Source organism: Okeania sp. SIO2F5 (genome assembly GCF_010692685.1).
GTDB lineage: Bacteria > Cyanobacteriota > Cyanobacteriia > Cyanobacteriales > Microcoleaceae > Okeania > Okeania hirsuta.
In genome coordinates, this window is the sequence record NZ_JAAHGU010000023.1 from 12153 (window position 1) to 69823 (window position 57671).

General features: G+C 36.6%; 43 protein-coding genes and 1 pseudogene (1 of these 44 only partly in view). 22 read left to right on the forward strand and 22 right to left on the reverse strand.

Features of this window, described 5'->3' with window-relative positions:
- A partial coding sequence (locus F6K27_RS11065; protein WP_287300867.1) for an Ig-like domain-containing protein occupies positions 1-8618 on the reverse strand: 8618 nt, incomplete at its 3' end.
- A gap of 23 nt (positions 8619-8641) precedes the next feature.
- Positions 8642-8782, reverse strand: coding sequence for a hypothetical protein (locus F6K27_RS11070; RefSeq protein ID WP_287284046.1), 141 nt, complete (start codon positions 8780-8782; stop codon positions 8642-8644).
- 579 nt (positions 8783-9361) lie between these two features.
- Between F6K27_RS11070 and F6K27_RS11075 the strand changes: the two genes are divergently transcribed.
- Both F6K27_RS11075 and F6K27_RS11080 read left to right on the forward strand, forming a co-directional pair.
- A complete protein-coding gene (locus F6K27_RS11075) occupies positions 9362-11098 on the forward strand; it encodes an iron uptake porin (RefSeq protein WP_287276275.1) in 1737 nt (578 codons plus the stop codon).
- Between the two features lie 154 nt (positions 11099-11252).
- On the forward strand, positions 11253-11945 hold the full coding sequence (locus F6K27_RS11080) for a hypothetical protein (RefSeq protein ID WP_287276277.1): 693 nt from the start codon (positions 11253-11255) through the stop codon (positions 11943-11945).
- Between the two features lie 16 nt (positions 11946-11961).
- On the opposite strand, the gene F6K27_RS11085 is transcribed toward F6K27_RS11080, so the two are convergent.
- A complete protein-coding gene (locus tag F6K27_RS11085) occupies positions 11962-13986 on the reverse strand; it encodes a DUF6851 domain-containing protein (protein WP_287276279.1) in 2025 nt (674 codons plus the stop codon).
- A 191-nt stretch (positions 13987-14177) separates the two neighbouring features.
- On the opposite strand from F6K27_RS11085, the gene F6K27_RS11090 reads away from it, so the two are divergent.
- Both F6K27_RS11090 and F6K27_RS11095 read left to right on the forward strand, forming a co-directional pair.
- Positions 14178-14366: a hypothetical protein gene (locus tag F6K27_RS11090; RefSeq protein ID WP_287284049.1), complete on the forward strand. Its 189-nt coding sequence runs from the start codon at positions 14178-14180 to the stop codon at positions 14364-14366.
- A 3-nt stretch (positions 14367-14369) separates the two neighbouring features.
- A complete protein-coding gene (locus F6K27_RS11095; protein ID WP_287284051.1) occupies positions 14370-14540 on the forward strand; it encodes a hypothetical protein in 171 nt (56 codons plus the stop codon).
- A gap of 232 nt (positions 14541-14772) precedes the next feature.
- Here the strand turns inward: F6K27_RS11095 and F6K27_RS11100 are convergent, their stop codons facing one another.
- The 4 genes and pseudogenes from F6K27_RS11100 to F6K27_RS11115 form a co-directional block, all read right to left on the reverse strand.
- Positions 14773-16374, reverse strand: a complete 1602-nt coding sequence (locus tag F6K27_RS11100; RefSeq protein WP_287276286.1) for an FAD-binding oxidoreductase — start codon at positions 16372-16374, stop codon at positions 14773-14775.
- Positions 16375-16672: 298 nt separating this feature from the next.
- Positions 16673-17242 carry a PEP-CTERM sorting domain-containing protein gene (locus tag F6K27_RS11105; RefSeq protein ID WP_287276288.1) on the reverse strand — a complete coding sequence of 190 codons (570 nt, stop codon included), beginning with the start codon at positions 17240-17242 and terminating at the stop codon, positions 16673-16675.
- A gap of 239 nt (positions 17243-17481) precedes the next feature.
- A pseudogene (gene cysE / locus F6K27_RS11110) lies at positions 17482-18105 on the reverse strand (serine O-acetyltransferase); the annotation flags it as partial.
- Positions 18106-18984: 879 nt separating this feature from the next.
- Positions 18985-19170: a hypothetical protein gene (locus F6K27_RS11115; RefSeq protein WP_124145796.1), complete on the reverse strand. Its 186-nt coding sequence runs from the start codon at positions 19168-19170 to the stop codon at positions 18985-18987.
- Positions 19171-19337: 167 nt separating this feature from the next.
- Here F6K27_RS11115 and F6K27_RS11120 point away from each other — a divergent pair, with 167 nt between their 5' ends.
- The 4 genes from F6K27_RS11120 (at position 19338) to coaBC (ending at position 22168) form a co-directional block, all read left to right on the forward strand.
- Complete coding sequence (locus F6K27_RS11120; protein ID WP_287276290.1) at positions 19338-19955, forward strand: alpha/beta hydrolase; 618 nt, start codon at positions 19338-19340, stop codon at positions 19953-19955.
- Positions 19956-20043: 88 nt separating this feature from the next.
- Positions 20044-20256 (forward strand): DUF2555 domain-containing protein, encoded by a 213-nt coding sequence (locus F6K27_RS11125; RefSeq protein ID WP_287276330.1) that lies wholly within the window; start codon positions 20044-20046, stop codon positions 20254-20256.
- A gap of 355 nt (positions 20257-20611) precedes the next feature.
- A complete protein-coding gene (locus tag F6K27_RS11130) occupies positions 20612-20758 on the forward strand; it encodes a hypothetical protein (protein WP_287276291.1) in 147 nt (48 codons plus the stop codon).
- A gap of 183 nt (positions 20759-20941) precedes the next feature.
- On the forward strand, positions 20942-22168 hold the full coding sequence (coaBC, locus tag F6K27_RS11135; protein WP_353735967.1) for a bifunctional phosphopantothenoylcysteine decarboxylase/phosphopantothenate--cysteine ligase CoaBC: 1227 nt from the start codon (positions 20942-20944) through the stop codon (positions 22166-22168).
- A gap of 13 nt (positions 22169-22181) precedes the next feature.
- On the opposite strand, the gene F6K27_RS11140 is transcribed toward coaBC, so the two are convergent.
- The gene (locus F6K27_RS11140; RefSeq protein WP_287276292.1) at positions 22182-22913 is read right to left on the reverse strand and encodes a hypothetical protein; all 732 of its coding nucleotides are present in this window, start codon (positions 22911-22913) and stop codon (positions 22182-22184) included.
- Here F6K27_RS11140 and F6K27_RS11145 point away from each other — a divergent pair.
- Entirely contained in the window at positions 22907-23038 is a 132-nt protein-coding gene (locus F6K27_RS11145) for a hypothetical protein (protein ID WP_287276293.1), read from the forward strand. The genes F6K27_RS11140 and F6K27_RS11145 overlap by 7 nt on opposite strands.
- A 31-nt stretch (positions 23039-23069) precedes the next feature.
- On the opposite strand, the gene F6K27_RS11150 is transcribed toward F6K27_RS11145, so the two are convergent.
- Positions 23070-23246, reverse strand: coding sequence for a pentapeptide repeat-containing protein (locus F6K27_RS11150; RefSeq protein WP_287276332.1), 177 nt, complete (start codon positions 23244-23246; stop codon positions 23070-23072).
- A 420-nt stretch (positions 23247-23666) separates the two neighbouring features.
- Complete coding sequence (locus F6K27_RS11155; protein WP_124145789.1) at positions 23667-24821, reverse strand: mechanosensitive ion channel family protein; 1155 nt, start codon at positions 24819-24821, stop codon at positions 23667-23669.
- A 311-nt stretch (positions 24822-25132) separates the two neighbouring features.
- On the opposite strand from F6K27_RS11155, the gene F6K27_RS11160 reads away from it, so the two are divergent.
- Together F6K27_RS11160 and F6K27_RS11165 are read left to right on the forward strand one after the other, a co-directional pair.
- A complete protein-coding gene (locus F6K27_RS11160; protein WP_287276294.1) occupies positions 25133-26320 on the forward strand; it encodes a M20 family metallopeptidase in 1188 nt (395 codons plus the stop codon).
- Positions 26321-26880: 560 nt separating this feature from the next.
- Positions 26881-27801 (forward strand): Hpt domain-containing protein, encoded by a 921-nt coding sequence (locus tag F6K27_RS11165; protein ID WP_287276296.1) that lies wholly within the window; start codon positions 26881-26883, stop codon positions 27799-27801.
- 144 nt (positions 27802-27945) lie between these two features.
- Here F6K27_RS11165 and F6K27_RS11170 read toward each other — a convergent pair whose 3' ends face one another.
- The 3 genes from F6K27_RS11170 to F6K27_RS11180 form a co-directional block, all read right to left on the reverse strand.
- Positions 27946-28104 (reverse strand): hypothetical protein, encoded by a 159-nt coding sequence (locus F6K27_RS11170; protein ID WP_287276298.1) that lies wholly within the window; start codon positions 28102-28104, stop codon positions 27946-27948.
- Positions 28105-28131: 27 nt separating this feature from the next.
- Complete coding sequence (locus F6K27_RS11175) at positions 28132-28812, reverse strand: hypothetical protein (RefSeq protein ID WP_124146432.1); 681 nt, start codon at positions 28810-28812, stop codon at positions 28132-28134.
- A 326-nt stretch (positions 28813-29138) separates the two neighbouring features.
- Positions 29139-30833: a CocE/NonD family hydrolase gene (locus F6K27_RS11180; RefSeq protein ID WP_287276300.1), complete on the reverse strand. Its 1695-nt coding sequence runs from the start codon at positions 30831-30833 to the stop codon at positions 29139-29141.
- Positions 30834-30899: 66 nt separating this feature from the next.
- On the opposite strand from F6K27_RS11180, the gene F6K27_RS11185 reads away from it, so the two are divergent.
- A complete protein-coding gene (locus F6K27_RS11185; RefSeq protein WP_275670425.1) occupies positions 30900-31025 on the forward strand; it encodes a hypothetical protein in 126 nt (41 codons plus the stop codon).
- Positions 31026-32055: 1030 nt separating this feature from the next.
- Here F6K27_RS11185 and F6K27_RS11190 read toward each other — a convergent pair.
- The 6 genes from F6K27_RS11190 to F6K27_RS11215 all read right to left on the reverse strand — a co-directional run bounded on the left by F6K27_RS11190 (position 32056) and on the right by F6K27_RS11215 (position 35786).
- The gene (locus F6K27_RS11190) at positions 32056-32499 is read right to left on the reverse strand and encodes a cupin domain-containing protein (RefSeq protein WP_287276301.1); all 444 of its coding nucleotides are present in this window, start codon (positions 32497-32499) and stop codon (positions 32056-32058) included.
- Positions 32500-32903: 404 nt separating this feature from the next.
- Entirely contained in the window at positions 32904-33674 is a 771-nt protein-coding gene (locus F6K27_RS11195) for a cysteine hydrolase family protein (RefSeq protein ID WP_124142986.1), read from the reverse strand.
- Positions 33675-34617: 943 nt separating this feature from the next.
- Positions 34618-34794, reverse strand: coding sequence for a hypothetical protein (locus F6K27_RS11200; protein ID WP_287240957.1), 177 nt, complete (start codon positions 34792-34794; stop codon positions 34618-34620).
- A 66-nt stretch (positions 34795-34860) separates the two neighbouring features.
- Positions 34861-35076, reverse strand: a complete 216-nt coding sequence (locus tag F6K27_RS11205; RefSeq protein WP_287276303.1) for a hypothetical protein — start codon at positions 35074-35076, stop codon at positions 34861-34863.
- Between the two features lie 23 nt (positions 35077-35099).
- The gene (locus F6K27_RS11210; RefSeq protein ID WP_287276305.1) at positions 35100-35255 is read right to left on the reverse strand and encodes a histidine kinase dimerization/phospho-acceptor domain-containing protein; all 156 of its coding nucleotides are present in this window, start codon (positions 35253-35255) and stop codon (positions 35100-35102) included.
- A gap of 306 nt (positions 35256-35561) precedes the next feature.
- Positions 35562-35786 carry a PleD family two-component system response regulator gene (locus F6K27_RS11215; protein ID WP_287276307.1) on the reverse strand — a complete coding sequence of 75 codons (225 nt, stop codon included), beginning with the start codon at positions 35784-35786 and terminating at the stop codon, positions 35562-35564.
- Between the two features lie 471 nt (positions 35787-36257).
- Here F6K27_RS11215 and F6K27_RS11220 point away from each other — a divergent pair, with 471 nt between their 5' ends.
- The 4 genes from F6K27_RS11220 (at position 36258) to F6K27_RS11235 (ending at position 41735) form a co-directional block, all read left to right on the forward strand.
- Positions 36258-37457, forward strand: coding sequence for a glycosyltransferase (locus tag F6K27_RS11220; RefSeq protein ID WP_287276309.1), 1200 nt, complete (start codon positions 36258-36260; stop codon positions 37455-37457).
- Positions 37458-38583: 1126 nt separating this feature from the next.
- Complete coding sequence (locus F6K27_RS11225; protein WP_287276311.1) at positions 38584-39714, forward strand: GTP-binding protein; 1131 nt, start codon at positions 38584-38586, stop codon at positions 39712-39714.
- 614 nt (positions 39715-40328) lie between these two features.
- Entirely contained in the window at positions 40329-40799 is a 471-nt protein-coding gene (gene dtd, locus F6K27_RS11230) for a D-aminoacyl-tRNA deacylase (protein ID WP_287276313.1), read from the forward strand.
- Positions 40800-41411: 612 nt separating this feature from the next.
- Positions 41412-41735, forward strand: a complete 324-nt coding sequence (locus F6K27_RS11235; protein ID WP_124142980.1) for a DUF1825 family protein — start codon at positions 41412-41414, stop codon at positions 41733-41735.
- Between the two features lie 1297 nt (positions 41736-43032).
- Here F6K27_RS11235 and F6K27_RS11240 read toward each other — a convergent pair.
- Complete coding sequence (locus F6K27_RS11240; protein WP_287276315.1) at positions 43033-44967, reverse strand: transglycosylase domain-containing protein; 1935 nt, start codon at positions 44965-44967, stop codon at positions 43033-43035.
- Between the two features lie 1146 nt (positions 44968-46113).
- Between F6K27_RS11240 and tyrS the strand changes: the two genes are divergently transcribed.
- The 4 genes from tyrS (at position 46114) to F6K27_RS11260 (ending at position 50968) form a co-directional block, all read left to right on the forward strand.
- The gene (gene tyrS / locus F6K27_RS11245; protein ID WP_287276317.1) at positions 46114-47331 is read left to right on the forward strand and encodes a tyrosine--tRNA ligase; all 1218 of its coding nucleotides are present in this window, start codon (positions 46114-46116) and stop codon (positions 47329-47331) included.
- A gap of 933 nt (positions 47332-48264) precedes the next feature.
- Positions 48265-48969: an orotidine-5'-phosphate decarboxylase gene (gene pyrF, locus F6K27_RS11250; protein ID WP_287276319.1), complete on the forward strand. Its 705-nt coding sequence runs from the start codon at positions 48265-48267 to the stop codon at positions 48967-48969.
- Positions 48970-49806: 837 nt separating this feature from the next.
- Positions 49807-50370, forward strand: a complete 564-nt coding sequence (locus tag F6K27_RS11255) for a hypothetical protein (protein ID WP_287276320.1) — start codon at positions 49807-49809, stop codon at positions 50368-50370.
- Between the two features lie 364 nt (positions 50371-50734).
- Positions 50735-50968 (forward strand): DUF167 domain-containing protein, encoded by a 234-nt coding sequence (locus tag F6K27_RS11260; protein WP_287276321.1) that lies wholly within the window; start codon positions 50735-50737, stop codon positions 50966-50968.
- Here F6K27_RS11260 and F6K27_RS11265 read toward each other — a convergent pair.
- Together F6K27_RS11265 and F6K27_RS11270 are read right to left on the reverse strand one after the other, a co-directional pair.
- A complete protein-coding gene (locus F6K27_RS11265) occupies positions 50965-51693 on the reverse strand; it encodes a uracil-DNA glycosylase family protein (protein ID WP_124142974.1) in 729 nt (242 codons plus the stop codon). The genes F6K27_RS11260 and F6K27_RS11265 overlap by 4 nt on opposite strands.
- Before the next feature lie 146 nt (positions 51694-51839).
- Positions 51840-53075 (reverse strand): transposase, encoded by a 1236-nt coding sequence (locus F6K27_RS11270; protein ID WP_287276334.1) that lies wholly within the window; start codon positions 53073-53075, stop codon positions 51840-51842.
- 228 nt (positions 53076-53303) lie between these two features.
- On the opposite strand from F6K27_RS11270, the gene F6K27_RS11275 reads away from it, so the two are divergent.
- Together F6K27_RS11275 and F6K27_RS11285 are read left to right on the forward strand one after the other, a co-directional pair.
- A complete protein-coding gene (locus tag F6K27_RS11275; RefSeq protein ID WP_287276323.1) occupies positions 53304-53972 on the forward strand; it encodes a phosphoribosyltransferase in 669 nt (222 codons plus the stop codon).
- A 2068-nt stretch (positions 53973-56040) separates the two neighbouring features.
- Positions 56041-57671: the 5' portion of a dynamin family protein gene (locus tag F6K27_RS11285; RefSeq protein ID WP_287276325.1), read on the forward strand. 448 nt of this gene lie beyond the right edge of the window; the window shows 1631 of its 2079 coding nt (coding positions 1-1631); the start codon lies at positions 56041-56043; its stop codon lies beyond the right edge, outside the window.

Below are 57671 nucleotides of genomic sequence, written 5' to 3' on the forward strand. Positions count from 1 at the left end.
TAGATAATTTGATTATTATTGATAGTGGCATTATTTCCTGCGGTGGTGAAATTATCTACAGTAATAATATTGAGAGATTCTCCTGTGTCGTTTGCTAAGACATCTATAGTTATGGGAGTATTTGCTGTAGTAGAAGCTGTGTCATTTTCAGCTATGGGAACTACTTGGTTGGGTGTGACTGTAATGGTAACTGTAGCGCTAGAGTTAGGAGTATTATTATTGCCATCTGAAATTTCGTAAGTAAAAGTATCTGTCCCACTGAACTCTGGTAATGGGGTATAGATAATTTGATTATTATTGATAGTGGCATTATTTCCTGCGGTGGTGAAATTATCTACAGTAATAATATTGAGAGATTCTCCTGTGTCGTTTGCTAAGACATCTATAGTTATGGGAGTATTTGCTGTAGTAGAAGCTGTGTCATTTTCAGCTATGGGAACTACTTGGTTGGGTGTGACTGTAATGGTAACTGTAGCGCTAGAGTTAGGAGTATTATTATTGCCATCTGAAATTTCGTAAGTAAAAGTATCTGTCCCACTGAACTCTGGTAATGGGGTATAGATAATTTGATTATTATTGATAGTGGCATTATTTCCTGCGGTGGTGAAATTATCTACAGTAATAATATTGAGAGACTCTCCTGTGTCGTTTGCTAAGACATCTATAGTTATGGGAGGGTTGCCTTGGGTTGTAGTAGCAGTATCAGGGTTAGCTATAGGAGGGGGTGAAACTTCATCCTCAAGAATTTCTAAAATAGCAGTAGCAGGTTGACCAATAGTTGCCTCACCAGTAATATTACTCAAACTCAAATTAACAGTTCTATTTCCCTCAATTATAGAATCATCAATAATTGGAATACTGACAGTTTGTTGTGTTTCTCCATCTGCAAAGAAAATATTGTTAGAAATAGGGTTGCCATAATCAATATCTTGAATAGCTGTACCATTGGCAAGGTTGAGAGTAGCACTCACTACTCCATCACTCCCATCTGTACGAATTATTGTGACTGTTGCAGTAGGAGTATTTTCCGCAACGCTAAAGATGGGTTCGCTAAATTGGAGAATTCCTGGGTCTGATACATCGTAGGCAAAGTTAATATTACTAACACTTTCACCAGCAGGAATAGTTACAGGAAATGGAAACTCTTGCAGAGGTAGGTCGGGAGAACGAACTGCTGTGAGAGTATATTCAATATTTGGTAATAAATTAGAGAAATTGTAAATACCTGATGAGTCAGTAACAGTTGTTTGTTGGATCGGAATATCGTTCTCAATTCCACTGATAGTTACAGTGACATTATTTAGTCCAGTTTCCCCAGGGTCGATAATCTCATTATTATTGAGGTCGTCGAATATTGTGCCACTGATACTACCTGGAGGGAGGGGGTCAACTGCCACAGTTACCGTTGCAGGTTCGGAAATATTTCCTTCGGGGTCAATAATAGTGTAGGTAAATGTATCTTCACCGATCGCTTCTGGTAATGGCGTGTAGGTAATTGTACCATTGTTGTTATTAGCGATCGCTCCATTGCTTGGGTCGGTCGTTGCCAAAATCTCTACCGGACTGTCTTGGGGGTCAGTGTCATTTTCGAGAACATTAATAGTTACAGGGTTACCTTGAGTTGTCGTGGCAGTATCAGAGTTAGCTATTGGACGCTGTTCTCCTGGTGATATAACATTAATAGTAACGGTGGCGATGTCTGTATTATTATTACCGTCGCTAATCGTATAGGTAAATGTGTCTTCACCTATGAACCCATTGGGAGGAAAGTATAATAAGGAGGGATTTTCATTTTCATCGGTGCTGAGAGTAACTGTACCACCTGCTGTAGAAGTTGCATCAAAATCAATAATATCGATCTGGTCGAGTTCGGGGTCTGTATCGTTATCTAGGACATCTATATTTACCTGGTTATTAACTGTAGTGAAAGCTGTATCATCTATAGCGTCTGGAGCTAAATTTTCAATGTCGCTATCAATAATATTGACAGGGAGTATATTGTTACTGGGAATGTCATCTATCGTAAATGGTACATTCGCGCCATTATAGTTTTCGTCATTACTGCTAATAGTATGGGTAATATTGCTAATATCAGGACTTTCTATTTCATCATCTACTGCTGTAACAGTAACGGTTTGAGGAGTTAAGTCATTAAATGTGAGGTTAATTGTATTGCTTAGTGTTTCATCAACATCACTGAGAACTGTCTGACCATCCGAAGCAATTGTAATATTAACTGGAGCAGTAGGAATACTATTAAGAGCAATTTCATAAGTGTCACTCGTAGTTCCTTCCTCTGCGACATCAGTACTGCCACCTGTTTGAGTAATAGAAATTCCGGCAATGTTAGTAGTGTTACCGAAATTAATATTGGTGAAATTTTCCCCAGCAGCAGTAATAGTAATTGGTGTTTCTGGAGCAAGAGTCGGTCTGAAATTTTCTGGTACAACTTCCCGAACGTTATATGAACCAGAGTTTAAGTTACTGAAACTATAATTCCCGGTATCATTTGTAATTTCAGATGGTTCCTCTGGATCGAATTGTTGGTTTTCATTGAGGTCTAGGTAAATTGTTACACCCGCTAACCCTGGTTCCCCTGCATCAAAAAAACCATCACTGTCAAGGTCGTTGAATTTTATCCCACTGATGCTACCTACAAGTGTTATTTGAGATGTTTCAACTGCACCAATATCTGCAATAGCATTACCATCTCCATCTCCATCAATAGGTCGTTGAATTCCTCTCTGATCCAGATTAAAAGTATTGCCCAGAGCAATATCAATAGCAGGACTACCTGGAATTAAGTTATGGGTTTCCGTCGGACCACCATTATTTTGTAGAGCAGTTTCTAGTACCGACTCAATGGGAACATCTATAACATTCTCAATGCCCAAAAAACTTCCTGATACATTATTGCTATTATTCCCCACAATAATACTTTGCTCAATTCGAGTAGCACCACCTGCTATAAACACACCACCTCCGTCAATAGCTGTATTTAAAACAATTGTGTTGCTAGCAATATCGCTAATTGATGCCGGAGTATTTATATATATTCCTCCACCTAAACCAATACTTGTATTGCCAGAAATTGTACTATTATTAATTGTCAGTTCGCCATCAGCACCACCTTGACTAGATATAGCACCACCATTACCACTACTGTTATTACCAGATACGGTGCTATTGTTGACTGTGAGTACACCGTCCCTGTTAGAAATGCCACCACCATTAAATCCTTGACTATTCCTGATGGTACTATTATTTACCGTGACAATACCACCAATATTTCTGATACCTCCTCCTTCTTCCTCGCCAAAAACAAATCCATCAGCGATCGCTAAATCATTAATAGTAACTGTTGACTCTTGAATATCAAAAATACGACTGGCATTATTACCGCTAATCGTCAGATTATTTGCTCCTAGACCATTAATAATAATATTGCTAGTAATATCTAGTTCAACATTTGACAGAGTAATTGTTTGACCGGATAAACTAGACTCGAATTCAATTGTATTTTCACCAGGGAAAGCATTAGCTTCTTCAATTGCTGCTCTCAATGTAACTATATTATCTCCAAGAGCAGTTTCAACTATTCCATTTCCGGGAATAAGGTCTCCTGCATCCCTCGTATCATTAACGATGAAGGAACTGACCTCAATATTTGCAATATTAAAATTTGGAAAATTTGTAGATGCAATATCAACCGTAATAGTAGGAATTGGAGCAGCTTGAATAAAACCAGTAGGTGGAATATCTCGAATATTATATGTATCTGGTAATAGACTAATATTATTAAAGGAATAGAAACCAAAAGCATCTGTTACTGCTGTCGGTTCATCGTTGTCGGGAAAATTATTATTATTGATGTCAATATAGACAGTAACCCCTGGCAAACTCGGTTCGCCAATATCTAAGCTACCATCATTATCGAGGTCGTTAAATTTTGTACCGCTAATATTGACCAATAGTTCTGTTTCTATCTGAGATGCTTCAAACGCACCGACATCAACAACTGCTATACCATCTCCATCACCATCAAGAGTCCGGGGAAAACCATTACCACGTTGGTCAAATTGTACCCCAGGCAGAATATTAGCATTATTTTCCCCATCAATGGCAGGGTTATTAATATCCTGAATTAAAGCATGAGTTAACGTCAAACCACCATTATTTACTAAATTTGGATCGAGTACAGAACTCACTGGAACCTGCAAGACTTCACTAGGAGCAAAACCGCTACTGCCAAGAATATCCCCAACTAGGTTAGAATCATTGCTATTAAAAACTCCTACTAAAGTGTCGTTGAAATTCTCTGAAACATCAGACAGAATAATTGTTGATGAAGCATCAAAATTTCCAGCAATAATACTGTTGCTAACATTAGCAGTCCCACCATTAGCAATTCCACCACCATTCCCAATGTTGTCACCATCGTTGTCAGCAATATTTTGAGTAATAGTACTGTTAGTAATTGTGGCAGTAGCTCCAATAAAATTAATGCCATCATAGAAAGTATTACGACCATTATTATAAATACCGCCACCATTCACATTTGTACTGTTACCAGAAATAGTACTGTTAGTCACTGTAACTGTACTATCATTAGCAATACCACCACCACTAGCATTTGTACTGTTGCCAGAAATAGTACTGTTAGTCACTGTAACTGTACTATCATTAGCAATACCACCACCAAAACGACTAGCAACATTTTCAGAAATACTGCTATTAGTAACTGTAGCTGTACCATTATTATAAATACCGCCACCATCAAAACCCGAAGTATTTCCAGAAATAGTACTGTCAGTCACTGTAACTGTACCATCGTTATCAATACCACCACCACTTAGTTCAGCATTTGTAGCTATGTTATTGCTGATGGTAGTGTTATTTACTTCTAGGACACCTGTGTTAACTAAAATAGAGTTACCATAAGCATCAGGAGCGAAAGTATTATTATTAATGATGCCAGCTCCAAAACTAGCAGTGTTATTATAAATGAGACTATTACCGATCGTTAAAGTCCCACCTCTAGTATAGACACCTCCTCCTGAAATAGCTGTATTACCTGTGACTGTACTATTTGCTAATGTCACATTCCCTTCAATATTTCTGATACCTCCTCCCTGTTCATTACTAACTACTCCATCAGTAATAGTTAGACCACTAATAGTAACTGTTGGCGATACAATATTTAATTGCAAGGCATTCAAAATCGGAGCATCAATTATTGGTGGTGGGGGTGCTTGAATATTGAAAACGCGACTAGCATTGTTACCGCTAATAGTAAGATTATTTGCCCCTAACCCATTAATAATAATATCGCTAGTAATATCTAATTGAGTATTTAGAGTAATTGTTTGACCAAATAGTATATTCGGGTCGAAGTCTATTGTATTCTCACCCGGCAAGAAGTTTGCTTGTTCGATAGCAGACCTGAGCGTAACTACACCCGTTGCTGTTAGGGGAACTCCATCATTTAAGTTGGCATCTCCTTCATCCCCTATGCTGTTAACAATAAAAGCATCAACAGTCTCCTGTTGGAAATTTCCGAAATTGATATTGGAAATATTTTGGTCTGCTACTACTGTAACAATGGGGTCTGGTGTAGTTTGAGTGAAACCTGTTTGTTGTACTTCCCTAACTGTGTAATTTCCTGCTGGGATATTGTTAATGGTGTAAGTGCCGTCTGTATTAGTTATAGCGTTTGGTTCGTCTAACTCAAAAGTATTATTATTATTCTGGTCTAGGTAAATTCTGAATCCTGGCAAACCTAATTCTTCTGGGTCTTGAAACCCACTTTGGTTATCATCTTGGAATTTCACCCCACTGATACTGCCTAACTCTGGTGACTGAAAATTTCCCAAATTGATATTGGAAATATTTTGGTCTGCTACTACTGTAACAATGGGGTCTGGTGTAGTTTGAGTGAAACCTGTTTGTTGTACTTCCCTAACTGTGTAATTTCCTGCTGGGATATTGTTAATAATATAACTGCCGTCTGTATTTGTTATGGCGTTTGGTTCGTCTAACTCAAAGGTATTATTATTCTGGTCTAGGTAAATTCTGAATCCTGACAAACCTAATTCTTCTGGGTCTTGAAACCCACTTTGGTTATCATCTTGGAATTTCACCCCACTGATACTGCCTAACTCTGGTGACTGAAAATTTCCCAAATTGATATTGGAAATATTTTGGTCTGCTACTACTGTAACAATAGGGTCTGGTGTAGTTTGAGTGAAACCTGTTTGTTGTACTTCCCTAACTGTGTAATTTCCTGCTGGGATATTGTTAATGGTGTAAGTGCCGTCTGTATTTGTTATAGCAAAGGGTTCATCTGCATCTAAGGTATTACTGTTGTCAAAATCGACATAAATAGTAAATCCTTCTAATGGAGGTTCACCTGGGTCGAAGAAACCATCACCATTAAGGTCGTTGAATTTTGTACCACTAATACTCCCACTCTGGGCAATAGTAGCAATATTAGCAATATCTATATTTGTAAAAGTTGTAGATCCAGAGTTAACCGTAATAGTAGGAGCTGCAACAGTTTGAGTTAAACCAACAGGTGGAATATCTCTAATACTATATGTACCAGGGTCTAAGCTGATATTTTCAAACAAGTATGACCCTTCACTATTTGTTACTACTCTAGGTTCATCGTTGTCTAAAACTTGATTATTATTAATATCGACGTAGATAGTAACTCCTGCCAAACCTGGTTCGATAAAGTCTAAAACACCATTGTTGTTGATATCGTTGAATTTTGTACCACTAATTTGCAGGTTTGTAGGTGCTTGGGGACCAGTGACTTGTAGGCTAAAAATTTGCGTATCTGTAGTGTCACTGGGGTCAGTAACTGTAAGTTCAATATTGCTGTTACCTATGTCTTGGTCTGTAGGTGTACCTGTTAATGTAGCTGTACCGTTTCCGTTATCGGTAAATTGTAACCAACCAGGTATGTTACTGGAGTTAATATCTATCCGGTCTTCGTCTATATCATTGGCAGTAATTTGGTAAGTGTATAGTTGACCTACTGTAGCTGTTGTTGGCGCTCCACTTGTAAATACTGGGTTGTCGTTAACTGGAATGACATTGATGTTAAGGGTGTATGTTTCTTGACTGTTGAGTCCACCACTATCACCGATCTGGAATTCTAAGTTGGTGTAATTATTGCCGAACTCGTTATGGTTGGGGATGTAGAAAATGTTTTCAAGAACACCCTCGTCTGTGAATGTTTCCTGTCGTCCTAATTCTGGAGTTCTGGTTATGTTGAAGTTGCTGAAAAAGTCACCATCTTCATCTCGAAAGTTGAAAATTGATGTATTAAATTGAAAGGTAGTATCTTCTTCTATTGTAATCTCAGCATCTGCTGCAGTTGGGGGTGTATCTGTACTTCTTTCCCCGACATTAATATTAATTGTGTATTCTAAACTATCAGCTTGACCGTCATTAACTGTAAATGTGAATTCATCGATGTTATTGCCTGCAGGAGTTGGTTCTATACTATATACCAGTTGGTCGATGTCACTAACGGGGATGGGGTTAGTGACTGGTTCATCGTTGAGAGTAAGACTGCCTAAAGTTGGTTCTTGGGCGATCGTAATACTTGCTAGGTTGTCTCCATCTACATCTACGATAGGAAAGTTGCTTTCTTGGAATTGGAATTGTCCAGTGATATTTGCTTCAAAGCGAATATTATCATCTGCACTTACAGGAGGATCATTAACTGGGTTGACGTTGATAGTTATTGTCGCTTGGTTGCTATTTTCTGAACCATTGTTAAAAATAACTGGGAATGTGGTGTAGTTGTCGCCATTTTCGTGAATGTTTGGACGATAGCTGAGAGTTCCTACTTGGGTAGCGCTGATAGTTTGACCAGGGGTTAATGGTGAACCTGCCAATAATAGTTCCCCTCGTTCGGGTAAATTCACGATTTCGATTTCGGTTAGAGGGTCGCCATCGGAGTCTGTATAATCAAAATCAGTGATACTAAAGTTGTAGGTGGTATCTTCGTCTATGCGGATATTGCTATTATTAGCTGTTGGTGCGGTGTTGACAGGTTCAATTTGAGAAGCAAAGAGCAAATTTTCTGGCAAAACTCCTGGATAACTTACCAACACCTCTTCTCCAAACGCCAAATTATCCCCAACTTCCCCAACTTTAACCCCAAGTTCCCAACTACCACCTAATTCTGCATTACCCACAGGACTTACTGCACCAGCAACACCTACCCCACTCAACTCATGGAACCTTCCCACAAAAGCTTTCCCAATATCTCCCGCACCTACCTCGCAACCATACAACAATATTCCACCAGAACCTATGGTCTCACCCCACCTTTTCAACTCCGCCTCGTATTTGGTCAACGTCGAGATACTTAACTTAGTATTACCCAACTGCAAACTACCAGGAGAACCATGACAAACAATATGGAGACTATTAATTGGATAATCCAAAATAGCTCTAGTTATTTGCCTCACCTCATCTTCTTCCGAGTTCAGAATGGCAACTTTTGCTCCTGACAAAACCCCTGATGCTAACATTTGATAATTTTCTACCCTGGGGTCAATAATTACTGACATTCCCATACCAGGAGGCCAAATACTCACACAATGGCTATTATCTTTATCCCTTATGGATTTAATACCCAACCATCTGCACGGTGCAAATGTGGTTGGTGGGATGAGAATCCCCATTGACCCCGTTCTCCTGACTCCTGACTTCTGACTCCTGACTCCTTCTTCAATTGCCAACTTTTTACAGAAAATTTCATGGTTGTGATTTTGGTTTAAAAAGTTCATGGTAAATATTTGTGAATCTGTTTTTTTCTGAGGATTTTTCCTGATCAAGTAAAGATTCAGGAATTAGAATTTGGATAGTAAATTATGTATAACTTGTGTGTAAAAGACCGGGTTTAAAGGCTTCATCAAATAAATTAAATTGGCGATCTTCAAGACTAGGTTAGGAAGCTAATTCGCTACTAATTGTTATGGCCACAGCCTATTGACTCCGGTTTTTATACTGTTTAGTTTTTTTTATTTGTGAATTTAATCGTATATAAATAACTAACATAACGGCAATAAAGATAATATTAAATTTTATTTTCCGGAAGACAATAAAGAAGTTTTGTAAAGTTTTGATTGGTAATCTTCTGATGAAGTTATTTCTTAGACATAACTTATTCGATCTTTCACTGCACTTGAAGACAATATTTTACTTGTCTTAATAAATTAGTTGTTTGCTAGGTTGCTCGAAGAAGATATTAATGATATAAACGTCTTAAATTATTATGTACTGAAATCAAAGTACACCAAGTTAAATAAATATACCGATAAGATGAGGACGAAATAAAATGGGAAGTAAATTTTTATTATCTTTAATCTCAATATTTATTTTAGGAGTTCCTTTAACATGGGCAAAATCTGCAACTGGATTAACACAAATAAATTCTACAAAAGTTAAACCTCAAGATGAGTCTTTTCTCCATTTACTATCACCACCAATATTACAGAGCTTAAATAACTCCCATTCTGTTCCTTCAACAGTTAGAAAAAAAACCCTACAACTAGCACAAGCATCAGATGAATATGACGATCTTTCAGAACTAGACCAAGTAACCTCCGTATCCCAACTCTCAGATATCCAACCTACAGACTGGGCATTTCAAGCATTACAATCATTAGTAGAACGTTACGGTTGTATTTCAGGATATCCAGACGGCACTTACAAAGGCAACCGAGCTATGACCCGATACGAATTTGCTGCTGGGTTAAATGCCTGCTTAGATAGAATGACAGAATTAATTGGCCAGTCTACAGTAGACTTAGCGACTCGCGAGGATATAGCTGCCGTTCAACGTTTAGTCGAAGAATTTGCTCCAGAGTTAGCTACCCTCCGTGGTCGAATAGATGTACTTGAAGCTCGCACCGCAGAATTAGAAGCAAACAGGTTTAATGGCACTACAACAATATTTGGTGGAGAAGTAATATTTGGCTTAACCAACGGTTTTGGCGGTGAGGATGTAGTCAATGCTTTTGGTGGACGTGGAGACGGAGACAAAAACACAATTTTTAATTATTTAGTACGATTGCAAACAGCTACAACCTTTACAGGTAAAGACCGCCTACGAATAGAATTGGGTGCAGCAAATTTCAGTAGTCGTAGTTTTGCAGGTAGTCAGTCATTTAATACAGATATGGCAATTTTATCTTATCAAACAAATACAGATGATGAGTTTCAGATATTTAAGTTGGAATATCGTTTTCCCGCTTTTGGCGATCGCGTGGTCTTCACTTTCCGTCCTGTCAACTTCAGCTTAAATAGTGTCCTCACAGCTAACTCCCCTTATTTTGATGCAGGTCGTGGGTCTATTTCCCGCTTTACTGACTCTAGTCCCATATTTAAGATAGGTAGATTAGATTCTGGTTTAGGTTTTGACTGGTTAGTTACTGATAAAGTACGTTTGCAAGTTGCCTACGGTACGCGGGATAGCGAAAACCCTGGTAACGGTCCTACAGGCCAAGGTGGCATTACTGATGCTGGTCACAGTGCGATGGGAGTCCAATTTTTAACTGTTCCATTTGATAATGTATTGACTGGTGTGACTTATATTAATGCTTATTCAGAAGACGGTTTTCTAGATACCTTTACTGGTAGCTTAAATGCTGATACTTCTGGAGGGTTAAGTATACCTGCTAATATTAATGCCGTGGGTGGTACAGTGCAATGGCGAGTTTGGGAGAAAATAACTCTGGGTGCTTGGGGAGGATGGGTATTTACAAATTATATTAATTCTGATGCTCATGCTACTTCTAATACTTATTTATTTTCTGTTGGTATGTCTGACCCTTTTGGTCGTCAAGGAGATTTATTTGCCGTTTTATTTGGTAAACCATTAAAATTAGTTGATGGAGATAATGGCATTGAAGAAGATGAGGATACTTCTTATCATATAGAAACTTTTTATCGGTATAAAGTTAACGATTATATCACAATTACTCCCGGATTTTTTGTAGTGACTAATCCAGAACATAATGAAGATAATGAAACAATTGTAATTGGAGTTTTACGGACAACTTTCCGCTTTTGACCTTGAAGAAGGAAGAAGGAAGAAGGAAGAAAAAATGGATGGGGACTCAAACTTCAACCAATTGTCAACACTCTGTAAGACAGTGGGGTATTAAACCCAAAAGAAAAAGATAAGTAAAATTAACAAAAAAAATTTAGAATAACTATATTTATCTATGATTGAAGAAAGAAGAATAAAAAAGTGGATGGGGACTAAAATCTCAACCAATTTTCAACATCTTGTAGATGGCGGGATATTAAACCCAAAAGAAAAAGATAATATCAAAAATAATAGCTTTTTGATAGCAGTAAGAAACAGAGAACAAACAAGAGTAAAGGTGCAACAAAAAAGAACAAAATATTTGGGAATGAACGAAGACAGGAGTCATAATTCCCTTCTGCCTTCTGCCTCCTCCCCTCTGCCTTTCCTGATAAATTCAATTAATAAATTGATATGTTTCTTTCTTTCTTCTTCTTTTTCCCTTGGGTTAATATCTGTAGCTTACGCTCAAGAAGAAAATTCTAGGGAACCAGCAAAACGTAGAATAAGCGTACCGTTTTTTGAAGAAGAGAGAAAACTAGATTTCAGTGGCTTTTCTAATACTTTTTTAAATGATGCTCTGGGTGGTACAGGCGACCCAATGGGTGGCACCACTGCACCTGGTTCTGATTTTACCATGTCTCCAGATGTATCGGACTCGGAATTTTCCGACCCTTCTCGTGGAGTGGGAAACCCCTCTCGTGGTGGAATGATGAGAGGTTCTCAACCTGCTGCTGGTAGCTCTGGCGATCGCGTATCACCTACACCTATAACTCCTATTACTGGAGGTGGAGGTAGAGGTATTTTTCAACAGTTACCACCGAGGTAAAAGGTCTACTCTTCGATCAAGCAAGTTCGGTGAAATCATCAATACTAATGACGCTTTCCTCTACACCCTGTAACGTAATAGAAAGCTGGTTAGTACTAATGCGAGTATCATTACCTATCTGAGAAATAGTCAATTGCTCGACACTCAGACCACCCTGTAAACCAATAATATCTATTCCGTCTTCAAAATCAACAATAATATTGTCGCCATGACCTAATCCAAAGTCAAAGCGATCGCCACCAGGTCCGCCGATGAGAATATCATCACCCCTGTGGCCACCAATAATATCAACACCATTACCTCCATCAACTGTATCGTCACCTTTACCTCCAAAAAGTAAGTCGTTACCATCCAAACCTTGGAGTGTATGATCACCTTTGTTGCCATAAATGAAACTATTTTCAGAAGTTCCAATTAAATCATCATCATCATTTGTACTGATAATAACATTAGGAGCAATAACCGACTGAGTTCTCTGCCAAACACTTTCCCCGACTTCTCGCCCTAACTCGCGACCATTCAAGTCCCCATCATCAAAATGAATACCACCATAAAGACGAGAAATACCAGCTTCATCCGCAGCTTCACTAAAAGTATCCCACTCCAAAACTAGAGGTGACTCCGGTGTCACACCAGGTTCAAAACGAGACTCTCCTGCTGCAAAACTGACTGAAGCACCAAAATCATCACTACCAGTAAACCGTTCCAAAATTTCTGCACCCGCAGCACTGAAAGTACTATGACCAGATACATATTCCGCAAAAGGAGGTGAAGGGTCACTACCAGGTGTTTGAAAGGTGAGAAAATCAGTCGCTAAAATAGTTTGAGTTCCTTCTGCTGGACCTGCCCAAGCATCAATAGCAAAACCACCAAGCTCTGGATTAAATTCTCCTATTAAACCCAGTTCTCCTAACTCCCGGACTGTGCGTACAGGTCGAGCATAATCATAAAAAGTTTTAGCATCCCAAGCAGCAATACCAGCATCAAATACTGCATTACCCAAATTAAAGAACAGTTTCACATCCTCGTCTAAAGTATGATTATCCCTAGCGGAAACAAATTCTCCAAAAGTCAGCCAAGTTCCGGGAGGGAATGATGTACCGCCTCCGTCTTCCCAAAATTCGGCGATTAATTTTTGTTCATCTGTCAGGTTAGCACTGAGATCGACAATTCTTTGTGTCTGTTCGATAAATTTAGGATTAATAATTGTACCAACAATATCGGGAGTAATTTCAACCACAGACTGGTCTGCTAGAGTAATTGTGCGTGCTTCTAAGTCTACCTCACCATCTACAAGTAAAAATGGTTCTGGTGCTTCTGGTCGTATGTCTTCAACGGATGTGAGACCAAAGGGTGTAACATTACCCCATTGAGGAGTTAGGAATGTTTGCACTCTTTGTTCTTCACCGGGTAGAGCATCAATGGGAACCCGTTCGGGAGTCCAAGACTCTATATCGATAGTTTCTCCAGGAAAATTAAGGGGTTGATAGTTAGTAATATCGGAGTAAGGAGTTCCGTCACCGTTGGGGTCATTTCCTAGTTGGTTGGAGCCATCATTTCGACGGAATGTTAATAGTGCTTCAGCGGAGACATTACCAATGCCAGCAGGAGTAGTTGTATCGGTGGTTGTGTTGTTGGGGTCAAAGCCTAATTCAGCCATGACTTCATTGAAAATTTCTACTTCGCTAGGGAAGAGTTCCGATAATACCCGATAAGCAGCAAAACTTATAGCTTCAGTTTTGTTGGCATCAGTGTTTTCTGACTGGGGACGTTGGAGATTATCCTCTAATTGAGTTCCAATAGCTAGTGGGTCGTAGGCGCTCCAAGCGTCATAGGCGGCTGTGTGTAGGATGCCATAAGCACGGGAGGCAACAGTCGGACCGGGGGAGGTGTTGATGACTGCTTGTTGTACTGCTTGATCCCATAGTACGGAAATGCTTGGTGTGGGATTTTCTACTGTGACAAGTTGAGTTTCTGGGTTGACGGTGAGATTGATGTTGTTGTCAGAAATTTGCTGATTTTGCCTGGTGGAATTATTCATGTTTTTTTGTTAGTGTTAAAGAACTAAAGTGTAGAAGGAAGACTGAAGAAGTAAGAAGAAAGAGGGAAGAAGCAAGAGTCGGATAGGCGATTTATCAAACAGGATTGGGTCTAAAACCCCGCCTTTTAAGGTGAAATATTCTTTCTGTTTGGCGATTATTAATGTTCTATTGCTCTATTGGACAATAGTTATTGCTCTGGTTCAAAAGCGATCGCTCTGTTTGGCGATTATTAATGTTCTATTGGACAATAGTTATTGCTCTGGTTCAAAAGCGATCGCTCTGTTTGGCGATTATTAATGTTCTATTGGACAATAGTTATTGCTCTGGTTCAAAAGCGATCGCTCTGTTTGGCGATTATTATTGCTCTATTGGACAATAGTTATTGCTCTGGTTCAAAAGCGATCGCTCTGTTTGGCGATTATTAATGTTCTATTGGACAATAGTTATTGCTCTGGTTCAAAAGCGATCGCTCTGTTTGGCGATTATTAATGTTCTATTGGACAATAGTTATTGCTCTGGTTCAAAAGCGATAGCTCTGTTTGGCGATTATTAATGTTCTATTGGACAATAGTTATTGCTCTGGTTCAAAAGCGATAGCTCTGTTTGGCGATTATTAATGTTCTATTGCTCTATTGGACAATAGTTATTGCTCTAGACCCTACATACATCCTGGAGGGACTGTGTGCGGAAATAGTTCCGCACTTTAAAAGCGCCGTAGGAAACCTCGCCAATTAGCACTCAATTTTAACTTTTAACTTCCGGGTAGCGGCACTACTCCCTACTGCCTAATCTCCTAGTAGACTTGACTGTAGCTTGGCGAAAACTGAAGCATAGTCATCATTTCTTTCTGGTAAAGCATTCTCAACAGAAAGTGCTTTAGGCCAACGGTATTGATAGTATCCCATTGTCCTTAATTCTGCTGCTAGACGCTCAAAACACTTTCTCGCCTGTTCATCTCGACCAGGAACTTCGCGGTCGTAAACTAAAGATGTCATCACATACATTTCTCTACTGTTAACACCATCTAAAACAATCATTGGCTCAAACCCGTAATCATTAAAAAAGTGTTCAATCACAGGAACAATAGTAAGTGCATCGGTACCAGAAGCAGGTGCTGTCACAGCTAGCCAGATAAAACCACATTGGTCTCGGTCTAGATCCATAATTTCTGGAATTGAATTGCGTTTACGCCAATAACTAATAGGAATACTGCCCTGAACAGGAATTCCAGCAAAAGTCAAGAGACGACCTTTCAGTAGTTTATGAGTCAATTCAGGAATTTCTAGATTCCTGTTCCAACGCATTTTTTTGATTTGAGATTGATCTACAGTGAACGTTTTCAATCTACTTACTTTGTTATTGAGGGCTTCGTGAATATCCGCTTTCATTGCTTCAGCGTGCCTTAAAGTAAGAGAATAGATAGCAAACACTCCGTTATAAACTCCTGACCAGCCAGGAATTTGTTGTTGGCGTAAGAGTTTCAGCATCAGATTGCGATCTAGAGTTCTTTGTGCATCAGTCTCTTGCCAAGGAAACTGACTGACTTCTGCCAGAATTCGGTAGCCATGCAACAGTATCCAGTTACTTTCAATTAATCCAGTTTGCTTTAAATTGTGCAATTGCTCAGTTAGCTCACCTAACTGCTCTTCTTCATCAATGGAAAAATAAAATATTTGTAGGTATGCGGGAGCTAACGATAATTCCAACGTGATTTCGGTAACAATTCCTAAATTTGATTGCCGAAATAAACCTTTCAAGTCTGGTCCGAGACCATAACGAGATATTCCTGCTGTTGAAGCGTTGGGCAAAGCATCAAATCCAGTTTTGAGTAATTCACCAGAGGGTAAAATTGCCTCAAGGGAAATTACATGGTTCCAGCGAATCACATTCAGACCGTTGGCATAACCTGCATCTATAGCATTGCCAATAATGCTGGAATAAGGTGAACTTCCTGTGAGAGAAAAGAACAAGTGGGGATAATTTGACCGCAAATATTCAAATAACTGCTGCTGAGTTACTCCAGGACCAAGAGTGACGGTGGCATTTTTACCATCTACCTTAATCTGATTCAGTCTACTCAAATTCATAACCACACTCAGGTTTTCATCAGGAACTTGAGAACCATATCCCCAGTTATATCCCTGACTGACTGGGTGAATATGAACTCCAAATAGTTGAGCAGCTTTAAGGCACGCTTGAACCTCTTGTGGTGAACCTGGTTGAATCACGAAACGCACTTGTTGTGAAGTTTCAAAAGTTGCTGTCTCTACTGCGGCAATTACATTCTCATTGGTAATTACATATTGATGACCAAGTATTTTTTGACAAAATTCTAGGTAGTGCCATTTTAATTTCAAACTGGGGTTAGATTGTAAAACCGATACCATTGTTGTTCTCCTTATTGCTGAATAGATAAATTAAATTAGTTTTGGCTGAATCAAAAGATGATTGAGAGAGAATTTTTTACCTGAGTTTTGCTACTCTCAATCATTCCTAAAGTTAATCTAGAACTTGATGTTTCACTAGCTATTAGCTTTTAGCATTTCCGTACCGGTATGCTCCGCAAACAGCTATCAGCTTTTATCGCTCTGGGTTTAAATCCCCGGTATAAACCGGAAGGTGCGCGGAGGGGTTTAAATCCCCTTCTAAATGTTTACTGCTGACTGCTGAATGCTGAACGCTTTTTTAATGGGAATTAATTTTTTTCTTGCTCACAAGTAAACTTAGACCTAAAATTCCTAATCCTGCCAATGATGCAGGTTCTGGTACTGATTCATAGCTAACGTTGTCTCCTCCTGTAACCCTGGTATCAACAGCTCCTGTTTCCAGGTTGGGACCCCATATAGACCAAGCTCCAGGTTCACCAGGCTTGATTGCTTCATCTCCACCATCAATCAGAAGTACATAATCACTACTTTCTTGAGATTGGCCATTGTACTCTATTCCTAAAAATTCTCCATTGGCAAAAACAGCGTTTGCCTTATCTGCATTTGTGTGGGAGAAAGAAAATGTGTCTAATGTGTTTAAAGTAAGTTCTACGTCAAACTCAGTTAGGGCAAACTTCTCCAAAGCGTTCAATTTATCTGGTTCTGCCTCGAAACTGACAGAACCAGAACCGAGAATATCTTCAGCATCATCTATCAGAGGGAAATTGAAGTTGAAAGAGGCAGCATGAGCGGGAATTTCTGAAACTACGGTAAACAAAGCTGCACTAGCAATTGCGACGGTGAATTTTGTGAAGATGTTGTTAGTCATTGTTTTACTTTTTCCTATGATTTGTTGATTTAATTTGTCTGATGAGTTTGAAAAAAAGACAAAATGAGTCTTTTGAGCAAAAATAGCTGTGAGTAACTAGATGAGCGATCGCTAATTTTGCCTAAACTTGCATTCTCCTAGAGCTAGTTAGTAGCTCTGGAATAAAAGCTATCAATTTTGGTTAAAATCCCCTTGAGATTGCATTTTTCTCGGTTTCAGTATAAATCTCAACTTAATACTGAACGCTTAACAATTCGACCAGGAACTCCGACAACTGTGCAATTAACAGAAACATTCCGTAGAATAACTGCATTAGCACCAATAGAAACATTGTTGTCGATTTTGATATTGCCTAAAACCTTAGCTCCAGCTCCGACAATCACATTGTTTCCCAGAGTAGGGTGGCGCTTTCCAGTCTCTTTACCAGTTCCACCAAGAGTCACGCCTTGGTATAGCAGAACATATTCTCCCACTTTCGCTGTTTCGCCAATTACTACACCCATCCCGTGGTCAATGAAAGCACCCTTACCAATTTGAGCAGCAGGATGAATTTCAATTCCAGTCAAGAAGCGAGCAAAGTACGAAATGAAGCGAGGAATTAAGGGAGTTTTTAAACCATGGAGATAGTGAGCTATCCGATAACACAGCAAGGCATGAAACCCTGGGTAACACAACAAAACTTCAAACCAGTTTTTAGCTGCTGGATCACGTTGAAAAATAATCTGGAAGTCAGCTGATATCGTTCTCAGAAAATTAAGCAGTTTGATCTGACTTGCCAAGAAGAAATATCTATGAGATTCTGAAGCTACCAAATGCTTGTTAATCCTGCTTTCAACAGGGATTAGTTCCCCAGTTAAGGACATTTTACTGTCTCCTTTTTACTGTTGTTTTTCTGTTCTGCGAGTTTATATTTCTCACATAGAAAAGGTTATGCAAAAATTTGTCAGTATCTACTGTTGTAATATTAAACCAGCTTTTCTTCGGTATAGTTAGTCAGGAGTCGGGAGGGAAGGAAGAGTAGAAAAAAGTTTTTTATGGCGCTATTATCCGGACATGATATAATAGGCGTTACATAGAGTGCCCATTGGAATTAGTGTGAAGAGTGTGGAGGGCGTTACATAGAGTGCCCATTGGAATTATAGTTTGAAAAAAAGAGGAAGTAAAAGATGTTACCTTTTGTACAAAGATTCATCCCGCCCCTCAGCGACGCCATATAATACAGTTTTTTTTAGCATAGAGTATATTTACTGATTGAAATTTATAAATTTTTTATAGCAATGAGCGCTGGTATATTTACAAATTGCAGGAGGGGCAAAATAGCTAAAAGTCTTATATTATCGGCAATTTATCATTTTATTTGTGGGTTTAATACCCCACCGTCAACGGGGGTGTTCACGCATTACTTGGGGGAGCGAATCCCCATGTAATTTTCCTCCTGTCTCCAGTATAGCTGTCTCCTGTCTCCTTCTTCAATCCCCCTTCCGGAGCTGTTGCCTTCCGGAGCTGTTGCCTGCGCACAGCGCTATAACCACAAAATCAGGTTTCAAGTCTCCTCTTTTAAGGGGATAAAAAGTGGAGCTTTACGCTTGCAAAATGCCATATCCAATCGACCAAGAGAAAGAAAATTCAGTATGTTCGATCGCCTCCCTATTACCGAAGGTACTGAATTCCGCAGTTCCTCTGTAAGAGGCTTTTTCCGTTTTTCATGCTGCGCTTTTCATGTGGGCGTTTTGCGCTTGCGCCTAACTTCCGCTAAAAGCTAGCACACAATGACCGCTTGCATCTGCTGCACCCCGCGCAGTCAGATCAAATCCGCTCGGGTTCGGTCTAAAAAAATGTTCCATCACAGCGCCATTACCAAATTTTTCTTGATATCCCCATCTTCCCATCTCCCCATCTTTACAGCGGTTTTCATTTCGGTAGACCACAGTAGGGACGTTCTATGGAACTTCCCTACTGGGCGCGTGATTGTTACTATGTGGTTCATCAATATAAAAAGCGCTGTAAACTTGGTTCTATAAGTAACTGTGCAAAACTAATTTAATATTTGGTGCAGAATAGTTACAATAATGGAATTACTTTTGATGTCTTTATAATGACCCAATTAAGTTCAATTACTATCTCACCTAATTTAGAACCTACTGGTTTATTTGTTCTCTTACATGGCTGGGGAGCTAATTGTAATGATTTAACACCTTTAGCAACACAGTTGAATTTGCCTGATTATTGGTTTGAATTTCCAGATGCTCCATTACCTCATCCTCAAGTTCCACAGGGAAAAATGTGGTATGACTTAGAGAGTTTAGAATTCCAAGGTCTGGTTGAAAGTCGTCAAATATTAATTGATTGGCTAATTTCTCTAGAAAGCAAAACAGGGATACCTTTATCTAAAACTATTCTATGTGGCTTTTCTCAAGGTGGGGCAATGGCTATGGATGTAGGAGTAAGTTTGCCAATAAAAGGTTTAATTATTTTAAGTGGATACCTACATTCTCAACTTCAACCATCAGGAGAAAAATTACCACCTGTTTTGGTTGTACATGGTATACAAGATCCAGTTTTACCTATTGAACAAGGAAGACGAACGCGCGATACTTTCACAAATCTGGGGGCAAATATACAATACCAAGAATTTAATATGGGACATGAGATTATTCCAGAAATTGTGAAGTTAATGCGAAGTTTTGTTATAGATACTATGGCAAAAGCTTAGAAAGACTATTATATTAAATGGAGGTGTGAATAACACTCCGTTTTAATTGATGCTTTCAGCAGATGCCATTTCAGGGAGGTCGGTTTTGATGCAAACTATAGCCCGTTCTTTACACGAGGTTGCTAATTTAACTGCGCAGGATGTAGCTAAGTTGGCTTTACGTTTGGAGGAAGATGATTATCAAAATCCTTTTGACGGGTTGAATGATTGGCACCTGCTACGAGCGATCGCCTTTCAACGTCCAGAGTTAATCGATCCTTATATCCATTTATTGGATTTAGAGCCTTGTGATGAGGCTTGAGGAAAATATGGGAACGCACAAGTCAGTAATTTAATCATTTTGTCAGATTTGAGAGTGTTGGTTTAGTAAACAAGGTATTTTTAAGCTTGGATACTTTTTACCCAACACTCCTATTTATCTTAATCTTAATTATGTTTGAATACTTACTGATGATTTTAGTCAAATAGGAAACATTCATTTGATATGACAACTGCTTGGCGTTGCACAGTGACGAATGATTTTAGATTTTTGATGAACAGGATTTTGGATTAATCAATTGCTAGAATGATTGATATTAGGTTTTTTTATCAAAGTCTAAACTAATTTTTGGCAATATCATTCCATAATGTGCGACCCCAACTGCTTAATGAAAAATATGGCGTTGCTCAAGAGTGTGTATGATATTAATTTTAATTACTTAGGAGTCAACCCACCCCCACCCCTCCCAGGAGGGGAAGTCAGGAGGACTGAGCCAGGAGAAAGAAAAGTGTTTTTCGGTCAATTAAGTAAAGACAACATCTAATTTTGCTATTCAAAGAATGACTCTTAATTTACCTAAATTACTTATTTCATACCTCAAATCACCAATGCCAAAAATACTATATTAATTAATTATTTGCTTCTTCACAACTTAACGATCTAGAATTTCAACAATTAACAATTATTAATTAACAATTACCTCTCCTTTTCAAGACAAGAAAATATTATGGGTAGAAGAGTTTTAATCAGTATTTGTGGTGGTATAGCAGCTTATAAAATTTGTGAAGTAGTTTCTACTCTCGTAAAATCTGGTATCGAGGTGCGAGCAATTTTGACAGATTCTGCTCAACAGTTCATTACACCTCTAACTTTATCCACTCTCTGTCGTTATCCAGCTTATACAGATCGAGATTTTTGGCAGTCTACTCACGGACGTCCATTGCATATTCAGTTGGGTGAATGGGCAGAAATAATAGTCATTGCTCCTCTAACAGCAAATACTTTGGCAAAGTTAGTATACGGTTTAGCAGATAATTTGTTAACTAATACAGTGCTGGCTTCTAGTTGCCCAATTTTATTATCTCCGGCAATGAATACTGATATGTGGGAACAACAGACAGTACAGCAAAATTGGCAACAAATATTGACAGAAAAAAGATATTATGGTATGAATCCAAGTATGGGAATATTAGCTTGCGATCGCGTTGGTCAAGGCCGAATGGCGGAACCAACAGAGATAATCACAAATATAGAATCTTTGTTATATACAGCAGGCAAAAGAGATTTAGTAGGTAAGAGAATATTAATTAGCGCGGGTGGAACCCGAGAACATTTAGACCCTGTGAGGTATATTGGCAACCCTTCTACGGGTAAGATGGGTATAGCTTTAGCTAAGGCGGCATTGCATCGCGGTGCAAGTGTTACTTTGGTTCATAGTATTTCGGGAGAGTTGCTGTTATCAGGGATAAAAACTGTGGAGGTAGTGAGTGCTGCTGAGATGCGACAAGCAATGTTATCTCATTTTACTGAAGCAGATATAATTGTGATGAGTGCGGCAGTAGCAGATGTTAAACCTGTTGAGTATAGTAGTGAGAAGTTGCCAAAGCGATCGCTACCAGATTTATTACCTTTGACGCCTGTACCGGATATTGTGGCGGAGTTAGGAAGGTTAAAGCAGCGCAGGCAATATTTGATTGGGTTTGCAGCACAGAGTGGAGATATTGTTGCACCTGCGTTTGAGAAGTTGCAGGTTAAAAATTTAGATGCTATTGTTGCTAACCCTATTGACCGAGAGGAAGCTGGTTTTGGTAGTGATACAAATCAAGGAATTTTTCTGGATGCTGAAGGTCGTCGGCGAGATATTCCGTCTTGTAGTAAATTAGAAATGGCTCATAGGTTGTGGAGTTTTGTCTTGGAGAGCGGGGGATGGGGAGATGGGGAGCTAGGGATATAGGGGGATGGGGAGATTAAATATTGATATCAAATCCGGTAGCAGTAGTTGAAGGTGTGGAACTGGGAGTTATAGAAATCGGATTATTTTCTACTACTGAACTAATATTATTGTTTGGTTGATTAAGATTAATTTTTCCTGTATCTGTAAAGACTTCACCTGTATTAATTTTACCTACTTCAGTGGTCAGATTAATATTACCACTTCCTTGAGGATTAGTGGAAGTAATATTACCTGTATTTATATTATTTCTAGCACTAATATCAATGTCACCAGCAGTACCTGTTTCTGCTTGAGTCGTAATATTATTTGTATTAACAGAACTTGCCTGACTATTAACAGAAATATCTCCACTATTATTATTGCCAATAGAACTAATATTACCTGTACTTATATCCTCTATTGCTACAATATTTATATCCCCAGAATTTCCAGCTTTGGCAATTGTCTCAATATTATTTGTATTCACAGAACCTTCTTGACTATTAACAGAAATATCTCCACTATTATTATTGCCAATAGAACTAATATTTTCTGTATTTATATCCCCTTCCGTATTAACATCAATATTACCTGAGTCTTCTGAGTCACCAAGGGATTCAATATTTCCCGTATTTACCTCCCCATTATCGCTACTAACCTCTATGTCCCCAGTATTTTCTCCACCACTAGAATTAATTTCCTCAGTATTGATATCTTCTTCCCGCTTCGACATTAATATCATCTGAGTTGCCAGAGTTGGTGCCAACAGAACCTGAACTTAATCTCCCACCAGTAATATCAATAGTATCAACTGCATCTAGAGTTATGTCTCCCCCACTACCCAGAAAAGAACCAGAATTTGAATTTATGGCGTTGAACAGTGACGAATGATTTGATATTTTTGATTGAATTGGATTGTGGATTAATCAATTGCTAGAATAATTAATAGAGTTGTTGGGAAATAACTTAGGTTAGCGTGTTTTAGATTAGCTCGTGTCAGTTTTGCACCTTGTAAATTTGCCAACATTAAATCAGCATTTTGGAGGCTAGCATCAGTCAAATTAGCCTCTCTAAAATTAGCATCAGGACTTACGCAAATTGACCTTTAAACCACCATCTGTAGGGGCAAATGGCATTTGCGCTCCGCAAAGATCCGAATGGCGCCCTCGCTATATGCAGAGTCTCTGCGTAAGTCCTGAGCATACTGAAGTTTGGATTAATTATTCGGTAATATTTTTTCTAATAGTTAATCTGAGTTGAAAACATTGAAAACTATGACTCCTGACTCCTGATTCCTGATTCCTGATCTCATGTCCGCTGGTATCGTTTGTGTAAACCCAAGGGTGAATATCTACAAAAAATTTCAGGTTTTTTGGACTTTTAAGTCTTCTATTCTAGATAACTAAAGCCTTCTTCCCTCTTCACTTCTTCCCTCTTCCTTCTTCCTTCTTCCTTACCTTTACAATAACGATGCTACCGAACTTGATATGACTCCTAGCTGCCAGGAAAATATTACAACTTAAATAGGATTTATATATTCTCTATTCCCTTGTTCAATCCCTAAATTTTGACTAGACTGCCAACTTTTATAAGTTTCTGTATCACTAATAATATTAATATTAAATAAATCTATTCCCTCTTGCTCCAATAAAGCCAAAATTGCCAAATTCAATTGGTCATAAGAGCTATAATACTTATCTAAATTGTTAGTATATCCAATTACTCTAATCACGCGAGCATTTCTGTCCAATCCATCAAATCTCACCAGACAAGAATTATCTAAAATGTCAATTGATTTAGGGATTTGTCGAATTTTCTCATTAATATCGGCTATTTTCTGAGCTGAAATTCCGTCAATTTTAATGAATAAATCAATAGCTGCTTTCCGATTTTCAATTGGCTGTTGGCAGAAATTTTTGATGTTGCCATCAATCATTTTAGAGTTAGGAACTTTCTGGATAGCTCCCTTAAACTTTAAATAAATTGTTGTACTTCTAATACCAATTTTCGTAACCTGCCCCAAAACACCACTTGGTAGTAAAATCAAATCATTTTCACGATACAAGCTGTCACTGTAAATTACAACTGTAGCTAACCAATCACTAATAACATCCTTAAATAATAAACCTAGCGTTAAACCAGCGCCACCGACTAAACCAAAGATTGCAGTAACAGAAGTTCCTAGTAATAATTCTCCTGCTTTTAAGCCAAAAATTAGGATAGCAGTAAACCTAAATAATATCGGAAGATAAGGGCTAATAATATCATCTAATTCAGTCTCAGTTTTAGCTGATAAATTACTAAAAAATTCTCCTAATATCGGAGAGATACGGTAGATAATTAGTGAAACATTACCTACTATTGCTAAGTTAATAATTCCTGTGACTATTTGATTTAATTGGGGAGAAATAGAATCTGTTAATATTAATTGTAGAATCCACAATCCAAGTATATAGATAAACCACCCTATGGGCTGTTTAACAGATGCAATTAATTGATCGTCAAGGGTAGTTTTTGTATTACGAGTTAAAGCCTCAACTTGCTTAATTAATATTATGCTGAATAGTTCTTTTAATCCTAATATTCCTATTAAAGCCAGAGCAATAAAAAATATTTTTATTGCTGGTATATCTAGAATTGTAATATTTATGAGACTTTGCCAAATTTTTTCCATGATTAATAAAGTCAGATTCCTTGAATAATTTAGTAGTTTTTAAGTTAATAGATAAGTATTTAGCATTCAGCTATTTTTTAGTTTTAGACAAACGGTTGGCGATCGCTCCTATCTAAATAAAAAAAATTTATCTCAAAGTTAAGTAGGATTCAAAAGACACTCAGAGATCGCTCCCCATATAATACAACGGTGGGCGATCGCCATTTCCAGCAAAACTTAATTGCTTAATAATTTCCAAGGATAATTTTCCTTTGTTATCATCATTTAATGTGCTTTAGATAGACTCAATACTACACAAATATAAATTATCTATGTTAACCAAAATTAAAGATTTAGCAGCTACCCTCGCCCCCCGTATGATTGAAATTCGTCGTCATATTCACTCTCACCCAGAATTAAGTGGCCAAGAATACCAAACGGCTGCTTATGTTGCAGGTGTGTTATCTTCCTGTGGTCTCCATGTACGAGAGTCTATAGGTAAAACTGGTGTTCTGGGAGAACTCAAAGTTAATAGTAATAATCAATGGTTGGCTATTCGTACCGATATGGATGCTCTGCCAATTAAAGAATGTACTAATTTAGATTTTGCCTCCCGTAATACTGGCATTATGCACGCTTGTGGTCACGATGTCCATACAACTGTAGGACTAGGAGCTGCAATGGTATTATCTGAATTGGGAGAACCCTTACTAGGTAACGTTCGGTTTCTGTTTCAACCAGCAGAGGAAATTGCCCAAGGTGCAAATTGGATGATTGAAGATGGGGCGCTTGAGGATGTACAGGGAATTTTAGGAGTCCATGTTTACCCAACTATTCCAGCGGGTTCGGTGGGTATTCGTCACGGGGTACTAACTGCTGCTGCTGATGATTTGGAATTGACAATTATTGGGGAATCTGGTCATGGTGCCCGTCCCCATGAAGCTATTGATGCGATTTGGATTGCTTCTCAAGTAATTACTAATTTACAGCAGGCCATTAGTAGAACTCATAATCCTTTAAGACCTGTAGTGTTAACAATTGGTAAAATTAGTGGCGGACGAGCGCCAAATGTGATATCTGACCAAGTAAAGATGTGGGGAACTGTACGATCGCTTCATCCAGATACCCATAAAGTTTTACCTGCATGGATTGAAAATATTGTGGCTAATATTTGTGGTTCTTATGGCGCTAAGTATGAACTAAATTATCGTCAGGGAGTACCATCTGTGCAAAATGACCCAGCATTGACTCAGTTGGTCGAGTCAGTTTCTTTGGAAGCTTGGGGCAGCGATCGGGTTTGTATTTTACCTGAGCCTTCCCTCGGTGCGGAAGACTTTTCTATGTATCTGAAGAAAGTTCCAGGTATGATGTTTCGTTTGGGAGTGGGACACAAAGACAAACCTAACTATCCTCTGCATCATCCTCAGTTTGAGGCAGATGAATCTGCTATTGTCACTTGTGTGGTTACTTTGGCTTATGCTGCCTATAAATATTGGCACAATTGCCATTTAGGCCATTAAGGTCTTGGTTGGGGAAGAGGGAAGAAGGAAAAATATTGTGTTGTCTGAGTTTTAAGCTTTTGATCTGTACTAATACTATTTCTAAATAGTAATGCTATGTTTGATTACCATCTGACCACTCCCCACACTCCCCATCTCCGCATCTCTTCATTACTAAAGATATATAGCAAACTTTTTGAGATAATGTAAGGCGCAAAATTAAAAAGGGTTTCGGTCCGGAATGCTCCACAAACGGCAATTGCTACAGTCAGCATTTCCTCAAAGGAATGCTTGGCAAACAGGGAGTGATCAATAGCTGAAACTGAGAGAAATGAACTTGAAAAGGGAATTTTAACCCTTCTTAAATTATCCTACTTTTACAAGCCAGGGATTTCAACCAAAGCTTATAACTGACAGCTAGTTAACATTAAATGATCTGCTAACCCTCAGTCAAAAAATGATTAAACTAGATGTAGTTAATTACATTAAGATGCTTTTATAACTGCAGTTATTAATGCTAGAATAGAAGTAGTAACTTCCAGTAAATGTAATGAATAATTGTAATTTTTAGGAGAAATATTGTGTCAACACAACAAGATGATCGGATTAAACAATTATTTATATTAGAAGCAGAAGAACATTTAGTTACCCTAGAAAATGGGTTGGTAGATTTGAAGTCTACAATGTCAGATTCTGAAACTATTAATGATATGTTTAGAGCAGCTCATTCTGTCAAAGGTGGGGCTGCTATGTTAGGAATGCACAGTGTACAAAAGGTAGCTCACCGTTTAGAAGATTGTTTCAAAATAATCCGCGAAAATCCTGTTGATATTGACCAAACAGTAGAGTCTCAATTTTTAAAAGGATATGATACTCTCAAAGATTTAGTAGAACGTCTCCAAGGTCCCTATGGTTTGAGGGAAGAAGAGGGACAAAAAATTGTTGATAATGCTTTGCCTATTTTTTCAGAATTAGAAACTAATTTGAATACTTTAGTGAGTGGTGGCAATGTTTCTCAATCTACTGCTTCTGGAAATGGGAAGACAATATCTAAATCTAAATTTGCTCAACAAGTTAAGAGTCAGTTAAAAGAAATGTTGGAAGTGTTTAAACAGGCTGACTCTCCTGATTCGAGAAAACAGCTTACAGAGTTTTGTAATGGTTTGTTGAAGTTGGATAAAAATACAGAAATTTGGAAGACTTTAGTTACATATTCTCGACAGGCGATCGCTAGTTCTAAATTGTCTTATCAAATTCTAGCTCCTGTAATTATTAAAGAACTTAATCAAGCAGGTGAGTTGATCCAAGCAGGAAAAGTACAGGAAATAGTGGAAAGTCAAGACCTTAAGGAAATAGCAACAGCTTCTGAACAGAAAAAAGTAACTTTGCCAAAAGAACCTAAAGAGTTAGTGAAATTAATTATTAAAAGTTTTAATCATAAGCAACTCGAAGCGATCGCTCGATTATTAGTTAAGCACGTTAAGTCGTCAAAAAATAATTGATTTACCATGATAATTTTCAAGCGTATCTTAAATTTTACTATCTTATGTATTTGTCTTAATATCTGTAAGATTATTGGCAATTACTTATTTTATTTTAGAGATATTAGACATCTGGTAAGAATTAAAAATAAAATAAATTATTATTTATAAATTATCAATTATATCAAATCCGGTTAATTGCACATAAAAAAATTCTCCAATCGTCATAAGTAAGCCCATCTTTGTAATTCTCTCTCCTCCTGACTCCTGACTCCCCCTCCCAGGAGGGGTTAGGGGTGGGTTGACTCCTCCTGAGTTAACCATTCTATAACTGTTTAACCGGACTTGATATTATTCCTCTCTTGGTGCGAATTTCCTTTCGTCTGCCGCCAACGCGGTCGCACCGCTTCTTCCTTCTTCAACAGTTTCTCTTTTTCTTTCTGCAATACTTTCCTCAAGTTTATGCAAAGCATGATTAACTTTTTCTTCTAACTTTTGAAACTGATGTTGTCGTAGGTCGCTCCACTCTGGCAATTTTTTAATAAACTGCTGTAAATCAATAATCACACTTGTTAAATCATTAATTTGCTGTAATTCTGGTCGTTGTTTAAACTGCTGAGAAATCATTTCTAGCTCTGTTTGTAACAGTTTAATAGTTTGCTCCTGAATATCAAATCGATTAGACAAACTTTTCATAGTTTCCAGCAAAGGTTTAATCTTGATATCTTCCTGATTATTTTCTAAGTTTTTAGCAGCAGATTCAAAAAAAGTTATACTATTTTGTAACTGAGAAATCATTTGGTAAATTGACTTTTGATATTGCTCTAGTTTTCCAGCAGTATCAAATTTAATTACTTTAATTTGTGCTGCTAATTTATGTCGATTAACTAAATTAATTAACAGAGAAATCAAAACACACCCTACTGCATAAATAATTGGTTTATCAAATATATAATTTGCCAAAAATCCTACAACAGAAGCAGTAATAAAAATATATTCAGCAATTTCTAAAAGACTACGACGATAGAACATATTTATATATTTTTTAATTGACTTCTCAAAATTATTATATAGCAGAAGGAAGAATTCATTAATTGATAATTGATAATTGATAATGGATAATTATACCAATTTCATAAAATATTGCTACAGTCATGGCACAGAGAATAGGGAATAGGGAATAGGGAAAGAAAAACAGAAATATTAAAGAGGAAAAAAGGTTGAATTGCTAGAATTTATGGAATTTATATTTTTTTATTGTAGGAAGAAATCATCAACTAAGATGTAACTACCTTTTTTTAATTTGGTATTATCTCTATTCCCTCTGTCTTTTATGCTAAGTTATTGAGGGTTTTCAACTAGGACTTATGCTGATGATGAACCTCAGACAGAGGAATGTTTTCCCTCCTGTTCCCTGTTCCCTGTTCCCTGTTCCCTGCTATAGATAAAGAAATTAGTGAGGGATTATTTTCTCCTGAGCTAACAGTTATAGTAATAATTTTTGCCTCAATTAATCGTACTTCTTTTGGTGGTTTATCTATGCCAGGATTAATTAAATACGCAGGAAAACAAGCTGCACTTAAACTCAGTCGAATAGCATTACCTTTCTCAATTTTTATACAAGTTGGCTGTAAATATATTTTCACTGGTAAATCCTTAGAAACAACCTTGATATAACCTTGGGTAAAATTATAAACATTGCCGTTTGGTTTAACTTCAGATAACACAGCCGAAATGTCAAAACTACTGGTATCTGCTGTACAATAAACTTCTACATAAACATCTCCAGCTATGTGTAAATCTTCTGTTAAAAATTCAGAAGTATAAGTCAAAATATCGGTACGACAATCTAATTCTGAACGTTCAAAAGAACCTGCTGGAAATGTGGCATGACCACCTAATGCTGGAACGGGTCGCCAAGGGTCATGTACGAATATATCATCAGTAGAAATGTCAGGATAATTATCGTTGAGTGTTCCTGAGTCTTCTCTCATATTTGCAAGTCCTGTACTAGCTAAATAATAAAACTGATAATTATTACTCGGCCAGGAATTAAAATTACGCCATTCGTTACTTCCCATCTCAAATAAAGAAACAGGCGATCGCTCTAATATTCCTGTATTTACTCCTTTGAGAAATTGGTCGAACCATAATATTTGTAAATCATCTATGGGGTTAGAAGCTGCTAAACCATAATTTATAGCTCCTAGTTTTCTTCCCCAGGGAATATGAGACCAAGGACCTACTATTAATTTTTGTAAGAATTTACTACGACAAAATATTTTTTTATATAAATTAATTGTGCCTCGTAAATAGGTATCAAACCAACCACCAATATGTAACATTGGTAGGTCTATGTTTTCTAAATTTGGTGATAGATTTTGCCAATATTCACCAGGTTTATAATTTTCTAACCATTGATGGTAAAAAGAATCTAGCCCATACTTATTCATTACTTCCGATAAAGCAGGAATTGGAGTAGAAAAAGAAAATTTTTTAGCAGCTTGATAAAGTTCTTGATAAGCTTGTTCATCTTCTTGTAAACGAGCAGTTTCTGTTGCTAGTTGAATTGCCCAACCCAAGTTAGTTTGTAAACAAAATTCTCCTCCTTCGTAAGCCCATTCTGAATATAAATTCTCAGCAATCATAGCAGGACAAATTGTTTTTAAAGCAGGAGGTTTAGCACTAGCAGCATATAGTTGAGTCATGCCTTGATAAGAGAATCCATACATCCCTATTTTGCCAGTGCTACCTGGTAAATTTGCTGCCCAATTAATAGTATCAATTCCATCTTCAATTTCATGGGCAAATAGTTGAAATTCTCCTTCAGATGTACCTCTACCTCGTACATCTTGAATAATCACAATATAACCATGGGAAGCATACCATTTTGGATGAGCGTAGACTACTGTAGAAGCGATCGCTCTGCCATAAGGTTGTCGCATTAATAGTACTGGAAATTCACCTTCTGCATCAGGGCGATAAATATCAGCGTCTAAACGTACTTCATCTCTGGTAAATATTGAAGCTGTTTCTTTGGGTAAAACTTTCATTTTAATATTGAGGCTGAATAAATGTATGATTTTACAGGAATTAGGAGGTAGCTCCATCAAGTATTGATGCTTAATTTATTGTCTAGTAGTGCACTGACACAGCTTAAATGGTGCATTAGAAAATGGGGGGATGGGGTGATGGGGAGATGGGGTGATGGGGTGATGATGAAAAAAGCTAATGCACTACTTTAGGTGTGTCGGTCCAGTAGGGTGCGTTAATGAAATGTAACGCACCATCTAGATTTTAATTTTCTTAGTAATTAACAATTAATACCAAATCCGGTTTAGCACTTACCAAAAATAAATTAACTATAATTCATATATATCAAGCTTTTCTCAATCATAAATTGTGGTCTATAGTAATCGAATTTGGTATAATAACTGCTTCTATTGAAAAATAAGAGAATTGAAAAAAATATTTTTATTATTTTTTATCTTTTATTCTGTAAAGTTGACTGTAGATCAAGACAGACAAGTAATAAATTTCATAATTCTGTGTAGCTTCACACACAATTGATATAACGGAGGATAGAAATCAAAATATTTTTGAGTGCTAATTAAGCAGATATAATATCAATTTTTATCATTTTCTTTGTGGGTTTAATACCCCACCGTCTACACGGTGTTCAAAATTACTTGGGGGAGCGTAGACGCGGAGCGGCCCTTCGTTGACTATCCCCATGTAATTTTCCTCCTGTCTCCTGTCTCCTGTCTCCTGTCTCCTTCTTCAATTTTAATTTTTGGCAAAAGGAAACAGAAAAAAGAGAATTGAGGAACGGGAATTTTGGGTAATATTTTTCTTCTTTCGTCTTCCTTTTTTATAGCAGAAGGAAAAAGGCGTTTAGTTATCTAGGAGAAAAGGTTGATTATTGATATACCGTTGTTTTATATCATTTCCGGATAAGAGCGTGATCAAAAACTTTCTCCTTTTCCTCCTGTTTCTTCTTCTTTCTTCCCTCCTGACTCGGTCCTCCTGACTCGGTCTTCCTCCGTCGTTTATTTATAAGTATTCAACCGGACATGATATTAGATATTCCATAAGTCAAGAGTAGTCATGGTAGTTACTATATCAAAAGATGATTTTTGATATTGGGTTTAATACCCCGCTGTCTACAGGGTGTTTACTAATTAATAATTAATTGTTGAAAAGCTTGTTGGGGTTTGAGTCCCCATCCGCTGTTTCCTTCTTCCTTCTTCCTTCTTCCTTCTTCCTTCTTCCTTCTTAAATACAACTTGAACGAGAAAGAACTTGCATATCTTCTTCATCTAAATCTACTGGTATTCCACTACGAATTAGTTCGGCAAAATCTTCATTTGGCACCATAATACATAAAGCATAAAGACGAGTTAAACCAGTATTTTCTATGACATGAATCCCTGTTGGTGGTACTAGAATACTATCACCAGCACGAATATTAACAGATTTTCCGTCACATATTGCCTTTCCTTCTCCTTTAATAATAAAGAACATTTCTACCGCTAAATTATGTCGATTGGGAGGAGTTTTTCCCCCCACATCAAAAATTTCTAAACATACAGTTAAAGAAGCATTGGCAATTACAGGATCGAAAATAATTGCTAATCGATTACTATCATGGGGACTAATACGATATGCTTGATAATTTTGGGGAGACTTAAGGACTGGAATCATGCATTGAGTAATCATTTTCTTCTGGGTAATAGTGTTAACTTATTCAGGAAATTATTGATTATTTAGCTGTGGTTTTTTTTAGGCACCAGTGGCATCAGAGCTACTTATATTGGCATGAAATTTTATATTTTTATTTTAGGGTTAATACCCCGCCGTATACAGGGTATTTACAATTGATTGGGATTTGAGTCTGCATCCACTTTTTCCTTTTTATTCCTTCCTTCCTCCTTCTTCAAGGTTTTCATAAGGCAGGAAATAAAAGGTTTTTGGGAATCTTGCTTTTTGTTAGACCTTGATTTTTTTGCCTTCTTAACTGATATCTTTTTTTGAGTTTCGTCTCTTTTTAAGCATAGCTACAAAGTGCGAATTTTTTGTAATTAGTATTTGACCAAATATGAGACTTTTCCAAAAAATATTTATTATTTAATAGCATCCAAAATAGCATTAGAATTTGTGACAAACCCGAAACATTGTTTCACATTATAAATAGTAGCTTGCCAACAATATTCAGGGGAAGTAGTGGCAGTACAGTCTGAAACTAAAATGCAGTCATAACCAAGGAAATTTGCATCTTGTAATGTTGCCATTACACATTGGTCTGCATTCACTCCCGCAAACAACAGAGTTGTTTTGCCCATATTTCGCAGGATGCTATCAAGAGGAGTATCCCAAAACCCACTCATCCTATATTTACTCACGCGAATATCTTCTGGTTGTTGCTCTAATTCATCCACAACTGCTGCTGCCCAACTTCCTTCTATCAGTACGGGGGCATTATTTTTTGGCAGTGGGTCGCCTAAACCTACACCTTTACCAGTAGGGTTATAAACATGGCGTAACCCAGCGCTGATATTCAGTAGGTCGGAACGGTTTCCCCAGTTTACCCAAATTATCGGGATGTTTTGCGATCGCAATTGTGGTAAGAAATTTATTAGTGGTTGAATGGGAGACCGTGCAGGTGTCACATCTACGCCTATATGAGCTAACCAACCATCAGGATGACAGAAGTCATTTTGCATATCTATGACTAAAATTGCTGTTTTGGCTAAATCTAGTTTAATGGTTTTGGTATCAGTTTTGACGACAATGGTTTTAGTGGGAAGAGGAGGACGAGTAATATCTGCAGTTGTCTCATCAACTGCCCACGCATTGGGTGGTATACCCAGAGTTTCAAGGGAGGAATTCTGCATAATATTATCTGGTGAATTTATCTATAAAATTACAAAGAGCATAGATGATTATTATATGCTCTTTCTTATTTTCGTCGATCATATATTATTAGTTGTATTACTTAATAAATTTTTAATTTCTCTATTATTGTTTGGTTTATTTTTATTTTCAAATATTTGCATTGTAGATTTAGAGAATAAAATTTTTAAGCAACAATAATATTTTTGTCACTTATGATTATTGGGGAAATATAAAAATTTTAATTTTATCCTATAAAATTTATTTGATAAATATTTGCTATAAATATCTAGGCTATTTCTGAGGAGTCAGAATAAATGGCTTCAATATCATTTTTTAGGTCGGAAATTATTTTTTTAGTCAAAGGGACATCTCCTGCAGGTGTCTTTTAATCGCCCTTATTATTCGTAAAATTATTTTTTTTATGGTATAAAATTTATTTGATTTTGAATTTTTTTATTTGGATTTGATTTTTCATGTTTGGTAATACTTGAAAACTAAATTTTCAAGTTAATTTTTTTGATACTCTGAGTTCAAAGTCTATATATAAAGCCATCCTATTTCAGTTGCAGGTAAAAATCTCTTTGAATTTAGGAAAAATGGAATAGGAATAAAAGTTTCAGAGTTTTTATGTATCCTGATATTTTTGACAAATCATTATTATTTCATAAATTATTTCTGTATCTATCTCCATAGACATGATAATTTTATTCAGGTCTTTCTTATTGAAGAAGGAGACAGGAGACAGTAGACAGGAGACAGGAGGAAAATTACATGGGGATTCGCTCCCCCAAGTAATTTTGAACACTCCAGTTGACGGTGGGGTATTAAACCCACAAAGAAAATGATAAAATTAAGGTCAATTTAAGTGACTCATAGATAATCCCAAGTTGCTTATTTTACTGTTACCCTTAGTCTTTTCAAAAGCTTCATATAGTTTATCTTTTAGGTTTCCAGTATTCCCAGTCCATTGTTAGCTATTCTAATTTCTACTCCATAGGATTCAATAATTGAAGTCGTAATAGTAATTCGATTTGGATTTTGCAGAATTTCTTGATAAGTTTTAAATTTTTTATGGTTATATTCTTCTAAATAATTAATTGTATTTACTAACAAACTCATAAAAACTTGATTTAAGGTATTTGGATAACAATTAATCTGAGGTAAATTTCCACAATTTTTGACAATTTAAATGGCTGGACGCTGATGATTAGCTTTGAGTCTATGTTGTAAAATTGTCAGAGCATTATCTATACCTTCGTTAATATCAAAAGCTACTTTTGAAGTACTATCTGCTCTAGCAAAACTTCGCAATGATACGCTAATTTTGCTGATGCGTTCGCTGGTTTTTTTTACGGAAAATAATATTTTTGGTAGCTCTTCAATCAGAAAATCTATATCCATCTCTTCCGCGCCTTTTTCAATTATTAGACCAGGATTAGGAAATTTTTTTGATATAATTTAATGTGATTAATAATTGCTGTGAGATATGTTTCCGTCAACTTGATATTACCGACAACTATACTAACTGGATTATTTAACTCATGGGCAATATCAGCAACTAATGCCCCAATGTTAGACATTTTTTCACTTTGAATTAATTGCGATTGAGCTGTTTTAAGTTATTCTAAAGATTGATAAAGTTCCGCAGTTCTTGCCTCTACTTTATCTTCCAGTTCGGATGCAGATTTTTGCAATTCTATTTCTGCTGCCGTCCGTTCTGTTATCTCTTTTTGTAAGCGTATATGTATATTGATTCTAGATCAAAGTTATTCGGCTTTAAACGGTTTAAAAATATAGTCTACAGCTCCTAAATTTCAACCTTTTATTTTTTCAGTAGATTCAGAAAGTGAAGTCATAAAAATAACAGGAATATTTTTAGTGCTTTCTTAAGCTTGCAAGTAACTACAAACTTCAAAACCATCTATTCCTGGCATGATTATATCTAGCAAAATCAAATCTGGTAATACATTTTTTACCTTCTCAATTGCAGTTTCTCTATCCTCTACTCCAATGACATTAAAACCAGACTTTTTTAATACATTCAATATTAAATGGGCGTTTCGATCTTCATTATCTACCACCATAATTGTGTGTTCCTTTTTTTGATTCATGGAAACTCCTTTGATGTTTTTTATTAGCTAAAACTACATAAGTTTTCGACTTTATTCAGTACAAAACTTTATGAGCATTACCAATAGGAAATCAGGCAGATAAATCAAGATGAAAATGCACCCAATTATTATAAAAAAATCCTTGATTTTCTGGATTAAATATTTTTTGACAAATATAACTAGATTTATTGATCACAAAATCAAAGTAAATATCAGATCATTTATAATTACTTTTTCCCAGCTACTTATTATTTTCCTAAATACTACGAATTATACTCATAAAAAAAATTAATTTTTTATTGTATTATTAATCATGTTAACATTTTTATTAAAATCAGAGTAATTCTTTATCAAAACTTTTCACAATAGTATAATTACGATTGTATCACTTTTTGTATTCAGATAGATACAATGCTGTAAAAATCTCAACTATGACTACTAAAAATCAGAATATTTAGGAGTATTAACCCATTGCGTATTATCATCCAAGGTTGGCGTTTTTTACCCCATTCTTATGCGATCGTAAATCAATTCCAACTACTAGAAATGCTGAACCGAAAGCATCTACAAATGTATCATCAGGATATGCCTTATATTAGCAAGAGTTGGCAACCAGTCACAGGTTTATTTCCTCCTGATGCAGAAATAGCATTACGCAACATACCCAAACCATCTCCTCAAAAAACTGCTGATGCCACATTACGGATATATGCTCCGTTTAATCTCAGTTTCTCCACGAGCAAACGAACAGCAGTTTTTGCTTGCACCGAATGGGGTATTGTGAGCAAATCTATTATTAACGGAATGGGTGTAAAATCTTTTGCAGAAGCTCATGCTCAAGGGGATGCAATTATTATTACCCCCTCCCACTGGTCAAAAGACGGTTTTATTCGCAGTGGTGCTCAAGAAAGTCGTGTTGCTGTTGTCCCTCTTGGTGTCAACCCTGATATTTATCATCCTTTACCAACTTCTCAGAGAACTATCCTGCGTCAAAAGTTGGGCATTAATAACTATTTTGTGTTTCTCAACATTGGGGTAATGTGCAATAGTAGTCAAGGAGTGGGACGCTTACTGAAAGCATTTGCCACCATTGTTGAGCGTTATCCAGATACTAAACTTATCCTTAAAGGTAGGGATGCTATTTTTCCTTCTAAAGATTCTATTCTCAAAGCTAGCAAACTTGCACTCACTAATACACAGATAGAAAAAGTGAAGTCTAGAATTATCTATGTTGGCGAAACTCTTTCATTTTTTGAACTCGCTCAACTTTATCAAGTTGCTGATGCTTATGTTTCTCCCTATTTAGCTGAAGGTTTTAATTTGCCAGTATTGGAAGCAACAGCTTGTGGTTTGCCTGTAATATGTACAAAAGGTGGCCCGACAGATGATTTTACTAACTCTGATTTTGCTTTAAAAATTGATAGTAAACTCCAGACTAATTATACAAGGGATGGAGATACTCTCTGGTGTGTAGTACCAGAACAAGAGCATTTGATTGAATTAATGCAAACAGTTATTGAAAAATCTTTATTATTAGACCACGCTCGTCAAACTGGACCGAAATGGGTTCTTCAGCATTTTACTTGGAAGCAAGTTGTGGATCGATTATTAGATGTGCTTATTCCGTCTGTAAAATTTGGCAGACCGACTTTTGAGCCAATTATTCTTTAGAAAAGAGGGAGTAGGGAGTAGGGAGCAGGGAGTAGGGAGTAGGGAGTAGGGAGTAGGGGGAAATAATTGATATATCTAGTCCGATAATTGATTTTATTTTTGATTATTGGAGATTTCTAGTGGGCAATATTAATTTAGTTTTGAAATGTTAGAGATTTTTGGTGACTTCATTTCTGTTGCGGGTTAGTTTTTGAGAGGCAGGAGATAGGGAAATCAGGCAGTTTTCTCTCACCCCTTTCTTGAGTGTGTCCTTATTTCTGGGAAACCTACTAATTACCCACTAGCTTTCGGCCTAACTAAGTCTAAAACTAAGCTCCTATTTCTCAGTATTTGCTCTGTCCATAACTTTTTAGAGTTGAATAAAAAGTCATGCGGATGGGCGAACTCACCCCAATAACATAATACTACCACATTTTTTTTGACTGTGAGAATCCTATTTGCTTCCATCCAGGCGTTTTTTTGGTGCTTCACAGGATGATAATTTGTGTCGGTAAGATAAATCTTCAGTTTACCCACTAGCTTTCTGTGCAACTCACTCTAAAACTAAACTTCTATTTCTCAGTACTTCTTCCCTCGACTATTTGCGTTGAATAAAAAGTCATGCAGATGGGCGAACTCACCCCAATAACATAATACTACCACATTTTTTTGACTGTGAGAATCCTATTGCCTTCCATCCAGGCATTTTTTTTGGTGCTTCACAGAATGATAATTTGTATCGGTAAGATAAATCTTCAGTAATAGAAACTCGTAGTTAATAGATATCTCCAGATCAAGAGGGATTAGGGAGTAGGGAGTAGGGAATAGGCGGAAAGAATTAATGATTTATGTACAAGAATTAATTTTATTTTTGATTATTGGAGATGTCTCATCAAGTTGCAAATGTTTAAGCTGACAACTTTTATTTAATTTTTTATTATCAAAATAATTGGGTCTAAAACCCCGCCTTTTAAGGCGAAATATTTTTGGAGAGTTGCTCAAATCCCCGTTACAAAAACTTCTGACTTCTGACTTCTGACTTCTGACTTCGTTAAAGATACCCTCCATTTTAGAACATGAAAATTGATACTATAATAATTGTACTTCTGCTCAACAATAAACATTAAAGTAACTTAACAGGACAATTATGCAATCAACAACAACTCAATCAAATCCCTCAAATATGGATATGCCAAAAAGTGGTTTACCAGTGACAGTAATTACAGGTTTTCTTGGTAGTGGCAAAACTACTTTACTCAACCATATATTACAAAATCAACAGGGTGTAAAAACTGCCGTTTTAGTAAATGAATTTGGAGAAATTGGTATTGATAATGAATTAATTGTTTCTACCGATGGAGATGACACAATGGTCGAACTTAGTAATGGTTGTGTTTGCTGCACTATTAATGAAGATTTAGTTAATGCTGTTTATAAAATTTTAGAAAGACCAGACAAAATTGATTATATGGTAGTAGAAACTACTGGTTTAGCGGACCCGTTGCCAGTAGCTTTAACTTTTTTAGGTACTGAGTTACGAGATATGACTCGCCTAGATTCAATTATTACTTTGGTCGATGCTGCTAACTACAGTCTTGATTTGTTTAATAGTCAGGCAGCACATAGTCAAATTTTTTATAGCGATATTATTTTGTTAAATAAAACTGACCTAGTTGAGGAGAAAAATTTAGACTTATTAGAAGTGAAAATTAGAGATGTTAAAAAAGATGCGAGAATTATGAGGACTAGCCAATCACAAGTAGCTTTGCCGTTGATTCTCAGTGTGGGTTTGTTTGAGTCGGAGAAGTATTTTGAAATAAAAGAAGAAGCTCATAGCCATGACCACGACCATGACCATGACCATGAACATCATCATCACGACCATGACCACGACCATGAACATCATCATCACGACCATGACCACGACCATGAACATCATCATCACGACCATGACCATGACCATGAACATCATCATCATTCCAACCACTTAGAAAATGATGGTTTTACTTCTATTTCTTTTCAAAGTGATCAACCTCTTTCTCTTAAAAAATTCCAAGATTTTTTGGATAATAAAATGCCTGCAAATATTTTCCGAGCAAAGGGAATTTTGTGGTTTGAAGAAAGTCCTCTACGACATATTTTTCATTTGAGTGGTAAGCGGTTTACTATTAATGATGATGAGTGGAAAGGTACTCCAAAAAATCAGCTAGTTTTGATTGGTCAAAATTTAGACCATGATCAGTTGCGATCGCAATTAGAAGACTGTATTTTTGCTTAAAAAGTTAGGAAGAAGGAATAAGGAAGAAGGAATAAGGAAGAAGGAAGAAGGAAGAAGGAATAAGGTAAGAAATTTGACTTAAAATTCTTACAAGCCAAAAATATCTTCTCTCTTATTTTTCATGGAACTGTTGCTGAAGAAGGAACAAGAAAGAAGGAAGAAAGAAGAAGGAAAGACCGAAGTGGATGGGGACAGTCAACAACCTGCCACTTCGTGTTTTATAACCCCAACAAGTTTATCAACACTGTGTAGACGGCGGGTTATTAAACCCAAAATCAAGAGATAATGAAAAAAGTAGAAAATAGTAAGTCTTCCTTACCGAATAATTAAGGTTTAAAATCTCTGCTTTGAAGGATAAAAAAGGGGTCAAGGGATGGATTGGTTTCCTAACCATATCCAATCGACCAAGAGAAGAAAAAATTTTCCTTTTAGTCAATCCTCTTATTTTCAAGGAGAGGTAATAATTAATTATTAATTATTAATTATTAATTGTTGAATCCCTACTCCCCTCTACCGAAGGTAAATTCTACTAATTTAGATTTATTATTTTTCCCTAGTTTCTTCTTTGCAAAAAAAAAATCTATTTTAACTTTTAACTTTTAACTTTTTTTGTTATGCGAGTTATTATCCAAAGAGTGAACTTTTCTCAAGTAAAAGTAAATGGAGAAATTGTCGGTAAAATTGGCAAAGGATTAAATTTACTTGTAGGTATTGCGACTACTGATACTGAAGTAGAAATAGATTGGATGGTGCGTAAATGTTTAGATATTCGTTTATTTCCTGACTTAGATAGTAATAGTAACCGTTGGGAAAAATCAGTAAAAGATATTAATGGTGAATTGTTAATAATTAGTCAATTTACTCTTTATGGAGACTGTCGCAAAGGTCGCCGTCCATCTTTTGATAATGCAGCATCTCCTGAAGTTGCTAAACAACTTTACCAGCTATTTGTAGACCGATTAAAATTTAGTTGCTTAAAGGTAGAAACTGGTATATTTGGAGCAATGATGGAAGTTGAAATTGATAATGATGGTCCGGTAACTCTCTTGTTAGAAAGAGAAGCTACTTCAATAATTAATAATTAATTAGGGTTTGTTGAATAAATCTAAAAGTATTTACAGATAAAGTTAAGTGCCTTTTTAGAACAAAAAAAAGTGCAACTTTTTAAGCTTGAGCGACCAAAAAGTTAGGATAAAAGGTAGAATAATTGCAGAAAAATCAAGGGATAAAATATCCGACTAACTCCTCTAAATTTCCCATTCCTCCTGACTTCCCCTCCTGGGATGGTCTGGGGGTGGGTTGACTCCTACTTCATACCAAAAAACTTCCATAAGCAAACCCTAATTATCACAATATTTAATAAAACATCTATGAATTAAGCTATTTTTTCCACCACAAAAAATATCTCCATACCTAATTCTCTGTTGCCTATTTACTTTTTCTCAAAAGGATTTTGACAACTTAAATGTAAACTCTATATAAATGCGATCAATAAAATTTCGGGTTGACGAACCAAGATAGGGGTATTTCCACACCATTTTTTTTCAATGGTCGAGACAAAATTAATGTTATAGTAGTAAAAGTAATAGATTTACCTAACAAACAGGTGTCATGTTAATATCACAATTGTTAAATTAGGGTATTTCTAAACTTAAAAATTTAGTTAATATAATTTCAGATTTTAAATAAGGAAAGCTATGGGATTTTTTGATTCAGAAGTAGTTCAACAGGAAGCTAAACAATTATTTGAGGATTATCAATCCTTAATTAAGGTAGGAAGTGACTATGGTAAGTTCGACCGAGAAGGTAAAAAGATTTATATTGAAAAGATGGAATCTATTATGGAGCGCTACCGAATTTTTATGAAGCGTTTTGAATTATCAGAAGATTTCATGGCTCAAATGACTATGGAACAACTTAAAACTCAGTTAAATCAATTTGGCATTAGTCCTCAACAAATGTTCGATCAAATGCACACAACTTTAGAAAGAATGAAGTCTGAATTAGAAAAACAGTCCTAATTGAATCAAGATAAATAACGATTTAATATATTAACCACATTATTTCAAACAGTTTTTTGGGAAAATTTTTGAAGTTATAGAAATTATAGAAATAAACAGTTTTTTTTGCTTTTCCAAATGACGGTATGATTTGAACCCATCATTAACTCACTTTCAATCTATAATTATACTTACCAATATTACCCATTAACAAAGTTATTTTCTTTAACCAAAACTGTTGATTCTAGGAATTAATAAAAACAATTATCTTGCATTTTGTTATTTTTAGCTATTTATGTAGATACATTTTTTTCAAATTATCAAAAATATCAAAACAACTGGAGAGTACAAAGTTATGCAAAAAAACGATTTACTTTCCAGGCTGAAAGTATTACTGGGAAAGGCTTACAGTACCTACAACTCTGAATAAATAGTTTTTAACCTTTAGGCTGCTGAAAGCCTTAGCTAGTAATAGTTATTCCAAGAACTTCGCACTATACTAGAAAACAAGAATAATTTAGAATTTATTGTTGTACTACTTGGTTTTTAATTTCTTTTTATTTATAGCATTCTCCATTACTGTATTTTACATATCAAAAGCTTAAAATTCAAAGAACGCAAGATTTTTCTTTCTTGCTTCTTCCTTCTGCTATAGCAACAAAAAAAATGCTATTTAAGCCTTGACTCAAATCAGGAAAATTCAAAATAGAACCTATCTTAGAGATACAAACTTATAGTGTTCTTTTGTTTATTTATCTCAACGTTACTTGAAAATCTGCGTTATTCCGAAGGGGAGCGGAGGGATGGAAAAACCAATCAATATTGAGGTTTTCAAAGATTGTGTGCTATGATAGTTAAGTTAAGCCTTCTGGGCTATTAGCGTCTAGGGAAGCCGTCGGGTTGGCGACCTACTGTGGAACTACCTTCAGACCAAAAAGAAGATCGACCTCGGAGGCAGGTGCTATGTTAGCGCAGCTCCTCCGGAGGAGGCAAGAGGAAACAGAAACCCCTAATCAGTGATGGTTAGGAATCATACATTGTCGCCCAAGGGCAACGTCGGGAGGATGTCAATTGATGAATCCCCATAAACAATAAATGGCGTTGCTTATTCTGGGTATGATTTGATAATTTTGTATTTGGGATTTTTTATTTTGGATGGTTTGAACTACTTGTTAATATTAACTTTTCCCAGATCCGGTGTTCCCTATTCCCTATAAACCTACTTTCATACCTTAATTCAGCAATGCCCAATAAATCAATTTAAGGGGTTTCCAACTTTCAAATTCGCTCTTCCTTCTTAATTTTATTAGACACTAATTTATGGCCTCTCAAATTTATATGCTGGTGGAAAATATTCGCGACGCTGGCCTCTCAAGGCTTGGTTCATAAAATTACGCCAGATCGGTGCAACAGTAGTACCACCAGTAGCACCATAATTTAGAGGCCGATAATCATCATTGCCCACCCAAACAGCCGTTGCCAACTGAGGTGTATAACCTACAAACCAAACATCTCGTTCAGAAGAAGTCGTACCAGTTTTTCCAGCGGCCTGACGGCCAATCTTAGCTCTAGTAGCAGTACCTCGTTCAATTACTCCCACCAATACACTATTAAGTGACGCTACAGCCCACTGATTTAAAACCAACTTAGGTTTAGGAGTATTATCCAACAAGACATTCCCACTGGTATCTGTTACCTGTACAATAAAAGTAGTGTCAGAATGCCAACCATTATTGGCAAAAGTCGCATAAGCACCCGCCATTTCCAGAGGTGTCAAATCAACCGAACCAAGTGGTAAAGAAATAACAGGTTCCATCGGACTCTTAATCCCTAAAATGCGACAAACCTCAATTACCTTATTAAGTCCAACATATTGACCAATTTTCACCGCTGGTATATTCAAGGAAGACTCCAAAGCCTTACGAATACTAACAGACCCAGAATATCCACCGCCATAATTTCTAGGAGTGTAATAACCATTACCATCTGGATAACTAACTCGAGTATCAGACACAACCGAATATGGGGAATATCTACCCGAAGCAAAAGCAGTGTAATAAACAAAAGGCTTAAAAGCAGAACCTGGTTGCCTGCGAGCTTGAACAGCACGATTATATTGACTACTCTTAAAATCTGCCCCACCAACCATTGCTCGCACAAAGTGGGTGCGTGGATCAACTGCCACTAATGCCATTTGACCTTTATCCCAACTCCGATAAACCCGACGGTAATATAAGATTTCATGCCATTCAGTCACAGTTCTTTCAGCCATCCGTTGGAAATTCATATCAATGGTCGTTTGTATCCGCATTCCTCCCTTAAGAACAGCATCTTTACCAAACCTCTCAGTTAACTCCTGAACAACTGCATTAGTAATATAAGGAAGTTCACTCTGACGAAAAGAGGTAACTTTACCCACTAATAATGGCTGCTTGAGAGCCTCAGCTTCCTCTTCAGCAGTAATCCAATTCAGTTCACGCAGTCTTGCTAAAACAGTGGCCTGGCGTTGCTTAGACTTTTGGTAATTGATAAATGGACTATACTCTTCTGGGGCAGGAATCATACCTGCCATCAAGGCAGCTTCAGCCAAAGTTAAATCCTTGGACGACTTATTAAAATAGCTTTTCGCTGCAGTCTCTACTCCATAGAGATTATGACCCCAGTAAATTTGGTTAAGGTACAATTCTAAAATTTCGTTTTTATCGAGAATTTGTTCCATCCTAATTGCCAAAACTGCTTCAGCCACTTTCCTACTTAGTTTGGCTGTTGGGGAGAGAAACAAATTTTTCACCAACTGCATAGTAATAGTAGAACCACCTTCAACAGTTCTACCCCGTTCTAAGTTGGCCACAAAAGCACGCATAATTCCGATAGGATAGATCCCGTAGTGATTATAGAAGTTACTATCCTCGATCGCTAGAACTGCTCGTTTTAAGTCTGGAGAAATTTGGTTTAGGGGTATGACTTCTCGGTTGGCCTCATCGTGGAGACTTGCCAATGGTCTACCTTTAACATCATATATGTGAGTTGTTTCTGAAGGTGTGTAATTTTTTAGTACCCGAACGTCTGGAAGATTACGAAAGCTGATTGCTAAACCTACCAGTCCACCAGCTACTAATGAGCTAGTCAGCATGGTAATGCCTAGTACAGTACCTGCTGTTACCTTACTGACAGATTGAACAAATCCAAAGACTGGTGAAATTTCAGACCGAGATTTTGTAGTTTGCTTATGTGGGAGGGCGTTGGTGGACACTTTGATTTAACTTCCTTGACGAAATTTCAAATTTTACAGCTAGTAATTGTTTAGGTGTTAGATATATTTTGATAGGTTAACTAATTATATTAGGGAATTTTGCTGTTCGGTGTTGTACCAAATCTGCTTTAGCAAAGGATGTTCAAAAAAGTTGAACTCTTTGCTATACATTAGGATTTGAGCATAATACAAATACCTTTTCATAACCGTATTTAGTATTAGATAATATATTTTGAGAGATTAACTGATTATATTAAGGGATTTTACTGTTTATAGCTGGTAACCTCTCGACGGAATTATTTGCTTAGTTAGCAGTGAGAGACGGTCGTCTCTTATATTTATTCAGCTTACAAAACTAAATTTCAATTTTTAGAGCAGAGCTAAGTAGAGCAAACTAGAAAAAAGACGTTGCATTTTTCAATCAAAAAACCCCTAAAAGCAATGAATATAAACTTTTGAGCTAATTTACAATTTGATAGATACATAGCGCCCAAAATTTACCATGTTCTACTTAGAAATTGTTTAGGTGTTTAGATATATTTTGAGAGGTTAATTGATTTATATTCTGCAATTCTACTGCTCATAGCTGATAATCTCTTAAGTGAATTACTTGGTCAGCTAGCAGCGATAGTCGAGGGTTTCTTAATTTATTCAGCTTACAAAGTATATTAAATATTTGAAGAAGGAACAAGTAAGGACTGAAGGACTGGAAAAATGGATGGGATACTGAAAAGTTGTCACTCTGCACCTACGAACCAACCAATTGTAGATACCAGGGGTGACGGTGGGATCTTAAACCCATAGGGAAAAAGATGAAAGAATAAGGTTGAATTATATTCATAAATAATTTATGTTACTTTAGCACTCTTAATTATTGAGAAGGCTTAAACACAATAATTTTTACATCTACTGAACTTTTCTATAATATTTTACTTAGATGCCATTAAGCAGTTGACTTTGTAAACTGTTCAGCGTTTAAACTATATAGTCCAATTTTTTTGTGAAAGGGAATATAGAATATAAAATCTCAATGCGTCTTAGATTACTAAAGACTAAATATAGGATTGCTGGATAACTTAAACCATAGTTGCTCTAGATTTAATTTAACCCCCCAAACTAAAGCTATATCAATATAACTAAAACTAAATGATGACTGATAAATTTACATGGCTGCGTCGTGGCATCAGCGAAATTTTTCCAGATAGACCAGATTCTACAAACCCTGATGAAAACTTACTGCAAAGATTGGCCAATTCAGACCGCCCTTTGCGAGTTAAATTAGGAATTGACCCCACAGGAGCAGATATCCACTTAGGCCATAGTATCCCAGTTCGTAAGCTTCGGGCTTTTCAGGATGCTGGACATACAGCAGTATTAATCATAGGAGATTTTACCGCAAGAATTGGCGACCCTACAGGGAAATCTGAAGTCCGAAAACAGTTAACTTCTGAACAGGTGCGGGAAAATGCCAAAACTTATTTAGAGCAGGTCCGGCCTATATTAGATTTTGACACGCCAGGGCGCTTAGAAATTCGCTACAACTCAGAATGGCTTTCTAAATTAGACTTGGCAAATATTCTGGAACTTTTGGCAACAATGACGGTGGGGCAAATGTTGGCGAAGGAGGGTTTTGCTCTTCGTTATCAGCAGGAAAACCCGATCTATATTCATGAGTTTCTTTATCCTTTGATGCAAGGTTATGATTCTGTGGCTGTGGATGCTGATGTGGAGTTGGGGGGTACTGACCAAAAGTTTAATATTGCTGTGGGACGAGATTTACAACGGCATTTTGGTAAAAAAACTCAGTTTGGTCTATTGATGCCTATTTTGTTGGGGACTGATGGGGTACAGAAAATGTCTAAGTCTCTGGGAAATTATGTGGGTTTATCGGAAGACCCTCTGAGTATGTATTCTAAGTTGGAAAAAATTCCTGATGACCAGATAGAACAGTATTTTGAATTATTGACTGGTTTATCTCTTGAGACTCTGCCAGAAAATCCTCGTGAAAGACAAAAGTTGTTGGCTTTGGATATTGTGTCTCAGTACCATGGTAGGGAAGTTGCTTTGTCAGCTCAACAAACGGCTATGAAAGTGGTGCTTGAGGGAGATATGAGTCAAACAGAGGCAGTGCCAGAGTTTTCTTTGGCTACTGTGGAGTTCCCAGCGAAGTTGTTTTATGTTGTTAGTGCTAGTGGTTTGTGTAAGAGTAGTTCTGAAGCTAGGAAAAAAATTGCTGGGGGAGCTGTACGTTTGGATGACGACCGTATTTCAGACCAGAATTTGACTTTTGACTCTCCGGCAGACCTTGATGGTAAGGTTCTACGGGTGGGTAAGAAAAATTTTGTCCGATTGGTGAAGAATTAATGAATACTTTTGTTTAGACTCACAGTCGGAAAAAATTAGTATAGAGAAATTCTGACTCTGACCGGGGGAAATTCTCTAGGTGGAATTCATTCAAAACTGTAACGTCTTAGTTTTTTGTTTAACTGCCCAGAAATAGACAACTGACAATTTCTCATACTGAATACTTAGACCTAAAGTCTGAAAAATCAGTAGATAAAAATTCTGACTCAGACTGAGGGGAAATTCTCTAGGTGGAATTTATTCAAAACTGTAACGTCTTAGTTTTTTGTTTGACTGCCGAAAATATAGACGACTGAAAATTAATCAATACTTTTGCTCAGACTCAAAGTCTGAAAAAATTAGTAGATAAAAATTATAACTCAGATGGAGGGGAAATTCTCTAGGTAGAAATGACTCAAAACTATAACGTCTTAGTTTTTTGTTTGATTGCCGAAAATATAGACGACTGAAAATTAATCAATACTTTTGCTCAGACTCAAAGTCTGAAAAATTAGTAGATAAAAATTATGACTCAGATGGAGGGGAAATTCTCTAGGTAGAAATGACTCAAAACTACAACGTCTTAGTTTTTTTGTTTGAATACCCAAAATATAAACTATTGAAAATTAATCAATAATTTTGTCGAGACTCACAGTCGGAAAAATTCAGTAGACAAAAGTTCTGACTCACAGGGAGGAGAAAATCTCGAGTTGAAAATCACTCAAAACTACAACGTCTTAGTTTTTTTGTTTGAATACCCAGAAATAAACCACTGAAAATTAATTAATACTTTTGCTGAGACTCACAGTCGGAAAAATTCAGTAGACAAAAGTTCTGACTCACAGGGAGGAGAAAATCTCGAGTTGAAAATCACTCAAAACTACAACGTCTTAGTTTTTTTGTTTGAATACCCAGAAATAAACCACTGAAAATTAACCCATACTGACGAAATTGATGAATATTGATAAAATTATTGTCCCGTTGGATGTTCCTACTGAGGCAGCAGCGATCGCTCTGATAGACCAATTACCGGAAATAATCTGGTGGAAAGTCGGTCTAGAATTGTTTGTTAGTTGTGGCCCAAAAATTCTCTCAATTCTCAAAGAACGTCAGAAGCGGATTTTTCTGGATTTAAAGTTTCACGATATTCCTAATACTGTTGCTGGAGCTTGTCGAGCTGCTGCTAGTTATGGTGTCGATCTGTTGACCGTCCATGCTACTGCTGGTAGAGTTGCATTGAAGGCAGCTCAAGAAGCTGTTGTGGAAGCGGCAAAAGTGACAGGACAAAACCCACCGAGGTTAATCGCTATTACTATTTTGACCAGTTTGACTTCTCGTGATGTGGCTTTTGACCTGAAAATTCCTCTGGAGTTGCCAGAGTATGTTTTGCAGATGGCTTTGTTGGCTCAGGAATCTGGTTTAGGTGGGGCGGTTTGTTCTCCTCAAGAGGTGGAACAGTTGAGGCGGGTTTGTGGTGATGATTTTGTGTTGGTTTGTCCGGGAGTGAGGCCAACTTGGGCAGAGAAAGGAGACCAGAAGCGATCGCTTACTCCTGGTCAGGCTATTAAGGCTGGTGCCGATCATCTTGTTATTGGCCGACCTATTACTGCTGCTGCTGACCCAAAAAAGGCTTTGGAGCGGATTTGTCAGGAAATTTAAGGGGCGTTTTATTCAAAGTATTGCTATGTTTGATGCTCGATTGTTTCAAACGTCATTTTACATAAAGAGTACTATATTTAGGTTGAACAAAAAGTCATGCGTATGTGCGAACGCCTCCCAATAATTACATACTATCAGGATTTTTGGCAGAATGCAAGGCTAAATATCTTTCGGTTTTTTTGAGCTTCATAAAATGAAAGATAGCTTTCACTTCTAATACCATTTCTCTGTAACAATGCGCTTAATAATTGTTGCTCAGACCTTATTACACTGACTATTCTATATTAAGTGATACATCAAGGAGAAATGGTATGATACCAAGTTGATAAATTTTTGCTACAAATATCTAGGGTATTTCTGAGGAGTCAACCCACCCCTCGCCCCTCCCCCTCCCAGGAGGGGAAGTCAGGAGTCAGGAGTCGTATGGGAATGTCTTTAATACCATTTTTTAGGGCGTAAGCTATCTTTTTAGTCAAAGGGACATTTCCTATAAAGTTTTTTTATCGCTCTTACTATTCGTAACATTCTTTTTTCACGCTTGGTATAACCTAACCCTCATAACAATTACAAAAATATTGCTATAGCAGTCGCCATTAATGTTAGGAAATTCTTAAATCCTCAAACTTATTAAAAAACTTATTAAATTATTGGGAAAATTTGCTGAACTGTAAATATTTTTCAGACATGATAACTTTCAGGGAAATATCAATCTGAAAATCCTAAAGTCGAATGCTATTTTATTTGAAAATATTCATTTCTATAATCACGATTATAAGTATAGCCAGTGACAATTTATCTTTACCTAATTCCCTATTTTTGACGATTGACAATTATTTGATGGTCAGAAAAAGACGACCTAGAAGACATAGAAAACCTAGAATAGAAATAGAAAAAATAGAATCAACAGATCCTTGGAAACCAAAATCTACTTGCCCGGATAATTCAGAATATTTAGAAATTCTAGCCACAGATTTAATATTAGATTTGCCTGGTTATGTTAATCGTGAAATTCAACGCGATCGCCAATCAAATGAAGATTATTTAGAACGGAATATAGTTATAGCAGGTCGTCCTGAGTTTGAACCTTTACCTATAGATGATATGCCTTTTTTTCAGGAAGATATTAATCAAATTTTTCTGACAACTTTAGAAAGGCAATATAGAGATAATCAGGTAGTTGAATTACAACAATTTCATTGGTTATTTCTGAGGAAAAGTCAGAGACAATGGGAGTTAGTTAATATGTTTTCTATAGAAGAAAGTTTACTAGGAAATTTACCACCACAACCAGAAGATAGTAGTAATGGAGTATTTGCTAGAGGTATTAGAGTTTGGTTACAAGGATGTTATTTTGGAGATAGGGGTCAGGAGACAGGAGTCAAGAGTCAGAATGAGGAATGATATGGCATAAGGAAGAAGTAAGAAGGAAGAAGAAAGAAGGCTTTAGTTATCTAGGAGAGAAGGAAAACTCAGAAGATGATAGTACTTTTATTTGAGTAAACTTCGTATTTATTGGGAAAAAATCGCACACCGAACCTGTCATAGGGGATAATTTAGAACAGAGGAGGCTAAGTGTTCAACAATTAATAATTAATAATTAACAATTACCTCTCCTTGAAAACGGATAGGATTGACGCGGTAGGGAAAATTTTTTCTTGTTTCTCCTTTAAACGAGAAGCTTTAAACCTTAATTATTCGGTAATGCTCGACTCTAAATCATATATCCCTGCTCAAATTATCATCAATAAATAACCCCTATCTATCAATGGCTATTTTCCAAGTAAAAATTAAACCAAATTCCAAACAACAAAGTATTGAAACTGAAGCAGATGGTAGTTTCAAAATATGTTTGAAGTCTCCACCAGTAGATGGTAAAGCTAATCAAGAATTAATCAAACTATTGGCAAAAAAGTTTAATGTGAAAAAATCAGAAATTACGATTAAATCGGGTTTATATTCAAAGAATAAATTGATTGAAATACCTCTACCAAAAATCTAAAAATCTATAGAATTACTATCTCCCTCTAATTCATCTAATTTTTGTTTAACCGCCTGAATATCTTGCCACATTAACCACTTTGGTTTGCCTGGCTCCCGAGAAGGATTTCGCAAAAGATAAGCTGGATGAAAAATGGGCATACAAAGTCGCCCTTCCCACTCCAGCCATTGGCCTCTTATTTTAGTTATACCTCGTTTCTCACCAGTCAAAGCTTTAACTGCCGTTGCTCCAGTTAAAAGAATAATTTTCGGGTCTACAAGACGTATTTGCTCTAGTAAGTATGGTTTACAAGCTTCTATTTCTTGAGTTGTCGGAGTCCGGTTTTCTGGTGGCCGACATCTAATAGCATTTGAAATATAAACGTGGCGATCGCTACTTAGCTCTACGGACTCCAAAATTTTGTCCAGTAGTTGCCCAGACCTACCAACGAATGGTAAACCTTGTTCGTCTTCATTTTGACCGGGTGCTTCGCCAATAATCATAATTTCTGCCTGGGGGTTGCCTCTACCAATGACAGCATTACTACGGTTTTTTCCTAGTTCACATCTGCAACATTGGTTACAATGGTCTGCTATTTGCTCCATTGTTTGATATGTTTCTGGTGGAATTGGAATTTTAGCGTCTGTGGGAATGAGGTTGGAGTCGAAGTCTGAATCAGAGGTAGATTCTGAATAATCATTATTGTTTGACCAGTCGAAGAGACTAAGTTGTTTTTCGTTAGACATGAAAGGAGATTTAGCAATCAATTGCCACTAGTGTTTAGTCTAAAGTTTTGGGTAGAAAGTCTCAACTTGAAGGCCATTAGTTGACATACTCCCTACATCAAATCACAGATTATGATGCGGGATTCTCATCATTGATGATTCTACGCTCATAGAGACAACTTTAGATTGGCAACATTGCTATCACCAAACCAGAGGTTGGACTCTCCCGTAGCTTTTGGGTTTCCCCCAGGTTCCGAGTGCCCCTCGGTACTGTTGACTATTGCTCCTAGCATTTCTAAACCTTTTGCCAGAATATTTCTTGCTGCGTTATGGTCTCTGTCAGCAATATAACCGCAGTGTGGACATTTGTGAGTCCTCACTGACAATAATTTCTTAACTGTTTGACCACAATTTGAACAATTTTGGCTAGTGAAATGGGGAGGTACTGCTACACAAACAATTCCGTGCAATTTAGCATAATACTCTACCCATTGTGTGAATTGATACCAACTTGCATCAGATATTGACTTGGCTAAATTATGGTTTTTAACTAGGTTAGCAATTTTCAAATCCTCATAGACTACCAAATCGTGAGATTGGATTAACGCCCGTGCAGTCTTTACCGCATGGTCTTTACGCTGTCTACTAATTTTCAGGTGCTGCCTAGCTAATTGAATTCTTGCTTTGTGGTAGTTATTTGATTGCGGTTTTTGGCCTTTTTTATGCCGACGCGATACTCTCCGCTGTAGCTTTTTAAGTCGTTTTTCTGACTTTCTCAAATACTTAGGATTATCTACAGCTTTACCATTACTATCAGTATAAAAAGTATTTAAGCCTAAATCAATTCCTACTACATTACCTTCAAAATTATGAGTCTCTTTTCTCTCAACATTTACTAGAAATTGACAATAATATCCATCAGCACGTCTTACAACTCTAACACGACTTATTTGTTGCTCTGAATACCAAACTAAATCACGACTTGTCCATAATTCAAATACACCAGCTTGAAAACCATCTTTAAACTCAATTTTTTTTCTGTCTGGAGATAGCTTGTAGCCAGTTGTTTTGTATTCTACCGACCGAGTGAATTTCTTGAATTTTGGATAAGCCTTTTTGCCTGGTTTATTTTGTCTACAATTTTTGTAGAATCGTTGTATTGATTGCCATGCTCTATCGGCTGATGCTTGTCTAGCTTGAGAGTTTAGCTTTTTAGCCCAAGGAAAATTAACATCTTTTGCTAGTTGTGAACAAAGCTTTTGTAGGTCGTTGCGCTTAACATCTTTATGATCTATCCAATAACGCAAGCAACTGTTTCTAATGAACTGACTTGTTAGTATCATTTCATCTAAAACTTTGTACTGATTTTGACTGCCTTTTAATTTGGCCTCAATTACTAGCAAAGTATTATTAATTCCTTGAATATATCTATCATTATAACTGAATTTACCTGAAATATCTACTGGATAAACTATTAATTTTTGTATATAATTGTGACATCGTTTGCGGAGGATTCCGTAGGAAATCACAATTATATACTCACCATTCATCCAGGCACTATAATCTTTGATTTAGTGCTGGCCCTCTGGTGATAGAAGGTAAAATTTAAGTGTCAGTAGCTGGAGAAAATTATGTCATCTATTCCCATATTTCGAGACCGCACTGATGCTGGAGAAAAATTGGCTGAGGTTATTTTTTCAGATTTCTGTCAAATGAGTTTGACTACTGAGTGGATGATTAAGCCTATTGTCTATGGTCTACCAAGAGGGGGGTTGCCAGTAGCAGTAACTATTGCGCGTCGGTTGGGTTGTCCTTTGAGTGTGGTGGTGGCGAAGAAAATTACTTTACCGGATAATCCAGAATTGGCTCTTGGTGCTGTGACAGCGGATGGTTGTATTGTGTGGTCGAGGCACAAACCACGCAATTTACAAGTCCAAAAGGCTATAATTGAAAGAGCAAGGGAAAAAGCACAGTCTCAATTAGAATGTCTTAGTGGTGGAAAGCCTGAAGTTATTCCTCTGGGTAAGTTAGTAATTTTAGTTGATGACGGAATAGCTACGGGTATGACGATGATAGCTGCGCTAAAGTCTATTAAGTTGCATAAACCGAATGCTGTCTGGATATCTGTGCCAGTTGCTCCTCCAGAATTGATTAAATTTTTGGCAGATTGTTGCGATCGCTTAATTGTATTGGAAACTCCTCAGCCGTTTTTGAGTGTGAGTCGATTTTATGCTGAGTTTACTCAGGTGGAAACTGAGGTTGCTTTGGCTTGTCTTCAACAACAGACTGAATGGCTGTGAGAGTAAAAAAATTTTTAATTTTTATTTATATGGTTGATGTTTTTGATGTTGAATATAATGATTAAACAGTCAAGGCAAATTAATTAGGTTATCCTGTTATTAGGAGTTAGGAGTCAGGAGTCAGGAATCAGAATGAATGGTTTAAATACCAGTTTTTAGGTCGGAAATTCTCTTTTTCTCTTGGTGCGCGTTCCCTCTCTTGGTCAGCATTCCCTTGCGTCTGTGCCAGACGCGGGATCTGACCGCTTGCGACTGGCGTCGTCGCGGGGTCGCACCGCTCTCTTGGTCGATTGGATATGGCGAGGAGACCCGTTCTTGCAGACCCGCTCCGAAGATCGCCATCCCACCCTACGGGAAGCTACCCTAACGACCGCTTTGTTAAAGGGAGATCCCCTGTCAAGTGTTTTTATCGCACTTACTATTCGTAACATTCTTTTTTTAAAATGGTATAACACAAAAAAAATAGTAAAATTAAATTTTATTATTCCATAAATTTTGTGAATTAACTGTATTAACAAATCATGAAAATTTTTGCTATTTAAGTATAAATGCCATAATTTTTTTTCTGGTAATTAATCGGAATTTTGTGATTTTATTTAATATCAAAACTATGAGAATTTTACAACTGTGGTGTCAAAATATTAGGAGTGGTATACAATATAATCCACCAGGCTTTATTGAGTTAATAATGTTAGTCTTTGCCATAGTATTATTATTGTGTTGGAGTGTTACATAGCAATGGCAATATTTAGTCTTATGCCTGAGTTATGTAATGGGTTATTCTATTTCTATTTTAGTTAGAGAAGCGCTTACACCATCTCCTCAAATACAGGCTTCCCAATTCACAGCTATACTATTATTAATTCTTAGTACTTATAGTTTTGCTGATTTAATTCGTTAGAAAATGTTTGATTTTAAATCAACAAAAAATAGCTTAGTTTATATAGCAATCAAGAATCAGATGTGAGAATTGAGATGTCTCTTAAAAATATATAATATAGCAGTTATCTTATTCATATATATTTATTTTATCTGCTCCCTGTTAGTGTAAAAATATCTTATTTAATTATCCATTTGTAATTGGAATTAGTAGTTTTTTATTACTGTTTACAGGAGGTTTATTATTTCCTATTATAATTATTTGTATTTAGATAAATAAATAATCATAATTCAGGAGGAATTAAGAAATTCAAGCCTCCCAATCAACTGAGTTTATCTTCAGTTTTAACTTCAGCATTCAGTTTTCAGTGACGATCTACAGTGTTATCCAAATCACTATTAAAATAGTCAGCCAGAATTAACAGTATTGTTCAATAATTGATAATTACCTATCTCTAAAAGGAAGAGGATTGAATAAAAGGAAAATTTTTTCTTATTTCTCCTTTAAAGGAGAGGCTTTAAACCTTAATTATTCGGTAAAATGAGTATAAGACTGTTAATAAATTTCCTGGTGAACGTTATGGGAAAAGTCAAAGAATGCCATTGGCGGGAAAATATTTTTATGAATTTGGGAACTGTTTTAAGTCAATTATGGATTTGTTTTAGTCTCAATACAAAATAAATTTACTTCCTGACTTATAACTTATAGTAACCTAATATTTTTTGTGGTATAACTTATGGTAACTCAAAACCCTAAAAACATAAACATAGTTTCTACTACTGCCAACTTTAGACTTAATAATTAGGGCTTGCTGATTAAATATAAAAACATTTACAGATAAATATTTTAGCTTTTTTAGAGGGAAAAAAAGTGCAACTTTTTAAGCTTGAGTGACCAAAAAGTTCGGATTTTGGGCTGACTATGGCAGAAAAATCACTCTTATAATTTTTCCGAGTACCTCCTATAAATTCCCCATTCCTCGTGACTCCTGACTTCTCGTCCTGGGAGGGGTTAGGGGTGGGTTGACTCCTACCCCTACTATTCATACTTTTTCAGCAAACCCTAATTATGTAATATAACTGACTTATTGCTTTATACTCGAAAAGTAAAAAAACAATAATTTTGTCTAAATACTAAGAAGATTTACAGGATACAATTATCTCAAGTAATTAATTTATTCAAATCAAAATGAGTCACAAAATAGAAGCAGAAAATTTTATCCAAGATTTAGAAAGAGTAGCTAAAGTTAGAACCGAAGTAGCTGCTAGTTTATGTACAATAGCTGAAACTTTAGAAAAAGCAGAATCAGAAGGTCAAAAAAATTCTGGAAAATTAGGTTTAGAAAGAGAAATAGAAGATATTAAAAATGCTGGCAAAAATCTCCGCCTTGGTGTGTTCCGCTTGATGGTATTGGGAGATATGAAACGGGGAAAAAGTACATTTCTTAATGCTTTAATAGGTGAAAATATTTTACCTAGCGACGTTAATCCTTGTACAGCATTATTAACTGTATTAAAATTTGGACCAGAAAAAAAAGTTACTATACATTTTAATGATGGAAAAAAACCTCTGTCACTAGATTTTAAGAGCTTCAAACGAAACTATACAATTGACCCAGCAGAGGCAAAAAGATTAGAACAAGAAAAAAAACAAGCATTTCCTGATATTGATTATGCAGTGGTTGAATATCCCCTACCAATTTTAGAAAAAGGAATAGAAATTGTTGATAGTCCTGGTTTAAATGATACAGAAGCACGGAATGAATTGTCTCTTGGTTATATCAATAATTGTCATGCTATTTTATTTGTGATGAGAGCAACTCAACCTTGTACTTTAGGAGAACGTCGCTATCTAGAAAATTATATTAAAGGTAGAGGGTTGAGTGTGTTCTTTTTAATTAATGCTTGGGATCAAGTACAAGATAGTTTAATTGACCCAGATGACCGAGAAGAATTAGAAGAAGCAGAGATAAGATTAAGAAGAGTTTTTCAAGCTAACCTCAATGAGTATTGTGTAGAAGAAAATAAAAATATTTATCAAGAAAGAGTTTTTGAACTATCTTCAATTCTGGCATTAAGAAGGCGATTAAAAAATCCTTCAGTTTCTCTAGAAGGAACAGGTTTTCCAGAATTTTTTGGTGCATTAAATCAATTTTTGACTCAAGAAAGAGCAGCTCAAGAATTTAGGCAAGCAAAAACTTTAGCAGCTCAAGCAGATAGTCATTTACGAGAGGCGATCGCCCGTCGTACTCCTTTATTAGAACAGAATATTGAAGAGCTAATAAATAAGATTAATTCTGTCGCACCAGAGTTTCATAAACTTGCTGAAATTCGCGACCAATTTCAGTCAGAAATTAGAACAGTTAGAGACAAAGAAGCGACTGAAATTGCTAATTCTTTTCGTTCTTATGTCCTCGACCTGGAACATACTTTTGAATCAGACTTTTTGCGCTATCAACCAGATATAAAATTTCTCGATTTCATTAACCCTGGTAAAAGAGAAGCTTTTGAAATAGAACTAAAAAAAGGATTTGAACAATATATTAGCGATAAATTAGCAGCATGGACTATTACCGTTGAAAATAAGATGGATGCAGCATTTTTACAACTTTCTAGAAGAGCTGCTCATTATGGTGCTTCCTATACAAAAGTCACAGATAAAATCACTGAAAAACTAACAGGAAAAAAGGTCAAATCTGCCCTTTCTGTTTCCAGTGAGGATAATGCTCCTAGTTGGGCAAAATGGGCTATGGGATTATTTTCATTAGCTAGGGGTAATATCGCAGGTATGGCGATGGCCGGAGCGGGTTTTGATTGGAA

What these genes read in the sequence shown, in the direction of transcription:
- F6K27_RS11070 (WP_287284046.1), bottom strand. Translation starts at nt 8,782, where the DNA reads ATGAAATTTTCTGTAAAAAGTTGGCAATTGAAGAAGGAGTCAGGAGTC.
- F6K27_RS11075 (WP_287276275.1), top strand. Translation starts at nt 9,362, where the DNA reads ATGGGAAGTAAATTTTTATTATCTTTAATCTCAATATTTATTTTAGGA.
- F6K27_RS11080 (WP_287276277.1), top strand. Translation starts at nt 11,253, where the DNA reads ATGATTGAAGAAAGAAGAATAAAAAAGTGGATGGGGACTAAAATCTCA.
- F6K27_RS11085 (WP_287276279.1), bottom strand. Translation starts at nt 13,986, where the DNA reads ATGAATAATTCCACCAGGCAAAATCAGCAAATTTCTGACAACAACATC.
- F6K27_RS11100 (WP_287276286.1), bottom strand. Translation starts at nt 16,374, where the DNA reads ATGGTATCGGTTTTACAATCTAACCCCAGTTTGAAATTAAAATGGCAC.
- F6K27_RS11105 (WP_287276288.1), bottom strand. Translation starts at nt 17,242, where the DNA reads ATGACTAACAACATCTTCACAAAATTCACCGTCGCAATTGCTAGTGCA.
- F6K27_RS11120 (WP_287276290.1), top strand. Translation starts at nt 19,338, where the DNA reads ATGACCCAATTAAGTTCAATTACTATCTCACCTAATTTAGAACCTACT.
- F6K27_RS11125 (WP_287276330.1), top strand. Translation starts at nt 20,044, where the DNA reads ATGCAAACTATAGCCCGTTCTTTACACGAGGTTGCTAATTTAACTGCG.
- F6K27_RS11130 (WP_287276291.1), top strand. Translation starts at nt 20,612, where the DNA reads ATGGCGTTGCTCAAGAGTGTGTATGATATTAATTTTAATTACTTAGGA.
- coaBC (WP_353735967.1), top strand. Translation starts at nt 20,942, where the DNA reads ATGGGTAGAAGAGTTTTAATCAGTATTTGTGGTGGTATAGCAGCTTAT.
- F6K27_RS11155 (WP_124145789.1), bottom strand. Translation starts at nt 24,821, where the DNA reads ATGGAAAAAATTTGGCAAAGTCTCATAAATATTACAATTCTAGATATA.
- F6K27_RS11160 (WP_287276294.1), top strand. Translation starts at nt 25,133, where the DNA reads ATGTTAACCAAAATTAAAGATTTAGCAGCTACCCTCGCCCCCCGTATG.
- F6K27_RS11170 (WP_287276298.1), bottom strand. Translation starts at nt 28,104, where the DNA reads ATGGTTAACTCAGGAGGAGTCAACCCACCCCTAACCCCTCCTGGGAGG.
- F6K27_RS11175 (WP_124146432.1), bottom strand. Translation starts at nt 28,812, where the DNA reads ATGTTCTATCGTCGTAGTCTTTTAGAAATTGCTGAATATATTTTTATT.
- F6K27_RS11180 (WP_287276300.1), bottom strand. Translation starts at nt 30,833, where the DNA reads ATGAAAGTTTTACCCAAAGAAACAGCTTCAATATTTACCAGAGATGAA.
- F6K27_RS11185 (WP_275670425.1), top strand. Translation starts at nt 30,900, where the DNA reads ATGCTTAATTTATTGTCTAGTAGTGCACTGACACAGCTTAAATGGTGC.
- F6K27_RS11190 (WP_287276301.1), bottom strand. Translation starts at nt 32,499, where the DNA reads ATGATTACTCAATGCATGATTCCAGTCCTTAAGTCTCCCCAAAATTAT.
- F6K27_RS11195 (WP_124142986.1), bottom strand. Translation starts at nt 33,674, where the DNA reads ATGCAGAATTCCTCCCTTGAAACTCTGGGTATACCACCCAATGCGTGG.
- F6K27_RS11200 (WP_287240957.1), bottom strand. Translation starts at nt 34,794, where the DNA reads ATGAGTTTGTTAGTAAATACAATTAATTATTTAGAAGAATATAACCAT.
- F6K27_RS11205 (WP_287276303.1), bottom strand. Translation starts at nt 35,076, where the DNA reads ATGGATATAGATTTTCTGATTGAAGAGCTACCAAAAATATTATTTTCC.
- F6K27_RS11210 (WP_287276305.1), bottom strand. Translation starts at nt 35,255, where the DNA reads ATGTCTAACATTGGGGCATTAGTTGCTGATATTGCCCATGAGTTAAAT.
- F6K27_RS11215 (WP_287276307.1), bottom strand. Translation starts at nt 35,786, where the DNA reads ATGAATCAAAAAAAGGAACACACAATTATGGTGGTAGATAATGAAGAT.
- F6K27_RS11225 (WP_287276311.1), top strand. Translation starts at nt 38,584, where the DNA reads ATGCAATCAACAACAACTCAATCAAATCCCTCAAATATGGATATGCCA.
- dtd (WP_287276313.1), top strand. Translation starts at nt 40,329, where the DNA reads ATGCGAGTTATTATCCAAAGAGTGAACTTTTCTCAAGTAAAAGTAAAT.
- F6K27_RS11235 (WP_124142980.1), top strand. Translation starts at nt 41,412, where the DNA reads ATGGGATTTTTTGATTCAGAAGTAGTTCAACAGGAAGCTAAACAATTA.
- tyrS (WP_287276317.1), top strand. Translation starts at nt 46,114, where the DNA reads ATGATGACTGATAAATTTACATGGCTGCGTCGTGGCATCAGCGAAATT.
- pyrF (WP_287276319.1), top strand. Translation starts at nt 48,265, where the DNA reads ATGAATATTGATAAAATTATTGTCCCGTTGGATGTTCCTACTGAGGCA.
- F6K27_RS11255 (WP_287276320.1), top strand. Translation starts at nt 49,807, where the DNA reads ATGGTCAGAAAAAGACGACCTAGAAGACATAGAAAACCTAGAATAGAA.
- F6K27_RS11260 (WP_287276321.1), top strand. Translation starts at nt 50,735, where the DNA reads ATGGCTATTTTCCAAGTAAAAATTAAACCAAATTCCAAACAACAAAGT.
- F6K27_RS11265 (WP_124142974.1), bottom strand. Translation starts at nt 51,693, where the DNA reads ATGTCTAACGAAAAACAACTTAGTCTCTTCGACTGGTCAAACAATAAT.
- F6K27_RS11275 (WP_287276323.1), top strand. Translation starts at nt 53,304, where the DNA reads ATGTCATCTATTCCCATATTTCGAGACCGCACTGATGCTGGAGAAAAA.